Origin of the sequence: Salinimonas profundi, from assembly GCF_014750655.1 — a bacterium.
Taxonomy (GTDB): Bacteria; Pseudomonadota; Gammaproteobacteria; order Enterobacterales; family Alteromonadaceae; genus Alteromonas; species Alteromonas profundi_A.
Map to the genome: position 1 here is coordinate 171,102 of NZ_JABBXD010000001.1, position 57,671 is coordinate 228,772.

General features: G+C 48.3%; 46 protein-coding genes and 1 tRNA gene (1 of these 47 only partly in view). 30 read left to right on the forward strand and 17 right to left on the reverse strand.

What is annotated here, in order from left to right; genetic code table 11:
- From HHX48_RS00745 to HHX48_RS00795, 11 genes are all read left to right on the forward strand, one after another.
- Nucleotides 1-74, forward strand: a tRNA-Met gene (locus tag HHX48_RS00745).
- Nucleotides 75-459: 385 nt separating this feature from the next.
- On the forward strand, nt 460-3,795 hold the full coding sequence (locus HHX48_RS00750) for an MHYT domain-containing protein (RefSeq protein WP_191021736.1): 3,336 nt from the start codon (nt 460-462) through the stop codon (nt 3,793-3,795).
- Entirely contained in the window at nt 3,776-4,768 is a 993-nt protein-coding gene (locus tag HHX48_RS00755) for a response regulator (RefSeq protein ID WP_191021737.1), read from the forward strand. Before HHX48_RS00750 ends, HHX48_RS00755 begins: the two co-directional genes overlap by 20 nt.
- A gap of 281 nt (nt 4,769-5,049) precedes the next feature.
- Nucleotides 5,050-5,508 (forward strand): ribosome maturation factor RimP, encoded by a 459-nt coding sequence (gene rimP, locus HHX48_RS00760; RefSeq protein ID WP_191021738.1) that lies wholly within the window; start codon nt 5,050-5,052, stop codon nt 5,506-5,508.
- Nucleotides 5,509-5,553: 45 nt separating this feature from the next.
- Nucleotides 5,554-7,047: a transcription termination factor NusA gene (gene nusA, locus HHX48_RS00765; RefSeq protein ID WP_191021739.1), complete on the forward strand. Its 1,494-nt coding sequence runs from the start codon at nt 5,554-5,556 to the stop codon at nt 7,045-7,047.
- Between the two features lie 24 nt (nt 7,048-7,071).
- Nucleotides 7,072-9,687, forward strand: a complete 2,616-nt coding sequence (infB, locus tag HHX48_RS00770) for a translation initiation factor IF-2 (protein ID WP_191021740.1) — start codon at nt 7,072-7,074, stop codon at nt 9,685-9,687.
- Nucleotides 9,688-9,761: 74 nt separating this feature from the next.
- Complete coding sequence (gene rbfA, locus HHX48_RS00775; RefSeq protein ID WP_191021741.1) at nt 9,762-10,157, forward strand: 30S ribosome-binding factor RbfA; 396 nt, start codon at nt 9,762-9,764, stop codon at nt 10,155-10,157.
- On the forward strand, nt 10,158-11,132 hold the full coding sequence (gene truB, locus HHX48_RS00780) for a tRNA pseudouridine(55) synthase TruB (protein WP_191021742.1): 975 nt from the start codon (nt 10,158-10,160) through the stop codon (nt 11,130-11,132).
- Nucleotides 11,133-11,248: 116 nt separating this feature from the next.
- A complete protein-coding gene (gene rpsO / locus HHX48_RS00785) occupies nt 11,249-11,518 on the forward strand; it encodes a 30S ribosomal protein S15 (RefSeq protein WP_139756012.1) in 270 nt (89 codons plus the stop codon).
- Nucleotides 11,519-11,640: 122 nt separating this feature from the next.
- Nucleotides 11,641-13,017, forward strand: a complete 1,377-nt coding sequence (locus tag HHX48_RS00790) for a hypothetical protein (protein WP_191021743.1) — start codon at nt 11,641-11,643, stop codon at nt 13,015-13,017.
- A 120-nt stretch (nt 13,018-13,137) separates the two neighbouring features.
- Nucleotides 13,138-13,626, forward strand: a complete 489-nt coding sequence (locus HHX48_RS00795; RefSeq protein WP_191021744.1) for a c-type cytochrome — start codon at nt 13,138-13,140, stop codon at nt 13,624-13,626.
- A gap of 24 nt (nt 13,627-13,650) precedes the next feature.
- Here HHX48_RS00795 and HHX48_RS00800 read toward each other — a convergent pair whose 3' ends face one another.
- The 3 genes from HHX48_RS00800 to HHX48_RS00810 all read right to left on the reverse strand — a co-directional run bounded on the left by HHX48_RS00800 (nt 13,651) and on the right by HHX48_RS00810 (nt 17,446).
- Entirely contained in the window at nt 13,651-14,757 is a 1,107-nt protein-coding gene (locus HHX48_RS00800; protein ID WP_191021745.1) for a hypothetical protein, read from the reverse strand.
- Between the two features lie 87 nt (nt 14,758-14,844).
- Complete coding sequence (locus HHX48_RS00805; RefSeq protein WP_191021746.1) at nt 14,845-15,645, reverse strand: hypothetical protein; 801 nt, start codon at nt 15,643-15,645, stop codon at nt 14,845-14,847.
- Between the two features lie 247 nt (nt 15,646-15,892).
- Nucleotides 15,893-17,446, reverse strand: a complete 1,554-nt coding sequence (locus tag HHX48_RS00810) for a bifunctional GNAT family N-acetyltransferase/carbon-nitrogen hydrolase family protein (RefSeq protein WP_191021747.1) — start codon at nt 17,444-17,446, stop codon at nt 15,893-15,895.
- Between the two features lie 214 nt (nt 17,447-17,660).
- Here HHX48_RS00810 and HHX48_RS00815 point away from each other — a divergent pair, with 214 nt between their 5' ends.
- A complete protein-coding gene (locus HHX48_RS00815) occupies nt 17,661-18,335 on the forward strand; it encodes a 2OG-Fe(II) oxygenase (protein ID WP_191021748.1) in 675 nt (224 codons plus the stop codon).
- Nucleotides 18,336-18,352: 17 nt separating this feature from the next.
- On the opposite strand, the gene HHX48_RS00820 is transcribed toward HHX48_RS00815, so the two are convergent.
- On the reverse strand, nt 18,353-21,727 hold the full coding sequence (locus HHX48_RS00820; protein ID WP_191021749.1) for a PAS domain-containing hybrid sensor histidine kinase/response regulator: 3,375 nt from the start codon (nt 21,725-21,727) through the stop codon (nt 18,353-18,355).
- A gap of 102 nt (nt 21,728-21,829) precedes the next feature.
- Here HHX48_RS00820 and HHX48_RS00825 point away from each other — a divergent pair, with 102 nt between their 5' ends.
- The 3 genes from HHX48_RS00825 to HHX48_RS18620 all read left to right on the forward strand — a co-directional run bounded on the left by HHX48_RS00825 (nt 21,830) and on the right by HHX48_RS18620 (nt 24,587).
- A complete protein-coding gene (locus HHX48_RS00825; protein ID WP_191021750.1) occupies nt 21,830-22,756 on the forward strand; it encodes a diguanylate cyclase in 927 nt (308 codons plus the stop codon).
- A 168-nt stretch (nt 22,757-22,924) separates the two neighbouring features.
- Nucleotides 22,925-24,316, forward strand: coding sequence for a response regulator (locus tag HHX48_RS00830; RefSeq protein ID WP_223857950.1), 1,392 nt, complete (start codon nt 22,925-22,927; stop codon nt 24,314-24,316).
- Nucleotides 24,297-24,587, forward strand: a complete 291-nt coding sequence (locus HHX48_RS18620; RefSeq protein ID WP_223857951.1) for a hypothetical protein — start codon at nt 24,297-24,299, stop codon at nt 24,585-24,587. The genes HHX48_RS00830 and HHX48_RS18620 overlap by 20 nt, the downstream gene beginning before the upstream one ends.
- A gap of 32 nt (nt 24,588-24,619) precedes the next feature.
- On the opposite strand, the gene HHX48_RS00835 is transcribed toward HHX48_RS18620, so the two are convergent.
- Complete coding sequence (locus tag HHX48_RS00835) at nt 24,620-25,960, reverse strand: DUF2252 family protein (protein WP_191021751.1); 1,341 nt, start codon at nt 25,958-25,960, stop codon at nt 24,620-24,622.
- A gap of 273 nt (nt 25,961-26,233) precedes the next feature.
- Here HHX48_RS00835 and ahpC point away from each other — a divergent pair, with 273 nt between their 5' ends.
- The 6 genes from ahpC to HHX48_RS00865 all read left to right on the forward strand — a co-directional run bounded on the left by ahpC (nt 26,234) and on the right by HHX48_RS00865 (nt 34,328).
- Nucleotides 26,234-26,791 carry an alkyl hydroperoxide reductase subunit C gene (gene ahpC / locus HHX48_RS00840; protein WP_450098339.1) on the forward strand — a complete coding sequence of 186 codons (558 nt, stop codon included), beginning with the start codon at nt 26,234-26,236 and terminating at the stop codon, nt 26,789-26,791.
- A 73-nt stretch (nt 26,792-26,864) separates the two neighbouring features.
- Nucleotides 26,865-28,451, forward strand: a complete 1,587-nt coding sequence (gene ahpF / locus HHX48_RS00845; RefSeq protein ID WP_191021753.1) for an alkyl hydroperoxide reductase subunit F — start codon at nt 26,865-26,867, stop codon at nt 28,449-28,451.
- A 171-nt stretch (nt 28,452-28,622) separates the two neighbouring features.
- Nucleotides 28,623-29,201, forward strand: a complete 579-nt coding sequence (locus tag HHX48_RS00850) for a TetR/AcrR family transcriptional regulator (protein WP_191021754.1) — start codon at nt 28,623-28,625, stop codon at nt 29,199-29,201.
- Entirely contained in the window at nt 29,191-30,285 is a 1,095-nt protein-coding gene (locus tag HHX48_RS00855; protein WP_191021755.1) for an efflux RND transporter periplasmic adaptor subunit, read from the forward strand. Before HHX48_RS00850 ends, HHX48_RS00855 begins: the two co-directional genes overlap by 11 nt.
- On the forward strand, nt 30,282-33,332 hold the full coding sequence (locus tag HHX48_RS00860; RefSeq protein ID WP_191021756.1) for an efflux RND transporter permease subunit: 3,051 nt from the start codon (nt 30,282-30,284) through the stop codon (nt 33,330-33,332). Before HHX48_RS00855 ends, HHX48_RS00860 begins: the two co-directional genes overlap by 4 nt.
- A 219-nt stretch (nt 33,333-33,551) precedes the next feature.
- A complete protein-coding gene (locus tag HHX48_RS00865) occupies nt 33,552-34,328 on the forward strand; it encodes a DUF748 domain-containing protein (RefSeq protein WP_191021757.1) in 777 nt (258 codons plus the stop codon).
- A gap of 131 nt (nt 34,329-34,459) precedes the next feature.
- On the opposite strand, the gene HHX48_RS00870 is transcribed toward HHX48_RS00865, so the two are convergent.
- Nucleotides 34,460-34,855 (reverse strand): DUF3718 domain-containing protein, encoded by a 396-nt coding sequence (locus tag HHX48_RS00870; protein WP_191021758.1) that lies wholly within the window; start codon nt 34,853-34,855, stop codon nt 34,460-34,462.
- A gap of 240 nt (nt 34,856-35,095) precedes the next feature.
- Between HHX48_RS00870 and HHX48_RS00875 the strand changes: the two genes are divergently transcribed.
- Nucleotides 35,096-35,467, forward strand: a complete 372-nt coding sequence (locus tag HHX48_RS00875; RefSeq protein WP_191021759.1) for a winged helix-turn-helix domain-containing protein — start codon at nt 35,096-35,098, stop codon at nt 35,465-35,467.
- A 59-nt stretch (nt 35,468-35,526) separates the two neighbouring features.
- On the opposite strand, the gene HHX48_RS00880 is transcribed toward HHX48_RS00875, so the two are convergent.
- Both HHX48_RS00880 and HHX48_RS00885 read right to left on the reverse strand, forming a co-directional pair.
- Complete coding sequence (locus tag HHX48_RS00880; protein ID WP_191021760.1) at nt 35,527-36,054, reverse strand: hypothetical protein; 528 nt, start codon at nt 36,052-36,054, stop codon at nt 35,527-35,529.
- A gap of 145 nt (nt 36,055-36,199) precedes the next feature.
- Nucleotides 36,200-38,377: a YgiQ family radical SAM protein gene (locus HHX48_RS00885; protein WP_223857952.1), complete on the reverse strand. Its 2,178-nt coding sequence runs from the start codon at nt 38,375-38,377 to the stop codon at nt 36,200-36,202.
- A 161-nt stretch (nt 38,378-38,538) separates the two neighbouring features.
- Here HHX48_RS00885 and HHX48_RS00890 point away from each other — a divergent pair, with 161 nt between their 5' ends.
- The 3 genes from HHX48_RS00890 to HHX48_RS00900 are packed head-to-tail and all read left to right on the forward strand — an operon-like array spanning nt 38,539 to nt 39,892.
- Nucleotides 38,539-39,012, forward strand: a complete 474-nt coding sequence (locus HHX48_RS00890; RefSeq protein WP_191021761.1) for an EVE domain-containing protein — start codon at nt 38,539-38,541, stop codon at nt 39,010-39,012.
- Complete coding sequence (locus HHX48_RS00895) at nt 39,012-39,578, forward strand: nucleotidyltransferase family protein (RefSeq protein ID WP_223857953.1); 567 nt, start codon at nt 39,012-39,014, stop codon at nt 39,576-39,578. The genes HHX48_RS00890 and HHX48_RS00895 overlap by 1 nt, the downstream gene beginning before the upstream one ends.
- A gap of 14 nt (nt 39,579-39,592) precedes the next feature.
- Nucleotides 39,593-39,892 (forward strand): hypothetical protein, encoded by a 300-nt coding sequence (locus HHX48_RS00900; RefSeq protein WP_191021762.1) that lies wholly within the window; start codon nt 39,593-39,595, stop codon nt 39,890-39,892.
- Here HHX48_RS00900 and HHX48_RS00905 read toward each other — a convergent pair.
- Both HHX48_RS00905 and HHX48_RS00910 read right to left on the reverse strand, forming a co-directional pair.
- Complete coding sequence (locus HHX48_RS00905; protein ID WP_191021763.1) at nt 39,889-40,473, reverse strand: exopolysaccharide biosynthesis protein; 585 nt, start codon at nt 40,471-40,473, stop codon at nt 39,889-39,891. The genes HHX48_RS00900 and HHX48_RS00905 overlap by 4 nt on opposite strands.
- Nucleotides 40,474-40,734: 261 nt before the next feature.
- On the reverse strand, nt 40,735-41,502 hold the full coding sequence (locus HHX48_RS00910) for a hypothetical protein (protein WP_191021764.1): 768 nt from the start codon (nt 41,500-41,502) through the stop codon (nt 40,735-40,737).
- A 497-nt stretch (nt 41,503-41,999) separates the two neighbouring features.
- On the opposite strand from HHX48_RS00910, the gene HHX48_RS00915 reads away from it, so the two are divergent.
- The gene (locus HHX48_RS00915; protein ID WP_191021765.1) at nt 42,000-43,184 is read left to right on the forward strand and encodes an RDD family protein; all 1,185 of its coding nucleotides are present in this window, start codon (nt 42,000-42,002) and stop codon (nt 43,182-43,184) included.
- 79 nt (nt 43,185-43,263) lie between these two features.
- Here HHX48_RS00915 and HHX48_RS00920 read toward each other — a convergent pair whose 3' ends face one another.
- From HHX48_RS00920 to HHX48_RS00935, 4 genes are all read right to left on the reverse strand, one after another.
- Complete coding sequence (locus tag HHX48_RS00920; RefSeq protein ID WP_223857954.1) at nt 43,264-44,148, reverse strand: type 2 periplasmic-binding domain-containing protein; 885 nt, start codon at nt 44,146-44,148, stop codon at nt 43,264-43,266.
- Between the two features lie 129 nt (nt 44,149-44,277).
- Nucleotides 44,278-45,468, reverse strand: a complete 1,191-nt coding sequence (gene iadA, locus HHX48_RS00925; protein WP_191021766.1) for a beta-aspartyl-peptidase — start codon at nt 45,466-45,468, stop codon at nt 44,278-44,280.
- A 12-nt stretch (nt 45,469-45,480) separates the two neighbouring features.
- Nucleotides 45,481-46,890, reverse strand: coding sequence for a putative basic amino acid antiporter YfcC (gene yfcC / locus HHX48_RS00930; RefSeq protein WP_191021767.1), 1,410 nt, complete (start codon nt 46,888-46,890; stop codon nt 45,481-45,483).
- Nucleotides 46,891-46,963: 73 nt separating this feature from the next.
- A complete protein-coding gene (locus tag HHX48_RS00935) occupies nt 46,964-49,918 on the reverse strand; it encodes a TonB-dependent receptor domain-containing protein (RefSeq protein ID WP_191021768.1) in 2,955 nt (984 codons plus the stop codon).
- Between the two features lie 368 nt (nt 49,919-50,286).
- Here HHX48_RS00935 and HHX48_RS00940 point away from each other — a divergent pair, with 368 nt between their 5' ends.
- Nucleotides 50,287-51,996, forward strand: a complete 1,710-nt coding sequence (locus HHX48_RS00940) for a cyanophycinase (RefSeq protein WP_191021769.1) — start codon at nt 50,287-50,289, stop codon at nt 51,994-51,996.
- A 114-nt stretch (nt 51,997-52,110) separates the two neighbouring features.
- Here HHX48_RS00940 and HHX48_RS00945 read toward each other — a convergent pair whose 3' ends face one another.
- The 3 genes from HHX48_RS00945 to HHX48_RS00955 all read right to left on the reverse strand — a co-directional run bounded on the left by HHX48_RS00945 (nt 52,111) and on the right by HHX48_RS00955 (nt 56,394).
- Entirely contained in the window at nt 52,111-52,917 is an 807-nt protein-coding gene (locus tag HHX48_RS00945; protein ID WP_191021770.1) for a DUF481 domain-containing protein, read from the reverse strand.
- Nucleotides 52,918-53,155: 238 nt separating this feature from the next.
- Nucleotides 53,156-55,792 (reverse strand): carboxypeptidase-like regulatory domain-containing protein, encoded by a 2,637-nt coding sequence (locus HHX48_RS00950; protein WP_191021771.1) that lies wholly within the window; start codon nt 55,790-55,792, stop codon nt 53,156-53,158.
- Complete coding sequence (locus HHX48_RS00955) at nt 55,792-56,394, reverse strand: hypothetical protein (protein WP_191021772.1); 603 nt, start codon at nt 56,392-56,394, stop codon at nt 55,792-55,794. Before HHX48_RS00955 ends, HHX48_RS00950 begins: the two co-directional genes overlap by 1 nt.
- Before the next feature lie 304 nt (nt 56,395-56,698).
- Here HHX48_RS00955 and HHX48_RS18885 point away from each other — a divergent pair, with 304 nt between their 5' ends.
- The 3 genes in view from HHX48_RS18885 to HHX48_RS00970 are tightly spaced (at most 1 nt apart) and all read left to right on the forward strand, a layout consistent with a single transcriptional unit that may run on beyond the window.
- Nucleotides 56,699-57,199: a MipA/OmpV family protein gene (locus HHX48_RS18885; RefSeq protein WP_191021773.1), complete on the forward strand. Its 501-nt coding sequence runs from the start codon at nt 56,699-56,701 to the stop codon at nt 57,197-57,199.
- 1 nt (nt 57,200) lies between these two features.
- Nucleotides 57,201-57,488: a MipA/OmpV family protein gene (locus HHX48_RS18890; protein WP_263406903.1), complete on the forward strand. Its 288-nt coding sequence runs from the start codon at nt 57,201-57,203 to the stop codon at nt 57,486-57,488.
- Nucleotides 57,475-57,671, forward strand: the 5' portion of a protein-coding gene (locus tag HHX48_RS00970; RefSeq protein WP_191021775.1) for a DUF3019 domain-containing protein. It continues 196 nt past the right edge of the window; only the first 197 of its 393 coding nucleotides appear in the window; its start codon is at nt 57,475-57,477; the stop codon falls past the right edge of the window. Before HHX48_RS18890 ends, HHX48_RS00970 begins: the two co-directional genes overlap by 14 nt.

The window sequence follows — 57,671 nt, forward strand, 5'->3', positions numbered from 1 at the left end:
GGGATGGAGCAGTCTGGTAGCTCGTCGGGCTCATAACCCGAAGGTCGTTGGTTCAAATCCAGCTCCCGCAACCACTTTAAAAGCCGCTTAATAAAAGCGGCTTTTTTTGTTTCCGCGCTGCTCATTCTCACAACTTCGCAACAGTATCGTTAAATGCATCTCTGCCCTTAAGCCCACCTATCACTTTACACAGCGGGTGCTGCGACACCAAAAAACTCATCGTTCATCGTCTTTATCTTATATTAAATTATATTTAGGTATTTCTTTGTATACGTGTGTATGACTGCTTCTGCAGTGAGTGGGCCGGATAATGATAATCTAGCTAATATAAAAGTATTAACTCCATGTCTTTTCAGTCAAGAAAATCAGTGGCCAGTCGATGAATATTCTGCGCTCATCTTATTGATTAGTTTGATCTCTGTCAGATCAGTTCTTCATCTTATTGATTCGGGTACCTTTATGTTGCAATGGTTAACATCACAATTTTTAATACCCGCTGATAGCGCGGTTATTCAGGGGAGTTATGATACCGGTCTGGTGACCTTATCTCTAGCCATCGCGGTGTTTGCCTCTTTCATGGCATTTTCTGTAGCCGGCCAGGTAAGCGAAACGATAAAGCTATCACAAAAGCAGGCTTTACTTGGCGTGGGTAGCATGGCGTTAGGTGCCGGTATCTGGGGAATGCATTTTGTCGGCATGCTGGCATTCAATCTGAACACGGCGGTTAATTATGACTGGAGCCTGACCGGCCTGTCATTTATACCGGGCTGGGTCGCGGCCTGGATAGCCCTGCACATATTATGTCAGGCACACCTCAGGCGTTCGCATATTGTTATGGGCGGCGTATTAGTCGGTGCAGGCATTGGTAGCATGCACTACGCAGGGATGGCCGCGATGCAAATGGGGCCGATGTTGCGGTACGACCCGTTCATGTTTGGTCTGTCTATTCTTGTTGCAGTGGTGCTGGCTATGCTGGCGCTGTGGATTCGGTATGGCTTAAACCGCATAAAGGGATTGCGCGGAACAGGGCGTCGTGTCAACGCAATAGCCAGTCTGGTGATGGGACTGGCAATTTGTGGTATGCATTATACTGGCATGGCTGCTGCCCGGTTCGTTAGGCCTGAAAGCATGATGGCATCTGAACAAAGCAGCGAAATAACGATGTTACTGGCGGCGCTTGTTAGCATCATCGTTATTGTAATTATTACGCTGGTACTAGGCGTAACATTGCTCATAAAGTATCGCAATACTTCCACCAGGGCGCTGGAAAGTGAAAAGACTCTCAGGGCCATCATGGATACAGCTGTCGACGGTGTAATGACGATCGGTGGCGATGGTGTGATTCTGGAGGCAAATCCGGCAATAGGTAAAATCCTTGGCTTCACACCCGCAGAGCTAAAAAATACCTCTGTTTATCAGGTCATCCCTCCTGCTCGCCGTCACGAATACATGCAGTTATTTAGCGACCAACCACAAAAAAGTCGTATCTGGAGTAAAGTCATCGGCGGAAACCGCGATGTCACGGCGTTACACAAGTCTGGTCAGGAAGTGCCGGTCAGGGTCGGCGTCGGGCATACCCGGATTAATCAAAAGCATTATTTTATCGCCTTTATCAGTGATATCAGTGAGCGAATAAAAATGGAGTCGGCGTTACGTGAAAGCGAAGCCAAATTCCGTTCATTTTTTACCAATGTTCCGGGTGTTGCGTTTCGCTGTCTGAATGAACCAGCCTGGCCAATGGTGTTTATCACCGATGCGGTTGAAGGGATAACAGGATACCCCGCCAGTGCGTTTACTCACCCCAATCCATCAGTGAGTTTTGTCGATATTTGTCATCCTGATGATTTGCCAATTATTTCTGATTCGGTGAAGTCACAGGATGCATTTTCTATCGAATATCGAATTATCCATAAAGACGGCAGTATTCGTTGGATGCGTGAACAGGGCATGATGGTTTGCAACGAAAAAGGCAACACCAGTTGGCTTGACGGTTTTATCTTCGATATTACTGAGCGTCGACAGATGGAAGAAGAGTTGGTGATTGCCAAAGATGTCGCAGAGCAGGCTGCTGCTACCCGGGCGGCGTTCATGGCAAATATGAGTCACGAAATTCGTACACCCATGAATGCAATCATCGGTTTCAGCGATTTGTTGCTGGACGAAAGCCTGAACGATACCCAACATAAACATTGTGCGACTATTAATCGATCAGCGCGCTCTCTGTTGCATTTGCTCAACGATATACTTAACAGTGCAAAACTCGAAAAAGGAAAACTTGAGCTTGAGTTCAGGGATTTTGTACTCACCGATGAGGTGGACACCGTCGTCAGTACCTTCTGGCTTGAAGCACAGCGCAAATCACTGTTGCTTAACGTCAATCTTGATAAAAATCTTGCTGATGCCTACAACGGCGTGCCCGAACGGATTCGCCAGGTGCTTAATAACCTTATCGGTAACGCTGTTAAATTTACTGAAAAGGGCAGTATTTCCCTTACTATTACCGCTCAGGGTAACGCCGTGAAGTTCGTTGTCAGTGATACCGGCATAGGTATGACGCAAGAGCAACTTGCCCGTGTATTTGACGCGTTTTCTCAGGCGGATGCATCGATGAGTCGCCGGTTCGGGGGAACCGGGTTGGGCACAACGATTAGCAAACAGCTGGTTGAACTTATGGGCGGCTCAATCTCTGCCATCAGTGAAATAGGAAAGGGGTCTGAATTTTCCTTTGAACTGCCACTGACACCTGTTAAACGCCCGGTTCTGCAACAACCTCTCCATACCATATCGCTGTCGCCGCGCCGGGTACTCGTGGTTGACGACATCTCACAAAACAGCGATCTGATAACGCTTTTACTGCAACGTGATCATCATCAGGTGGAGGTGGCCCAAAACGGGCTTGAGGCGCTCGAAAAGATGGCAGCGTCACCTTTTGATGTGGTGTTAATGGATTTACAGATGCCGGTCATGGATGGTCTCACGGCTGCCAGGAAGCGCCGTGAGTTTGAGGCCAATACAGGCGCCCCGCATGTTCCTATTATTGCGCTTACTGCCAGCGTATTGGTACAGGACAAACAGGATGCGCGAAGCGCAGGTATGGAAGGCTTTGCAAATAAGCCCGTTGATTATGACCAGTTGTATACCGAGATGGCCCGGGTATTGGGCGAGCTGGATGATACCCATCAGCGCCATGTAAGGCACAGTACAAAAAACCGACAGATCATAAACTGGAAAAAGGGTGAGGCACTGTGGGCAGAAAAGTCGCGTCATATTGCAGAAGTCAGACGGTTTGCCGATAAGCTGACCACCGATCTGGATACTCTGGCGTTTCACGTCAGACAAGAAGCACCCGAACAGGCTGCCAGCCTGGCGCATACCCTCAAAGGAGTTGCAGGTAATCTGGCATTGGAAAAACTTCACGGCATGTTTGCTGGCGTTGAGCAGGATGCGTGTGATGAAGGCCGGGTGACTGAAATTCGACAGCAGGTAAAAGCAATTCTTGCTTTGCCGGAATTCGCTGAGCAAACCGAACACACCGACGAGAGCAGTCCACTGGGCAGGCAACAGCTTCTGACATTATTGCAAGCGCTTAGGGCCAGTATCTGTGAGCATCAACTGGACGACAATAACATAGACAAAATACGCAGTATTAATGCAGGACGCTATCATGAGCAATTGGAACGCATCATTAATCTGATTGATGATTTCGAGTTTGATCAGGCCACTGTGATGGCAGATAAGCTGATTTCATCGCTTGAAGTAGTACAAGAGGTCGAAAATGCATCAAACAGCGCCTAAACCAACGCTTTTATTGGTTGATGATGAGCCGGTCAATCTTCGCGTCCTGAATACCATTTTATCAAAGGATCATCAGCTGATATTTGCCAAAAGCGGTGAGGAAGCGGTGCGTCTGACGGCGCAAAAGCAGCCTGACCTGATACTGTCTGACGTTATGATGCCGGGCATGACCGGGTTTGAGCTATGCGTTGCACTTAAATCCAATCCCGCTACAGCCTCGGTACCGGTTATTTTTGTAACTGCGCTGGAAGAAGAGCACGATGAAGCAAAGGGCTTTGAGGTCGGTGGGGTGGATTATATCACCAAGCCTGTGTCGGCTCCGGTAGTCAGAGCCCGTGTGAATACACACTTATCGCTGGTAAAAGCCGAGGAGCTTAAGCTAACGCGGCTTGAGGTTGTTCAGCGTCTGGGCCGTGCAGCAGAATATAAAGATAACGAAACTGGCATGCATGTGCTTCGTATGAGTCACTACTCAAAAGTACTGGCCCTTGCCTATGGGTTTTCGCAAGAACAGGCAGAAACGTTACTTCATGCGGCGCCTATGCACGATATTGGCAAAATTGGTATACCAGACAATATTTTGCTCAAGCCGGGTAAGCTGACGGATGAAGAATTTGCAGTCATGAAAACGCACCCGCATATTGGCGCTGAAATACTGGCTGATGGCGACAGCGAATTATTACGCATTGCCAAATCTGTGGCGCTAACCCACCACGAAAAGTGGGATGGTACGGGTTATCCGCAAGGATTGTCAGGTGAAGCGATTCCTATTGAGGGGCGCATCGTGGCGGTAGCAGATGTTTTTGACGCGCTTACCAGCAAACGCCCTTATAAGGAAGCCTGGAGCGTGGAGAAAACGCTGGCATTTATGCAGGAGCAAAAAGGCATCCACTTTGAGCCGCGGCTTATCGATTTGTTGGTAGAAAATCTGGACGAGATTCTGACCATCAAAGCATACTGGAAAGATGAGTAGGGCTGGTTGCTAAAGAGGCGCTGAATCAGTATACTATGCGCCATCGACTCGCTGGGTTTGTCGCCATAATGATAGTGACAGGTTACTCAGCCGTTTAGCTTTGCGAATATTCAGGCTAAACGCGTGCAGCTGCCAGTCTGGTAGTTAAGGGTTCAGTTTTTTTATGAAAAGCCCCGCTGGTCCGGGGCTTTTTGTTGTATTTATATTGAGCCAGTGCTGCTCAGACAGGTAACGTAAGAAGTTGGGCTAATAAGCCCTTTTTTTGTTTTTGGAGGTTAGGATTGGCAAAACTTGAAGATAAACTGACCGAAATGCTTGAACCCGCTGTGGAGGCCCTGGGCTTCGAATTGGTTGGCGTTGAGTTTGTTCGTGCCGGTAAACACTCAATTTTGCGTGTATTTATTGATCACGAAAATGGCATAACCGTGGATGATTGTGCGGACGTCAGTTATCAGGCAAGCGCCATTCTTGATGTCGAAGACCCGATCAGTACCGAATATAATCTGGAAGTATCCTCACCTGGTATGGACCGGCCACTGTTTAAAGAAAAGCATTTTCAGCAGGCTGTCGGTGAAGTGGTACAGATTCGTCTGGCGATGCCAATGGATAACAGACGTAATTTTAAAGGACAGCTCATCAGTTGCGAGAATGGCACGGTGAGTATTGAAGTGGATGGCCAGCAGTTCCAGTTAGCTGTGGCGAATATCGATAAAGCTACCGTTGTTCCCACATTCGACTAACAGGAACAGCACGCGCTTTCATTAGGAAGCATTAGTGAGGCGAAAATGAATAAAGAAATTTTGTTAGTGGCGGAAGCCGTTTCAAATGAAAAACAAGTGCCGCGGGAGAAGATTTTCGAAGCGCTGGAGTTTGCAATTGCCAGTGCAACGAAGAAGAAAAACGACGGTGACATAGAAGTACGCGTGAGTATCGACCAGACGACTGGTGATTTTGATACGTTTCGTCGCTGGCTGGTTATTCCTGATGATCAGGAACAACAAAATCCCTATGCCGAGTTAACACTGTCGGCCGCTCAGATTGACGAGCCTGATGTCCAGCCTGGCGATTACGTTGAAGAACAAATTGAGTCTATCGCTTTTGACAGGATCACTACGCAGACTGCCAAACAGGTTATCGTACAGAAAGTACGTGAAGCCGAGCGTGCGCAGATGGTCGCAGAATATGAAGATAAAGTGGGCGAGCTGGTTACCGGAACAGTAAAAAAGGTTAACCGCGATAATATTATTGTTGATTTGGGTAATAACGCAGAAGGCGTTATTTACCGCGATGATATGTTACCACGCGAAACCTTTCGCCCCGGCGATCGTGTTCGCGGTTTGCTGTATGTCATTCGTCCCGAAGCTCGCGGTGCGCAATTATTTGTAAGCCGCACGCATCCGGACATGCTGGTAGAGCTGTTCCGTCTGGAAGTGCCAGAAATTGCAGAAGAAACGCTGGAAATTAAATCAGCGGCCCGGGATCCCGGTTCACGCGCAAAAATTGCTGTTAAAACGAATGATAAGCGTCTTGATCCTGTCGGTGCTTGTGTCGGTATGCGTGGATCGCGTGTTCAGGCAGTTTCAGGTGAGTTAGGCGGTGAGCGCGTTGACATCGTACTGTGGGATGAGAATCCGGCGCAGTTCGTTATCAATGCTATGGCACCTGCCGAGGTCGCATCAATTGTTGTTGATGAAGACAGCAATACCATGGACGTGGCCGTTGAGGCAGATAATCTGGCTCAGGCAATCGGTCGTAATGGTCAGAACGTGCGTCTTGCCAGTCAGTTAACAGGCTGGGAACTCAATGTCATGACCATTGATGATCTGAATGCGAAGCATGAAGAAGAAAACTCAAAAGTACTGACGCTCTTCACTGATTATCTGGATATCGATGAAGATTTTGCGTTGGTATTGATCGATGAAGGCTTTAGTACGCTGGAAGAAATTGCCTACGTACCTGCCAGCGAATTACTTGCCATCGATGGCATGGAAGAAGAAATGGTTGAAGAGCTGCGAAATCGCGCTCGCGCTATTTTAACGACCCGTGCGCTGGCATCTGAAGAAACCGCTGAAGGTAAGGCACCCACTGAGGCACTGCTGAACCTGGATGGCATGACGCAGGAAATTGCTAATCAGTTAGCTGCCCGCGGCATTTCAGATTTGGAAGAGCTGGCAGAGCAGGGTACCGATGATATTAACGATATTGAAGAGCTGAACGATGAAACGGCCGGTGCGCTTATCATGGCGGCTCGTAATATTGTCTGGTTTAACGAAGAATAAGGTCAACAAGGGGATAAACACGTAATGGCAGAAGTATCTGTAGAAAAACTCGCCAGTGACATCGGAACAACCGTTGACCGTCTGGTAAGTCAGTTTAAAGACGCCGGCATGAGTAAAAATGCGGGTGATCAGGTGACTGAAGACGAAAAACGACAACTGCTTGACCATTTGAGCAAGCAGCATGGTAACGCCGCGAGCACCAGCGAGCCACAACGAATGACACTGAAACGTAAGACGACCAGTACATTAAATGTGGGTAAGTCTAAGTCAGTGAAGGTTGAAGTGCGCAAGAAGCGTACTTACGTTAAGCGTAGCGATGTTGAAGAGCAAAAGCGCAAAGAAGAGGAAGAAGCGCGCCTGAAGCAGGAAGCGGAAGAAAGGGCCGCTGCGGAAGCTGAAGCGAAGCGAATCGCTGAAGAAAAAGCGAAAAAAGCCGCGGATGCGAAAAAGGCTGCTGAGGAAGCCCGCAAAGCTGAAGAAGCGAAAGCCAAAGAAGCTGCTGCCAAGCGCGCCGAAGAAGGTTCAGATGATGAATCTGAAATGACGGAAGAGGAAAAGGCAGCCGCAGAGGCAGCTCGTCAGGAAGAAGAGCGCTTACGTAAAGCGCAGGAAGCTGAAGCGCAGAAGAAATACGAAGAAGAAGCCAAACGTGCTGCGGATGAAGCGCGCAAACTGGCTGAAGAAAATGAAAGACGTTGGAAAGAAGAAGAAGAGCGTCGTAAGCGGGAAGAGGCCGAAGAGGTGCATCTTCACTCTAACCGCTACGCACAGGAAGCAGAAGACGAAGAAGATTTGCAGGTAGAGCGCTCTTCCCGACGTCGTAAAAAGTCGAAGAAAAACGCAGGAGAACATTTGAAGCAAAGCTTTAATAAACCTGCCCAGCCAGTAGAACGTGTCGTTAAGTTAGGCGCAACAATTACTGTGGGCGAGCTGGCGAGTAAGCTGGCTATTAAATCGAATGCTGTTATCAAAGCCATGATGAAAATGGGTGAGATGGCAACTATTAATCAGGTGCTTGACCAGGACACAGCCGTTCTTGTGGTTGAAGAGCTTGGCCACAAATATGAGCTGGTCAATGACAATGCGCTTGAAGAAGAATTGCTGGCAGAGGGTACCAGCGATGGAGAAAAGGTCTCCCGTGCCCCTGTTGTTACCATTATGGGTCACGTTGACCATGGTAAAACATCGTTACTGGACTATATCCGTCGAGCGAAAGTGGCTGACGGCGAAGCCGGTGGTATTACTCAGCACATTGGTGCATATAAAGTACAGGGCGAAACCGGTGACGTGACGTTCCTTGATACACCCGGACACGCCGCGTTTACCGCTATGCGTGCACGTGGTGCTAACGCAACAGATATTGTTGTGTTAGTTGTTGCCGCTGATGATGGCGTTATGCCGCAAACTAAAGAAGCTATCCAACACAGCCGCGCAGCCGGCGTACCGCTAATTGTTGCGGTTAACAAGATGGATAAAGAAACGGCTGACCCGGATCGCGTTAAAACCGAGCTTTCTCAGCTGGAAGTTATTTCAGAAGAGTGGGGTGGCGAGCATCAGTTTGTCAACGTATCTGCTAAAACAGGTATGGGTGTGGATGACTTGCTTGAGGCCATCAATCTGCAGGCAGAGGTGCTTGATCTACTGGCGGTAGAGAAAGGCCCGGGTCGCGGTATTGTTATTGAATCACGCCTTGATAAAGGACGTGGTCCGGTTGCATCCGTATTGATTCAGGAAGGCGAACTTAAAGCCGGCGATATCCTGCTATGTGGCGAAGAATACGGCCGTGTTCGGGCGATGCGTGATGAGCATGGTCAGGAAATCAAAGTGGCGGGTCCGTCAACACCTGTAGAAGTATTAGGTCTGTCTGGTGTGCCGGTTGCCGGTGAAGACGCGGCTGTGGTTCGTGACGAGCGTAAGGCGCGTGAAGTTGCCTCTAAGCGTCATCAGAAAAAACGTGAGCTTAAACTGGCCCGTCAGCAGAAAGCCAAGCTGGAAAACATGTTTGCGAACATGGAAACCGGTGAAGTCAGCGAACTTAACATCGTACTTAAAGCCGATGTACAGGGGTCTGTTGAGGCTATTGCTGAATCGTTGGCCAAGCTGTCTACCGCAGAAGTTAAAGTTAACATTGTGGGTAGCGGTGTTGGTGGTATCACCGAAACTGATGCTTCACTGGCAGCGGCCTCTGGCGCTATCGTACTTGGCTTTAATGTTCGTGCTGACGCGTCTGCACGTCGCATGCTGGAAGCCGAAGAAATCGATCTGCGCTATTACAGTGTTATCTATCACCTGATTGATGAAGTTAAGGCGGCAATGAGCGGTATGCTGGCGCCTGAATTCAGACAGGAAATCATTGGTCTGGCAGAAGTGCGTGATGTCTTCAAGTCGCCTAAACTGGGTGCCATTGCCGGTTGTATGGTTACTGAAGGTATTATTAAGCGCAGCGCACCGATCCGTGTACTACGTGAAAACGTTGTAATTTACGAAGGCGAACTTGAGTCGCTGCGTCGTTATAAAGATGATGTCCAGGAAGTACGAAATGGTATGGAATGTGGTATCGGCGTTAAGAACTATAACGATGTGAAAGTGGGTGACCAAATCGAAGTTTTCGAAACGGTTGAGGTTGCTCGCGAGATTTAATCAGCGTCAGGCATAAATAAAGCGGGGGCGATACGCCCCCGTTTTTGTCTGTATAGCATATACAGGGGGAAGTTATGGCACGGGAATTTTCTCGCACAGACCGAGTAGGTCAGCAAGTACATAAAGAAGTTGCCAGTATCATACAAAATGAATACAAACACCGGGTGGGAGATTTGCCACTGATCACGGTATCAGACGTTGAGGTTTCACGTGATCTTGCGCACGCAAAAGTGTTTGTCACTATTTACGGTGAAGATGTCGATGATAAGGCACAGATTAAGCAGCTAAACGAATATATGGGATTTATTCGGAGTCTGTTGGCTAAGCGCTTGCGGATGCGTTCTGTTCCTCACCTTCACTTTTTTCAGGATACCTCTATTACGGAAGGTATGCGGATCTCCAGTCTGGTCTCAGAAGTTGTTGCTAATGATAAGGCCAGACAACAGGACGATGAGGAAGAGCAGAACTAAATGGCAAGAAGACGTAAGGGCCGCGCGGTCAACGGTATCGTGCTATTGAATAAACCTGTTGGCGGCTCCTCTAATCAATTGCTGCAAAAAGTGCGCTGGTTGTTTCAGGCACAAAAGGCCGGCCATACAGGTGCCCTGGATCCGCTCGCATCAGGTATGTTGCCGGTGTGTCTGGGTGAGGCAACCAAGTTTTCACAGTTTTTACTGGATGCCGAAAAAACGTATCAGGTGACTGCGCAGCTTGGCGTGCGCACTACAACATCTGATGCGGATGGTGAGGTGGTCGAAGAGCGTCCGGTAACGGTAAGCGATGCCGACGTTGAGACCGCGTGTCTGAGTTTTAAAGGAAAGAGTCAGCAGGTTCCCTCTATGTTTTCGGCGTTGAAACATCAGGGCAAACCCTTGTATTTCTATGCCCGGCAGGGCATAGAAATAGACCGGCCACCTCGGGCTATCGAAATTTACGCGCTTGAGGTGACCGAGATAGCATTACCGTATGTCTCAATGCGCGTGAAATGCAGCAAGGGCACCTATATTCGTAGCCTGGTTGATGATTTAGGCCAGAAACTTGGGTGCGGCGCCTACGTTACCGCCTTACACCGTACTGAAGTTGCAGATTATCCCACAGATCAAATGATTACTATTGAACAGCTGGAGTCAATGAAGGAGGCGGTGCAAAACGATGATTATTCTGAAATGGATCGTTACCTGTTGCCTATGGATAGTGCCGTCGCCCGGTTATCTTCGGTTACGCTGGATGATAGTGATAAAAAGCGATTTGAAAATGGTCAGAGCGTGAGACCAGACCAGGAAGCACCGTATGTTGCCGGTCAGCATTACCGGGTTTATCACACGCTATCGGCTGGACCTGTATTTTTGGGCGTTGGCGAGGGGGTTACTCAGCCTAAGGATCAGCCTGCAGCATTACCAGGCACAGTTTATGTTAATCCTAAACGGCGCGTTGTGTATGAATGATAAAGATTTATTTAATCCGGACTTGCGCCACAGCATAAGCCCTTTATAATACGCGCTCTTATTAAGCTGGCTGAATTAGTGATCGGCCAGCTTTCACTCTCAATCAGGAGAATATTATGTCACTAACTAAAGAAGAAACCGCGAACATCATCGCTGAATACGGCGTTAAAGAAGGTGATACTGGTTCACCAGAAGTGCAAATTGCACTGCTAACGCACAATATCGGCAAGCTTCAGTCGCATTTTGCCAGCCATAAGCAAGATCACCACTCTCGCCGTGGTCTGCTGCGCATGGTAAGCCAGCGTCGTAAGCTTCTTGATTACCTGAAAGGCAAAAACGCACAGCGTTATCTTGACCTTATTAAGCGTCTTGGTATCCGTCGTTAAGATTGGTTTCAAGAGAAAAGCGCCTTTACGGCGCTTTTTTTTCGTCTGTTAAATATGCGGTACACCGGTTGACTTTATGTTGTGTTAATCGCATGTTAGTAACAGATGATAAAGGAGGCTTTATGAAAAGGAATTTTACCCCAGTCTGCGTCTCACTTGCAGGCCTGTTATTCAGTGCTCTAGCCGTCGGACAAAAAACTGCAGATGCTTCAACGGTCGAGTTTGTCAGTCATTTTCCAGCCTGTGATTATGAGGTGCTGGATACTGTCACTTTATCGGGTCACCTTCCCAGTCGGGCTGTGACTGCAGAGATTGAACAGGAAACCAATAAACTTCTTCAACGATTTGAAAATAAAGCAAGAGAACGCGGCGCTGACGTGATAGCACTTGTTGACAGAAAAGTAGACCTGTCCACCAGAAATAGCCGTCTATGGTTGACCGCTGAGCTCATTCTTTCCTGTGAAGACAAACAGGGCGTATCCCGTAAGTTAACACCAATAGCGCCTAATGGGGCTGTTCAGTTAAGTTTGGGAACAGTTGAAACCGAGGTAGGCAGTGCGCTTACTCTTGAGCTGGGAGATTCAAAGGAGCAACCGGAAGTTGAAAGCCGACGAATTGATTTAAACGATGGGGTATATGGGATCAATCCTGGCGATAATCTGCAAACTGTACTCGAAAAATTTGGTACCCCATCATTTATTTTTTCACCCTCAGACGATTGGAAGGTAATTAGCTACGGGCGTGGTCATTGGTTTACTTTTCACCATGACGAGCTTAAGAAAATAAGTTCTGAGTCTGACTTTTTCCGCTATCGCCTGCTCAACGAAATTCCCTTTGACGATCGTTTTGATGAGAAAAAATGGGCGTTGTTTGACCGCTATCAGAAAGGACAATCGCTTGATCAAACAGAGTATAAAGCTTTAGTAGATGAACCGCCGAAAGAGGGCCAGCGGTTAACAGTCTTGGCCGACCAGTATCTGACTAATCACCAACAGAGCCGTACTGTCACCCTGAATGGATTTGAATTGAGCAATCAGAATTTTGCTTATCCTGACGATATCCTTGCGCCGGTGCTTAACGTCAATAATCAGTTCTTAACTTATTTTGCAACTCTATTAGATACCGACACTGCTCGGAATAGCTCGAAGATATCCGCAATTCCGTTTGAACCGTTTGGTGAGTCTATTTTAAACCGCGGTAAACGTATGTTCTTATTCGACGGTCACACGGTTGTCAGTGCGATAGGCGACACAATCAGTAAGGTGATTGTTGAGCCTGAGTTGATTCAGTTTGATGACACACCAGCGCAACCTTGGAAATTTAAGTCGTTTTACTTCGGGCAATCGCTTGATGAAGCGCTGGAAAGTGCCGGACCCGACGCGTTTTTCTATCGCGACTATATTGAAATCGACAGAGGCGGTTACATGATCAAGCTATATCTTAACGAAGAGCATGGCGAGCAGAGTGTGTATGCCATGGAGCTGGATATTTACCTTTAATTATTTGCGTTAAATCAATATAAGGTTCAAAGCCTGGTGCGATGATAGGTATGGTCTGACAGTTAATCCGCAGTTTTAGTCTGTTGGACTATGCTTATAAAAATCATTGAGGAATGAGCCATGAAAATTATTCCGATATTAGGCGTGTCATGTATGCTGGTCGCGGGCTGCTCAGATAACGCTAATTCTCCTCGCGGCTTCAGCTTACCTGAGGGAGATATTGCCAATGGCAAGCAAGTGTTACTTAAATATCAGTGTACTGACTGCCATCAGGTTGACGGCATCGAGGTAAGTGATAGTCACAATTACCTGCTGTCAGAGCCAGTTAAACTCGGTGGAACCAGTGCCAGGGTAAAAACCTATGGCGAGCTGGTCACCAGTATTATTAATCCTTCTCATAAACTCAATCCACGATTACCTGTCAGTCTGACCAGTAACAATGGTCAGTCAAAGATGCCGACGATTAACAACCAGCTGACAGTATCCGAACTGATAGATCTGACAGCGTATTTGCAAACCAAGTACAAGGTAGAGCCTTACAGAATGTCCGAGTATCGGCTCTATCGGCTCAGAAGTGTTTCAGATGCGGACCAATCAAACGACGACTGATTGGTCGCAGATTCTCAGCGCAAGTTATTGTTGAGCGCGTGGGCATGGTTTGTAAGCATCATTTTTTGACCTGATACTCGCTTCGCGGATCAGTTCCTCTGAGGCTGATGCTTCTCCCTCGAACTCCAATGCATCCAGCCAGATTGGTATCAGGGTCTCATCGTATGCGACCAGGTTAATTGATCGTTCAAAGTCTGAACGGCGTTTTTTTGGCCATGTGGTTAATTGAAGTAATTGCGCGCTTACCTGCGCGATGCTGTCACTGTCTTCAGCTTCATTGAATGTTGAAAGTGAAAGTTGTAAACCGAATATTCTGGAAATATTTTCTTTTGAACGTACGAAAAGTGTCTGTCCAGCCCGCCTACATAAATCATTATTAAGGCTATATTGGTTCTGCGCATTGCACCATGATCTTAATGCAGGAAAGGGCACGGCACTAGCCGCCCATGTACCTACACCATGTATTAGAGCTGTATACCTGGTGAAGCCCTCATCGGGTATCACATGTAATGCGCGTTTTAAGTAATCAGCGTATGCACTGGTGAATTGCGGGGCATTAAGCATTTCGTTCAATGCATAGACGAGATTCGGCTCATCGTTTTCAGCTGCATAAAATAGCGCAACAGAGAGCCAGTTTTCTGCATCGTCTGCGTTGACTATCGCCGAACGCTTGATCAGCGCTCTACAAATTCGTTGCGATGAATGCAAGGCGCACAATCTGGCTGCATGACTGAGCAGGGCAGGATCATAGTCGCCTTTTTCGATTAATGAGAATATTCTTTTTATCTTCTCCTTTGCGGGCATGTGTACCGCAAAAATAAGCGCATCTTTCGCACGTGCACCGCCGGGTGTATCTAGCATCTGTCGAAGAGAGTCCTCTATTTGCTTTACCTTAGCATCTGTAAGCGCTAGCGGTGCAGGACAAGAGATTATGGCGGGTGGGGAAGGGACTTGGTCAGAAGCCGCGATTTTGCTTTCTGGAACATCGACATAATGCTTTGAATTGTCCTGTGCTTTGTCAACTAATGGCGTTGCAGGGGAGGGTATTTCAATTTTAGTCGGCGGGAAGAAGAAGTAGACGGCAACACCAGATAGCGCTGCCGCGATCATAGTTATATAAAACCATTTCATAGCAATCCCTGCACGATGAAAACCAGCCTGAATACATTAGTATCCAGCCAGACAATAAAAAACCGGGCAAATGCCCGGTTTTGTTAATTATTGACCACCGGCACCACTTCCGGAGCCTGAAGGTGAACTTACCACTTTGGTGGCAATGTCCCGGATTTCATTTTCCAGCGAGCTGATCCGACTTGCCAGCGTGTTGTTACGTTTTTCAAGCACACTAAGCTTATCGTTAACGTTTTTAACGCTGCGCGCCTGTTGTGTTTTGTCGCTGTTTACCTGCTCAATGGCGACATTCAGTGCCAGAAGTTCATCAGCCAGCGATGCCAGTTGATTGTTTATAGAGGTCAGGCGGCTTTGATGAGTGTCGACATCATCGGCAACGGTTTTCACCGAAGCAGATAAAGACTTATCCAAACCATTTACTTTGTCATTAAGCTCAGTAATTTCTTTCTGATTCCGGCGCCATGCAGATGCCCACAATTTGTCCATCTGTTCCCACAGTTCTTTGGACTTCTCAGAAAGTTCATTGACTTTGACCTGCAGGGCAACGGTAGATTCGCCCATTTCTTCATCTGTCGCACTGAGTTTTCTTTCAAGCTCGGCAAGACGCGATTCAGCGTCATTGGCCACAGCCTGCTGTTGCTGCAACAGTGTATACAAATAATAACAGCCGCCCAGACCGCCAAGGGCGATTAAGAGCGCGATAACAACAAAAAATGTACTGGCTCCAGAGCGTGCCGGCTTTTCATTGTCTGCAGGGGGCGGAGAATTAGCAGTGCCTTCACTTTTTATCGTGTGTGACGCTGCATGTCGTTGCTTTTGATAGTCTCGACGATCTTCGTCATCCAAACGAATGGTTGGGAATTCATCATCTCTGGAGTCGTTTGCCATATTACCTTTGTATCCACATTTTCCGGCGAAATCTGCAGCGCAGCATAGTATCGCTTATTCAGCATGAAAGCTATTATCAGCCTTTATCTCACGGTACCGCAATTATCGCTCTAAACAAATTGATTGTATTGAATCGATTAAATACCCGTCAATAAATGCATTATCCGTAAAATAACGCTCAGGTTCAAATGTCAGATGCAATTAGTACACCAGTGATAGTTAAATGGCCATCCATGGCCAACCTGAACTATCGGTTTCCTATCCAGTCTACCCGGTATAAATCACGGCGACGGTCAAGGTAATTTCTCACTGAGCCTTCATTTTGCAATCGATTCAGTTTGTCCAAATCCAGATCGACAATTAACGTCATCTCAGTATTTGGCGTCGTTTCTGAAACAATCGCATCATGAGGGAAAGCAAAATCAGATGGCGAGAAAACAGCCGTCTGGCCATACTGAATGTCAACATTGTCTACTTTAGGCAGGTTACCAACACTGCCGGCGATAGCCACATAACACTCATTTTCTATCGCCCGCGCCTGCGCGCAGCGACGAACCCTGAGGTAACCATTTTTGGTATCGGTCCAGAATGGCACAAACAGTATCTGCATCTCCTGCTCAGACAGTACCCGGCCTAACTCCGGAAATTCCACGTCATAGCAAATCAATACACCAATTTTGCCGAAGTCCGTATCAAACACTTTGAGGCTGTCACCGCCTTTCATGATCCAGTCTTTTTTCTCATGCGGTGTAGGGTGAAGCTTATACTGGCTTTCGATGGTGCCATCACGCTTGCAGATGTAAGCGACATTGTATAACTCGTCATCTTCAACCACTGGCATCGAACCGGCAATCACATTGATGTTATAAGACACAGCCAGGTGAGACATGGCTGTAAGGATCTCGTCGGTATATGTCGCCAGATGCCAAATCGCATCGATAGACGATTCACCGGGACTCAGGCCCATCAGCGGTGCGTTGAAAAACTCCGGAAACAACGCCACATCACAGCCATAATCTGATAAAGCATCAACAAAGTATTCGGCCTGCTGTAAGAGCTCTTCTACATTATTGAAGTAGCGCATCTGCCACTGAATACAACCAATGCGTGCGCTGGATTTTTTGCCTTCAATCAGGCTGGGGCTGTTGGGCTCAAAGTATATATTGTGCCACTGAAGCAATGTCGCATACCCTTTAGACGCTTCGTCTTCAGGTAAGTAAGCTGTCAGTACCTGCTTGACCTCAAAGCCGTTTGACAACTGAAAAGTCAGTATAGGATCGTAAATATCCTTTGATTTTACCTGTTCAATATACTCGTACGGGCTCATTTCGTCAGCGTAGTTGGCATAATTGGGAATGCGCCCGCCAGCCATAATTGACTTGAGGTTCAGATTCCGGCATAGCTCTTTACGCGCTTCGTACAAACGCCGCCCAAGTCGCAAACCGCGATAATCGGGGCATACGATGACTTCAACGCCATACAGAACGTCACCATTTGGATCATGCGTCGACAGATAGGCATCACCGGTAATTTCATCGTAACTGTGCTTGTCGCCAAATTGCTCATAATCCACAATCACGGAAATAGCGAAGGCAACGACTTTGCCTTTATCCTCAATACAAATTTGACCGTCTGAGAAGGTATTAACCTGCGCCTTAAAGTTTTTATAAGGCCAGGCCCCGCCAACATTGACATACACTTTGTCCATCAATGCCTTTACATCATTATAGTCATCAAGCCGAAGGTTGCGGAGTTCCAGATGGTGTTCTGTATCCTCAACGCTGGTCTGGTCCTGACTCATACATTACCGCCTTACATATACAAAATTATGGGTAGGAGTAGTATTTTGTGACGATTCACAAAGGATTACTACAGGATAATATGTACAGCTTTATAACCGGTTTGGATTAGGTTATTCATGCTCACGCAGATTATTGAAATAACTGAAAACATTTTCTTGCCGGTTTGCAAGATGCATAGTATAAAGCGCCAACTTTTGTTGCATCATCATTCTCATGCAGTACCAACCTATCCCCTCATGCACCACCGTTGCTGATATTGACTTTACGCCCTTGTTCGATCAAATCGCTGTTGATCTTGAAACGCATGGTGTCGCCGTCATTCCTGAAGCGCTTCCAGCGACAATGGCCCTTGAGCTTTACCATTATTACCGGCAGTTGAACGGTGAACTGTTCGATGAGGCCGGCATAGGCAGAAAACAGCACTTTCATCATAATGAAAAAGTCAGAAGTGACAAGGTATGCTGGATAGACGGAACGTCGGCTACCGGCGAGCGATGGCTGACGTGGCTGGAAATGCTGAAAGTGCATTTGAATCGCCGCCTTTTTCTGGGGTTGTTTTCGGTAGAAAGTCATTTTGCTCATTACCAGAAAGGTGACTTTTACAAGCGGCATGTTGATGCATTTCGTGGCGAATCTAACCGGGTGCTTTCGCTGGTTACTTACCTCAATCCGCAGTGGTCAGAGACGGATGGCGGGCAACTGGTGATCTACCACGATAAAAGTGACAGGGCTGGCACTAAAATACTGCCCAGAATGGGCACAATGGTATTGTTTTTAAGTGAAGTGTTTGAACATGAAGTGCTGCCAGCGCAAAAAGATCGCTACTCTATTGCATCCTGGTTCCGTCTGAACACAACGCGGTCAGACCGGGCCGATCCGCCCAGGTAGTCAGTGTGCCGAAACCCTTATGCGTGCATAAGGGTTTCAAGCGCATCTAATGCCTGTTCATAGTCAAGGTTATGTATTGCCTGGACCACCCGTGATGTCTCATCGACATCAAAATGCTGTAAAAGCACGGCCTGATAACTTTTCATGTCGCGTGTGCTGATGTAGCCGCGCGCCTGCAGTACCTGGCGTAACTGTTGAATAGTGGTCGTCGTGCAAGGCTTATCCGCAGATTCGCTCAGCGTATCTGTTGCCGACAAAAATGGCTCAATACAATGGATGACACGCGCCAGTTCATCATTAAGTACATCAGCCTGGGCATCCTGGTTGCTCGCGTACATGGCATTAGCACTCAATTGTGCCAGATGGGTGGCACCAATTGCTTCGCAGAGGCCTTTTAATGTGTGCAATACCACATCCCGGGGTGACCCTTTACTGATAACAGCATCGATGCCGTTCTCAGCACACTGATGATACTGCTGGTAAAAATCGCTAAGAAGCTGTCGATATATGACAGGCTCATTGGCCACTCTGCTCAGCGCTTTTTCAGTGTCAAAGTTTTCAAGTAACCGGTATGCAGGATGAGCCTTTACTGCGGTAGCGTGAGCCGCTGATGAGTTATCGTTGTTATGATGCGACAACCACTTACTCAGTGTTGCCCCCAGTTCATTAATATCAATAGGCTTGGCGATGTGCGCATCCATACCCGCTTCGATAGCTTTTTGGCGATCGCGCTCGGTGGCTGCCGCTGACAGAGCTATAATCGGCGTCTCTTTACCTTCGGGATGTCGGCGTATCGCGGTAGCTGTTTCAAAGCCGTTGAGACCCGGCATCTGAATATCCATCAGCACCATGTCATACTTGTCTTTTGCAAACATCGCCAGTGCGCTGGCACCGTCAACGGCAATGTCTGCCGTAATATTCATCATTTGTAGTACTTCGCGGGCCACATATTGATTTGCAGCGTTATCCTCAACCACTAATATGCGGCAAGCGCCAAAATCCAACGAGAATGTCGTCGCGTCGCGAACCGGCGGAGCATTTTTCTGTGCCAGCAAATCGAGCATGGCACCTTGCAGATCACTGGGCAATAGCGGATGGCACACCCACTTTGAAGGAGCATTAAGTAATACATCACTGAAGTTTTTACTGTAAGTGGAGAGTGCGCTCACTATGATGATACCCGCCTCAACGTGGGAGTTATGGGGAGCGCTGAAAATATCCGATAGCGTTGCCCTGCATTGGCTGTGTTCAAGCGTACTGATATCAACGATAAAAAAATCTGTTGCTGACTGATAATTTCGTAACGCTGAGAGCGCCAGGCGGTCATTAAGCTGTAAATTGTCGCGTGCGCAGTACTGAGCCAGTAGTGTCATATTTTGCGCGTTATCGGAAAACAATGTGACCCGTTTATCGTTTAACGCCCTGGCGGGGTGAATGTCCTGTTGTGCTTTTAACGGAATAGTGAGGGTGAATTCACTGCCTTCATTCACTGAACTGCTGACAGAAATGTCCCCGTTTAGCAGGTGCGCCAATCGCTTACATATAGTGAGCCCAAGACCGCTACCGCCATATTGACGACTTATTGAACTGTCTGCCTGTGAAAACGGCGCAAACAGAGGAGCAATATTTTCAGGAGCGATACCAATACCCGTGTCGCGAACACTGAATGATACGTCATAGTCATCATCAACGGCTTTTTTGTTGGCAGTCACAGTCAGACAAATCCAGCCCTCATCGGTAAACTTAAGAGCATTGCCAAGCAGGTTGGTAAGAATTTGACGGAGCCTGACATGGTCACCTGTAACGTAACGTCGACACTCGGGGCTTATTTTGCAGCGAAGCTCGAGGTTTTTCTGTAACGCAGTGGCGGTGAAAAGCTGCATCACTTCAGACAGTAGCGCAAACAAATCGAAGAATTCTAGACTGATTTCCAGTTTATCAGCTTCCAGCTTTGAGTAATCCAGAATGTCGTTCAGTATTTGCAGTAACGAACGTGAGGACGCATGGACCTGATTAAGGTGCTCACGCTGGCGTCCGCCCATCTCCATGTTAAGTACCATCTCCGTCAGCGCCAGTACCGCATTCATTGGCGTTCGGATTTCGTGACTCATATTTGCCATGAATGCCGATTTTGCAAGACTGGCTTTGTGTGCCTCCTCCCGCGTACTTTGCAATTTATCCTGCATATTTCTAAGCGCAGTAATATCAAAGAAACTGCCCATTATTTTTGACACACCGTGCCCGGTCGTTTCAAAAATAACATCCTGGGCCAGTAGCCAGATCCAGTATCCGTTAGCATGGCGGAAGCGGTACTGGATGTGTTCTGTCGCAGCCTTGCAGCCATCGCTTGATTGAAGTAAAACAGAAAAATGACTTTCAACACGGCTTCGGTCATCTTCATGTACTAACGACAACAAGTCGGCGGCAGAGAGTCGGGTAATATAATCGGGCGTGTAGCCGGTAATTTCGGCATACCGCTCGTTGACAAATTCATGCTTGTTGCGATCAGCAGCGTAAATATATACCCCGGCAATAGAGCCGTTAAATGCACGTTGTAGCATTGACTGATTGTGCAGAGGCGCAATCTCGCTAACCGGGTCGGTTTGCGTGTGGGACCCGGATCGCCAGAACAGTAACAATAACTTATTTTCTGCGATCTGGCAGGCGCTTAAGCAAAACTTTTCCGTGGATAAAACGTTACGCTGCTGGCCGTCGTCAATGTCGACCCCATCACCATAAATCGCAATATTCCTAAGGTATATAAGCAGCGAATCAGAAAGAATGCCGGGAAATACATCAGTGATGGTGTCCTGCCAGGGCTTGGCCTGGTTTTGGTTCAGCGCTATGGCTGTCGCATTCTGATAAGTGAGCGTTAACGTTTTATCATGGTAGTGATATTCATGAGCACCCAGCGGGCAGTCGTCCAGACCATGCCAGCATGTTGATGAAAACGCCTTTGCCGAGAGAAGGGTAGTGATACAAATATCGTCTGGTGTATTTGCTTTTTGCCGGTTATTTTCTAAAGTTTTATTACCAGAAAGCTTTGAGGTGCGGGCGCAAGCTTTTGCAAAGGGGTATAGGCAGGCAATAGCAAGAGCGGACGTAAAAATGGTAATAAATGTGGCAAGTCTGTCGACGTTGTACCATAGCCTGCCGACAGTCCCCAGCTGATGAATGCCGCATACGATAAGAATAACGCAGACAATGCGCATAATTTTTTGGGTATCCGGGGCAAGGGAACTGTGAACAATTAGCAGTGTAAACGCGCTGATAAATATGGCTGCTGCAAACACACTCTCTGCAATAATTGGCAGGGGCATAGTTGTATGTAACGATGTGATAAAGGCGGCCAGACCGCCTGTTATCTGAAGTAAGAAAATGTGATTTAGCATAGCGCGTCTTCCTGATTGCACAGCGCTAAGCATAGCCGTGGTTTTTACTTTTTGCCTGGCACAACGCAATCAGGTAGCCGGACGTACTAATAAGGGATGATTATGGCGGTATTGCACGCAAGAGCGAAAGTGCTGATAGTGGACGATGATATTGCAACAATCCGGCTGATTGCCGATGCACTTTCTGCTGATTACGATGTACTTGTGGCGAAAACCGCCCGCGAGGGTCTGACACGGGCGTTAGAATCGCAGCCGGATCTGATTTTGCTGGATGTTGTTATGCCCGGCGCAGATGGTTTTGCTTTATGCAGACAACTCAAGTCCTACGATCAGATTCAGCAAATACCGGTTATATTTGTCAGTGCACTGGATGCAGTGGCACAGCAGACAAAAGGCTTCGAGCTGGGAGCCGTGGATTATATAACCAAACCGGTCGAAATACCCATACTTCGCGCCAGGGTGCGAACGCACACCAGGTTATATAAACAAACCTTGCAACTTGCCTCTCTGGCAGCAACCGATCCACTTACCAATCTGGCTAACCGCAGAAAATTCGAAGAAGCTATGGCGCGCGAGATCGAGCGAAATCACCGCGAGCAACATGCCTTGTCACTGTTAATTACCGATATAGATAATTTTAAAGCGTACAATGACCGATACGGACATGGCCGGGGTGACGACTGCTTAATCGAGGTTGCCAGACTATTGTGCGAGTGTGCTCGTCGCGGGACTGATCTGGTCAGCCGGTTAGGCGGTGAAGAATTCGGGATTATATTGAGTGATACTGACATCCTCGGGGCGGAAGCTATCGCGCAAAAAATAGGTAAACGTATTGCGGCTGCTAATATTACCCACGAAGATAGCCATACTGGCCGACTGTCAGTAAGCACGGGCGTGGTCACCGTTGATTTTGCAGCGCTTGCAGCGGGTCTGCCAGACAGCAGAATGCTGGTCGATTGCGCAGATAGTGCATTATATGATGCCAAAGCCCAGGGGCGTGACAGTGTTGTGATCAATTCCTGGCCGTAGCCAGCAAAAACGCCTTTGTTATTCCTTTTGTATGCTCGAAGTGCTATTTTTACGCCATCGTTGTAAACATCTTTATATATTCTCAGGATGACGTCTTCCACTACAATGGCTCGGACGCTTTCATTCTGTTAGTGAGCGTAGAAGAAACACAGTGAAGTGAACCGCGCGATGGAAAAATTTCCCCCACCGATTGAAAACGCCGATCTACGGGTGTTAATCATTGATAACCAGAGTCTGGTGCACGACCAGATTATTCACGCGCTCAGAGAAGTGGGTATAAAAAAAGTCAGCTGCGCATTGAATGCCTACCACGCACTCAGAGAGTGTGAGAATCAGCAGTTCGACTTCGTTCTGATTGCCTTTAATATCAGTCACGATAAAGACGGGTTTCACTTGTTTGAAGAGCTGAAGCATCATCAGCATATTACCGACAAAACAACGGTTATTTTTCTGAGTGCTGAAACCAGTCACGAGCTGGTCAATTGTATAGTTGAACTGCAACCCGATGACTTCTGGGTCAAGCCTTTAGACCGTAAGCGTATAGAAAACCGCCTGCAATACCTGATTTCCATTCGGCATAAACTGCACAAATTGTTGCACTGCCTTTACCAGCGTGACTATGCGGCAGCCATTTACTATGCAGAGCGGCATATGAGCGATCCGCTCATGCAAGAGTTTCATCCCAGACTGCGAAGAATCATTGGTGATTGCCTGATGGCATTGCGCGAATTTAAACAGGCTGAACAGTATTATCTGAATATGCTGGACCACTACGATCATGCATGGGTACATATCGGGCTGGCCAAAAGTCTGTTTAGACAAAAAAACGCTGAGGCTGGTGAGGCGCTGGTTGAAGATTTACTGGAGCGTGACGATACCCGATTTCAGATATTGGATTTGATGGCCCAGTTTTATCTCGAACAGGAAGCATACGACAAAGCCTATGAAAAGATAAAACAGGCAAGCCGACTGGCCCCCAGAAATATCGAGCGCAATCGGCGCTTGTGGGATCTGGCGCGCCTGAACCGTGATCGGCAGGGACAATTAAAAGCGGTACAGAATATGGCAAAATTTGCCAAAAATTCTATCCATGACTCACCGGAGCTGTCTTTGAATGTTATTCGCTCAACGATAGATCTGGCGACCAGTCTTAATCAGGAAGAGGCCGATCAGCTAATAAAACGCGCTGACTATGAAATTACGCAGCTTCATAGCAAAAAAGGGGTTGGCCGCGAATTGGCAGAACAGCTTGATGTGATTAAAGCGCGCATGCTTTGCATTTGCAATCAAAAGCGGGATGCAGAAGCAATTATGAAGGCCAAAAAGCCTGAATTGAGCGGGCTGTCGATGGAAGATAACCTAGACAAAATGAAAGCGTTTCATGAGCTGGGTATGAAAGAGCATTGTCTGGTGTTACTGGATAAGCTGCGTCAGCAAATTGAAGGTGACACCTTTTCTTCACATGTTGTGGATGAATACTTAAAGCAGGAAGAAATTGAGCGTCGTGATATCAGTTTTTACGACGAAAGAGTTAAAGGAGATGGCGGCGGTCAATTATAAAGAAAACCGCATCACACCCGCTTACAATAACCTGCGTCAGGCGTTGCAACTGTCGCCTGATAACCGGCAAATCGCGCTGAGTCTGCTCAAAGTGCTTACCCAGTTAATTAAGAAAGATGCACTTAATGAGGAGCAGGTAGACACTATGTATCGGGCCGCCCGCGCGCTGACGAATGACACACTTCCTGCCAGTCAGGTTCAAAAACGTAATCAATATTTCAGTCTGCTGCAAATAAACCAGGAGAGTCTGGACACACCGGCAGATGCCTAGTGTGTCTGTTGACATGGTGTCTGATGGCTGCCTTAGCCCTTTAACAGCGCGTTTACGAACCAGTTGTGGTCAGCGATGACCTGATGGGCATAGTGTGTAGCACCGTCGATAAGGGCCTGCCCGTTTTGCGTAAATACCTTAACCGCCTGTTCTTCATAGCGGGTAGAGCGACGGTCGCTCCTGGCATGCGCCAGTGCCAGCGCTTTACCGCACAGTGCCACAAAGTCATCAAAGCCACCAGCAACATTCTTTTTACCCAAGCCGATATCTTCGGGTTTAATACTGACTCGAGCGTGGTGACGCGAACGCACCAGGTAATGCTTATTCTGCCAGATAGCTTCGTCCAGTAATAAGTCAGGCCTGCGTTGCATTCTGCGTTGGCAGCGGGCTGTAAGGTGTGCAGGATTAAGGCGATTTATCGCTGAGAGGTCAGGAAAGTAATACAAAGGAGCCGCTTCACGTTGCTGTTTGACTTCAACAATATGACAGCGGGAAAAGCTTCGTTCATCATGGGGTTTGGCCGGCCCCACCAGAAAATAAAATCGTTCAAGGTTGACTGAACCGGTGCCAGCATTATTACGCACCACAATATCGATGATCTCATCATCCATATAAGGAGCGAATGCAGTGGCAATCTCGTTATAGTGATGCGCTGCTAAGGGTGAAAATTTATCCGTATTACGGATAAACTGCAGTCCCTCATCAGCCATAAATACCGCTTTTGCTAATGCACTTTTAGTGACAAATTCTTCTCCCAACGCTGAACGACGTTGGGCTTTACAAAACGCCTTATGTAACCTGGCACCCTCGGGGACCGATTCCACAGCGGAATCCCGCAGCAACAAGCCAGTATGTAATGCCTTGCAGGTAGCAATATACTGCTCCAAAAATAAGGACATTGCCTTACTGACATCATCTTGTGTAATCGCTGGCTTTTCGCTGTTGTTCTTTTCATGCAGGTATTTTCCGGAAGCAACTCCCTGACAATAATCTGCGGCCAGCACCAGAGAGCACAGATATCTGATGATATCCCAACAGGCATGACCCACGCACGCATCATCAAAGTCGTTGGGAGCAAAAATCACATTATCGCCGTGAGAGCCTTCCTCTGTGATAAAACCAAAATTAGAAAGGTGACAGTCGCCCGTGACACATGTCAGCGGCAATTCGGTAAATGATGTGGGCAAAGGAATATTGCCGGCCTGCAGGTCGGCATAAAAAAGCTGAGCACTGCCCCGGTAAAAGGCGAACGGGTTGTCAGCCATCTTATTGTGTTTGGTAATCATTGCATCAGGCGCGCTACTATCTGTTCGCACAATCTGCTCTGTGATAAATGCTGCTCTTTCTGCACTACAGGTTTCAGGGGTTGTCATCGGGTTCTCTCACTTGCAACAGGCGAAGACTCTGGTATTATCGGTTGTTCAATAAATCCGCATTAAATATTTGGTATTAATCGTAAAACCTAATTAAAGTGTTCAAAATTACCAATTATCATTCTAGTAACAGCTTCGCTATTCTAACAACCAGTTGACGGGGCGCGGTTCCAATAAACGAAACCGACCCCACAAATAATCCGTACTCACTGTGATTTTTGCCTCAGGCAAAAGCACACAATTATTTTAACCAGATGGAGATAAACAATGGCATTGATTAACACTGCTATCAAACCTTTCAAAGCAAACGCATTTAAAAATGGCGAGTTTGTTGAAGTAAGCAGCGAAGACATTAAAGGCAAGTGGGCCGTATTTGTTTTTTATCCGGCTGACTTCACATTTGTATGTCCTACAGAACTGGGCGATATCGCAGACAAGTATGAAGAGTTGCAATCTCGTGGCGTAGAAGTTTTCTCTGTATCAACAGATACCCACTTCACACACGCGGCATGGCATCAGTCTTCAGAAACCATCGGTAAAATCGATTTTGCGATGATCGGCGACCCAACGGGCGAGATTACGCGCAACTTTGATTGCATGCGTGAAAACATGGGTCTGGCAGATCGTGCAACATTCGTTGTTGATCCGGATGGCATTGTTCAGGCGATGGAAATCACTGCAGAAGGCATTGGCCGTGATGCTGACGACCTGGTACGTAAGGTTAAAGCGGCACAATACGTTGCAGAGCATCCTGGTGAAGTATGTCCCGCAAAATGGAAAGAAGGTGAAGAGACACTGGCACCTTCACTGGACCTGGTAGGCAAAATCTAAGTCTATCCGGAGCCGATGATACGGGCCTGTGGCCCGTATCGTATTTCACTCATCAATAAGAGGCAGATTCGACGTGTTAACTAAAGAAATTTTACAAGCGCTGAAAGGCTATGCTGAGTCTATGAAGAAAGAGGTAACGTTCGTTTTACAGACTGGCGAACACAGCAAGCGTGACGAACTCGTGACGTTTCTGTCAGATATTGCCAGCGTAAGCGACAATATAAAGTTTGAAGAGCGAGATACCGATGGCGTTTTGCGTAGCTCGCTAAGCTTTCTTTTAGAGGCAGACGGAAACGACACCGGTATTCGCTTTTCGGGAATTCCCGCAGGCCATGAATTTAATTCTTTGGTTCTGGCAATGCTACATGCTTCAGGCGGTTCTGCGCTTAAAGTAGACGATAGTCTGAAAAGTATTGTCAAAGGTGTGTCAGAAGAGTTGCACTTTGAAGTGTTTATCAGTTTGAGCTGCCATAACTGTCCGGATGTGGTTCAGGCATTGAATCAGTTCGCGTTGCTTAATCCTAAAATCACAACGGAAATGATTGACGGCGGTTTATATCAAAGTGTGGTTGAAGAAAGGGATATCCAGGGTGTGCCGTCGGTTTATCTTAATGGTGAACTGTTTGCCAACGGTAAAGTTGATGCAGCGGTACTGATAGACAAATTGCTTGAACGGGATCCTTCACTTAAAGATGCCAACAAGGGCGAGAGCCTGCCATTGCAGGACGTTACTGTCATCGGCGGTGGACCTGCAGGTGTGAGCTCAGCAATATACAGTGCCCGGAAAGGCCTGAAGGTAGCGATGGTGGCAGACCGCTTCGGTGGCCAGGTTAAAGATACAATGGGAATTGAAAACTTGATTTCTGTGCCAAAAACAACGGGCCCTGAGCTTGTGGGTAATCTGGCAGAGCACATGAAAGATTATGACATCACGCTTAAAGAACATGTACGTGTAGAAAAAATTGAGAAAGGTAATGTAAAAACAATTACGTTGTCGTCGGGTGAAACCATTCAGACCCGCTCAATTATCATTGCAACCGGAGCGCGCTGGAAACAATTAGGTATTCCCGGCGAGCAGGAAAATATTGGTAATGGCGTGGCTTATTGTCCGCACTGCGATGGTCCGTTCTTTAAGGGCAAGGATGTTGCCGTCATTGGCGGGGGTAACTCCGGGATTGAAGCGGCACTTGATCTGGCGGGTATTGTTAAGTCAGTGACTGTGTTTGAGTTTATGCCGGAGCTCAAAGCTGACAAAGTATTGGTTGATCAGGCTGAAAAGCGTGACAATGTTACTATCATTCGCAATGCTGCTACCAAAGAAATCATTGCAGATAATGGAAAAGTGGCGGCAATTGATTATCAGGACAGAGAAACGCAGGAAACGCATCGCAAACATCTGTCGGGTGTGTTCGTACAAATTGGTTTGGTACCAAACAGTCAGTTTCTGACCGATACGCTTGATTTGACTCAGCATGGTGAAATTATTGTAGACGAAAAATGCAACACATCTGAGCCAGGCATCTTTGCGGCAGGTGATGTGACAACCGTGCCGTACAAGCAAATTGTCGTGTCTCTGGGTGAAGGTGCAAAAGCGTCGCTGGCAGCGTTTGAATACCTGCTCACTCACCAGACTGAAGAAGAAATGTCTGATGTTGCGTAAGCTATAATCTAACAGCAAAAACCGGCCGTTCTGGCCGGTTTTTTTATGCCTGTAATACCCGGTTTTGTTGTCGATGAACTGTTAAAGCGAGCGCAATACCTACACCACTCATTGACATCACAGAGCAAATGAATTAAAAACCGACCAGTTGGTTTGTTTTTCGGAGAGTCTATGTCCGGTGAAAGCGTAAATCGGGATAAAAAGTCGTCCAGGCAGCGAATTGTCGAGGCTGCGATTGATATAGCCATAAACCAGGGGCCTAAAGTGCTCACCCTGGATAAAGTGGCGGATAAATGCGGCATGAGTAAAGGCGGTGTCATGCACCACTTTAAAAATAAGGAAGCGCTGCTTGAGACGCTTCTTGCCAACATGATGGATACGTTCCGCTGTTATGAAGACGATATTGTTAGTGAGCACGACGCATTGCTGCCTATTACCCGGGTTCTGAAAAGTCGTGAACAAATCCATGACCATGTCAATCTGGACTACGCCCGAATACTGCTGGTGGCCGCTACAGAAGGCGAGTCACTGATGGCGCCGATTCAGGCGCGCTTTAAAGAGTTTGTTGAAGAGTTAAAACAGGACGAGTCCCGCTATTTTGACAGCCTGCTACTGTGGCTGGCCGCCGATGGACTAAGTTTTCAGGAGCTTATTTCAGTCAGTCCCTTCAGTGAGGACGAACGCAAGTCAATCCGCCATAAATTGATCACCATGGCTGAGTCGCTAGGAGAAAATACCCGTGAGAAATAGTTTTTTGTCAATGCCCCTATGGCTAATTGCCTCAGTATTGTTTATCACAGGCTGTTCCAACGACGAGCCACAGCAGGCAGAGGAGCCTGCGCCACTGGTGCAGCTTTATGAGGTAGGCGCTGATACGCAGGTCACCGCCCGGCGTTTCCTGGCCCGGGTGGACGCGTTAAGCACGGTTGATTTGTCGTTTCAGGTCTCCGGACGTATTAATCAGCTGGTGGACAAGCAGGGCATTGTTGTTCCTGAAGGCGAGCTGCTGGCTGCGTTGGAGCCACAGGATTATGAACTGGCATTGCGGCAGGCTGAATCATCATTGCGCAAGGCCGAGTCTGATTTTCAGCGTGGTGAGGAGCTTAAAAAAGAATCCTACATAAGCGACTCAGATTATGATGGCCTTAAGACAAATTTTGAAAATGCCCAGATAGCGGTTGAGAATGCGCAGTTAAATGTCGAATACACGGAGCTGCATGCGCCGTTCAATGCATTGATTACTAACCGTCTGGTGGAAAAGCACTCTTTTGTGCAACCCAACCAACCGGTACTGCGGGTACAGAATATCAATTATTTGCGCGTGCACGTGAACGTGCCTGAAAGAATGATGCGCATGGCGGTAGAAGAAGGCCCGCACTATCAGGTTTACCTTGAGAACAAGGCCGGCCAGAAGGTCACCGGCAATAATGGGAAGCCGGTGACGCTTAGTTACCTTGAACACCGCACTGAAGTAAACGAAGCCACCCAGACGTATCGTGTTACCTTCAAGTTACCACGAATCAAGGGGGTTGAACTGCTACCGGGCATGGTGCTGACTGCCCGTATTGAAATTGAGCGACCTGATGCGCAGAGCTGGTGGGTGCCGTTAAAAGCTGTGGATACGTCCGGAAAGGAAGAGTTCGCGGTATGGCTGTATGATGACGAAACGCAATCGGTCAGCTATCACCCTGTTAAGATTGGCGTAATTCGTGACAACCAGGCGCAGGTGAAAGGCGGTATCGCTGCAGGCCAGAAAATCGTGTCTGCAGGCATCCGTCAGCTACAGGATAATATGGCTGTACGTCCGTATGACAGCGAGAAGCCGGTGCTATGAAAATTGCGACCTATTCGATCAAAAATCCACTGATCATCTGGATGTTGATGGTCACCTTTCTCATCGGCGGCATAGTGGCCGTGGTGGAAATTGGTAAGCTTGAAGATCCGGCTTTCGCGATTAAGCAAGCCATCATCACGACGAATTATCCGGGCGCCACCGCTGAAGAGGTAGAGGAAGAGGTTACCGAGCAGCTTGAGTCGCGTATACAACAACTTAGCCAGTTAGGCGATATTACCTCACGATCATTGCCGGGCCAGTCTCAGATTACCATTGAGTTGCGGGATGACTTTAGTGGTGAGCAGCTGCCACAGGCGTGGGACGAGTTGCGACGCAAAGTTGAAGCTGCAACCATGACGTTGCCCCAGGGCGCTGCCAAGCCTGTGGTAAACGACGATTTTGGTGACGTATATGGGATGTTTTATGCGGTAACAGCCGAAGGTTTTACCAACCGCCAGAAGCGAGAGCTGTCATCAAAGCTGCGTCGTGAAGTGCTTACTGTGCCGGGAGTGACCCGAGCTCAGCTTGCCGGTGTGCCAGAAGAAACGATTTATGTTGAGGTCACACAGGAAAAGCTGGCCAGTCTGGGAATTTCACTGAACCAAATTGCCGGTGTCTTCCAGACGGAAAGTGCCATCGCTGATTCAGGCAGTGTGCGTGTTGAAGACAGGCGTATTCGCTTGGTCATTCCGCCCAGTGACGACTCTGCAGAAACCATTCGTAATCTTAAATTTGGCATTCCCGGCACTACTGAGCAATTGCATATTGGTGATATTGCCAATGTTTATCGCGATGAGACAGAGCAGCCCCGCCAGCTGGTTCGCCATAACGGTGAAACCGCCTTTACCCTGGCCATTGCAGGACGTAGCGACAAAAATATTGTTGATATCGGACAACGTGTTGATACCCATCTTGATTCACTTCGGGAAAAGCTGCCCCTGGGTGTGGAAATCCTGCCTGTGTACGAGCAACATATTGTCGTTGATCAGGCGATTGAAGACTTTCTAATCAATCTGGCTGCATCGGTCACCATTGTTGTTGCGGTATTGTTAATGGTCATGGGATGGCGCGTCGGCGTGGTGGTTGGTGGTACATTGCTGTTAACGGTATTGGGTACTGTGCTTTTCATGTGGATCTTTTCCATACAGATGGAAAGGATCTCATTAGGTGCCTTAATTATAGCCATGGGGATGCTGGTTGATAATGCTATTGTCATCGGTGAATCTATGCTGCTTAACCGACAGCAGGGAAAAAGCTCCATTGATGCGGCTGAGGAAGCCGCCCAACAAACACAGTTTCCACTGCTTGCCGCAACGGTTATAGGGATACTGGCGTTTGCCGGCATCGGGTTGTCGCAGGACACTACGGGGGACTTCATGTTCTCGCTGTTCGCGGTCATTCTTATTTCACTGTTACTGAGCTGGATACTGGCTGTGACCGTTACACCGCTATTGGGCCATTATCTGTTCAAGGCTGAAACCGGCCAGTCGGATGAGGATATTTATAACAGTCGCGGTTTTAATGCCTATAAAAAGTTGCTCAATACAGCGCTGCGCCACCGTCGCCTGACACTATTGGTATTGTTTGTTACCACCAGTGCTGCTGTTGTTGGATTTGGCTGGGTGAAACAATCCTTTTTCCCTCCCTCCAACACGCCTATCTTTTACGTAGATTATTATCTGCCGCAAGGTAGCGATATCCGCGCTACCGAAGAAGATATGAAAGAAATTGAATCGACCATTATGGCGCAGGAAGGCGTGGTCAATGTAACCAGCCTGATTGGCATGGGAGCAAGTCGGTTTATGCTGACCTATGCGCCGGAATTACCTAACCCTGCATATGGTCAGTTCATCATCAGAACGCAGCAGCGTGAACAGATCCCTGCCATCATGAAAACAATACGCGAACAGGCGGGGCGTACCCATCCTCAGGCCCAGATCTACACCCGACGATTGTTCTTTGGGCCGGCGACAGGCGCCAAAATCGAGGCACGCTTTATGGGCAGCGACCCTGAAGTACTGCGTGCGTTGGGAGAACAGGCGCAAGCAATCATGTACGGCTCTGATAGCCTTACAGATATTCGACAAAACTGGCGTCAGCGTGAGGTCATTGTCAGACCGGTCATTGATGAGCAGCAGGCAAGGATTGCAGGATTATCCCGTACGGACATTGCTGACTCTCTGGAATTCGCCACTGTCGGCAAGCGGGTAGGGATTTATCGCGAGGAAGATCGTCAGATCCCAGTGGTGATTCGTCCGCCTGCCGAGGAAAGACGAAGTATGTCGTGGCTTGAAGACCGGTTGATTTACAGTGAGACCGAGCAGAATTTTATACCTGTGACGCAGGTGGTAAAGGATTTTGAAGCACATTCAGAAAACGGCATCATTCATCGTAGAAACCGGGTTCGCACGCTGACTGTACAGGCCGAGCCTGTCGGTAATCTTACTGCAGCGACCGCGCGAGCCACAGTGGTTAAACAGATTGAGGCAATGTCGCTACCCTCGGGATACACACTGGAATGGGGAGGAGAATACGAAAGCTCCAAAGAAGCCCAGGCCGGTTTGGGCTCAAAACTGCCCTTAAGTTTCCTGGCGATGATCGTCATTACTATCTTGCTGTTCAATGCACTCAGACAGGCTGCGCTTATCTGGATCATTGTGCCGATGTCTATTTGCGGGGTGACGGCCGGGCTTATTCTGACTGGTCTGCCATTTAGCTTTACGGCATTGCTTGGCTTATTAAGTCTGTCCGGCATGTTAATTAAAAATGCCATTGTGCTGGTTGATGAAGCAGATATCAGACGTAAAACAGCAGATAACCTCAAAGAGGCTATCACTGGGGCCAGCATTAGTCGTGTGCGCCCGGTTATGTTGGCAGTACTGACGACTGTACTTGGTATGTTGCCGCTGCTCTGGGACGCATTTTTTGCCAGCATGGCAGTGACCATCATGGCCGGACTGACATTTGCCTCGCTGCTGACACTCGTGGCGGTACCGGTACTATATTCGCTGTTTTTCAGCGAAAAAGATATGAAACAGCGCTCCTGAGCGGGCGCTTATTACTGAAGGGACAACGGCTACCCTGAGGTAGTCAGGTATTAATGCGCTGTTGGTGCTATCTGCTGTTCCAGACAGGTAGCACCAACAGCGCTTTTTTGTTTTTCGGACACGGGGTTGCGCGTGCGAAAAATGACGTGCTACCAATTTGATCTGAATAGGGGTACTGTAACTACATGATTAAAATCAGTATCAGCTAAGGGAATTAAAATGAAAAAGGTGTTAACTGTATTACTAATTATTGTTCTGCTCATCGTCGGTGCCCTCTGGTACGTCATGAGTGGTGCCGGTGATTTTATCCGTTCACAGATAGAGAAACAGGGAAGCCGTTACATGCAGACCGAAGTGGCTGTGGATGGCGTGGATATCGGCTACAGCGATGCCAAAATGGACATCACCGGGCTTAGAGTAAGTAACCCTGACGGTTTTTCTGATGAGATCGCACTGGGTATGGGAACGATGACCTTCGATTTAGGCGGAATTTCATCTGAACCTTATGTGGTCCAGAATGTGACCATCGATGCCCCTGAAATTCTTTATGAAATGAACGCGCAAACGCAGAGCAATCTGCTCACATTGAAAAATAATCTTCAGGCCAACCTGCCAAAAGGTGAACAGAAAGAACAGAGCGGTAACGAAGAAATGCCTCGTGTCATTGTTGAGAACGTGACTATAAGCAATGCACGACTACGTCTGGATCTGGAGGCTGTTGAAACCGGTGAGTTGCAGGTGGATAAAAAATCTTATGAAGTAAAACTGCCGACTTTTAATGCCGGGCCAGTCGGCCAGCCAGATGGTTTACCTGCCGATCAGGTAGGTGCTGCTATTATGGATGCATTATTAGACAACGCCATTAAACAGGCAAAAGAACAAGCAAGAGAGCAGTTGAAAGACCGTGCCCGTGAAGAGCTGAAAAAAGAAACGGATAAGCTTAAAGAAAAAGCTGAAGAGAAATTAAAAGGGCTGTTTAACAAAGATAATAATTAACTGCGATTAGCGATGACTGTAAAGCGGCATACGTGCCGCTTTTTTTATATCAGAGCGCGGAAGACAAAATAGGTTGATATCAATAAAAAAGCGCCCGAAAGCGCTTTTTGACTGAGGATACAACGATGAAATTATTCAGGTGATACAAAGCTGACCTGAATGTGTTCAGGTGGTAATCTGCTCACCTGAATATCTCTGATCTCGATTCGGGTATCAATGCTGTAGCGTTTCAGTATCTGATAGGTATCTGTGGCACCATAATAATCAGCAAAGGCAGCCAGATTCATACCATTGCAACGCAGGCCTTCGCCTAACATTCTGTAGGTCGGGCCGGTATGCTTTCTGCCAAGCGTTATTTGCTGAACAGACTGATGCATGTTCATGCGGTCATTTCCTGCAGCATGCTGACAGACTGAAATCAAATCCTGCTCAAGATGTTTGGGATAGTCTTCGGCCATTGCAGTACCTGATATTGCACCTAGTGATAGCACACAGAGGCCGACAGAAACGATGTTGCTTCTGCTCATGATCTTTTCCTTTCGTTTATTGGTGATTGTTAACGTTTACTGGCGATACTGCCGCGCAGACCCTCTAAATGTAACTGGCGCTGCTAACTTTCACCCTGACAATACACTGAAAATTTACTGTCATAGTAAACGCACCATTATTCATAATGTTATTCATTTAGCCGTCATGGAAAGCGTAAAATTTCATCTGATAAAACGATAATGTGCTAAAATTTAATAGGTATCTGACAGGGGACCATCATGAGTATGCATCCCACCTCCCTGAAGTATGATCATACGACACGGACTGTCAGTAACGGACAAGGCGCCAGCCGCGTTCTTTCTCCTCAATGCGCCCATTTACTTGAGCTCTTTCTGACGCAGGACAATCACATTGTTACCCGTAAGCAAATGCGGGACGTCATCTGGCGACACAACATTGTGAGTGAAGACATGATAAATCACTTGATATGTCGGCTTAGAAAAGAACTTAAATCGCTACCGGGCGAGCGGTGCTGGCAAATTGAGGCAATCCCGAAAGTGGGTTACCGGATGCTTCTGAGCGAGCAGGAAACGCACGACATTAAATACTGGCTGCATCGTTGTGGAAGCTGGTTCAGCGGCAGCGAATAGCGAGATGGCGCGCAACAGAACCGAAAAAGGTTTCCGGTGCGCTAAAGCTAAAGACGCGCTTACTGATTAACATCAAAAGTAGCGTTATCAAGCATGGTGATGAAACCTTCCTGGTTATCCAGCTTCAATTCTAATGACAGGGTCAGGGTTTCCAGCGCTTCAGGTTGTTGCTTGATACCGGCAGAAATCTGAAATGTATATTTGCTTTTATCATCAGGAGAATATGACGCCTGTAGCGTTTTGAAGTTCTCGGCAGCACCTGCTGTCATTCTATAGGTGAACGCATTTTTAGCCGGCTGGCTTGAAAACAGGCCGCTTTCTGCGGCGCGTTGCGTGTGAGATTCAAGGATGAGTGGAAAGTCGAGGATCCGGACATGTTGGCCGTCATCCACCTCCATCTTTAACGCAATGTTCTCATGGTTGGGTTCCAACGGTTGGTCTAAAATGACTCTGGCTCTGATGACCTCAGGGTTGAGCAACACAAAGTCTGACTCATCAGCGGTAGCAAACCTTGCCATTGTGCTTAATGGTATAGAGGTGCAGCTAAACAGGCCCGTTACCAGCAACAACAATACTACTAATTTCATAATGATTATCCTTAATCGCAGTATCCCTAAAAGACAATCATATACCCAAACAGCGTTTGATTAATACGTATTAATGATAATGTTCGTAAGAAACAAAAAAGGGCGCCCCCTGGACGCCCCTGTAAAACCATTGGCATGTTAACGCTTATTTTTGTCGCTGGGCCGGTTTTGGCTTGCCACGCTTTTTATCGCGAAACCCTTTGGGCGGTAAGCCGGTATGCTTTGACAGTGCGCGCTCACCACGACGCGCTTTTGGTGCCTTGGCACGCTTTTCGTCCCGGGACTCCGGCGGCACGAGATGTTGTGGCCCGCGACCAATCAAATCTTCACGTCCCATTTTTGTAAGAGCAGCGCGGATCTGCGCAAAGTTTTTCGGATCGTGGTAACGAAGCATTGCTTTGTGCAGCCGGCGGTGAATCTCACCTTTCGCTGAGGGCACATGCTCACTGTCTTTTTTGACCTTGCGCAGACTGTTTACTTCTGTGTGATACATGGTTGTTGCTGTTGCCATGGGTGACGGATAGAAGTTCTGCACCTGGTCCAGCTTAAATTTGTTCTCTTTAAGCCAGATCGCCAGCGCCAGCATATCGTCATCTGTGGTACCGGGGTGCGACGCAATAAAATAGGGAATAAGGTACTGCTTTTTACCTGCTTCCTCAGAATACTTATCAAAAAGTTCTTTAAACCGGTAATAACTGCCCATGCCCGGTTTCATCATCTTATCCAGCGGGCCATCTTCGGTATGCTCAGGTGCAATCTTCAGGTATCCGCCGGTATGGTGCAATGCCAGCTCTTTGACATAGCGGGGGTCTTCCACTGCAAGGTCATACCGAACACCAGAGGCGATTAATACCTTTTTGATGCCGGGAAGCTCGCGGGCACGCTTGTACAAGTTAATAGTAGGCGTATGGTCAGTATCCATATGCGCACAAATACTGGGATACACACATGAAGGGCGTTTACAGGTTGCCTCTGCTTTGGCGCTTTTGCAGCGTAAACGGTACATATTCGCCGTCGGCCCGCCTAAATCAGATATTACGCCGGTAAAACCAGGCACAGTGTCCCGGATAGTTTCAATCTCCCGGATAATGGAATCTTCGGAGCGACTCTGAATAATCCGGCCCTCGTGTTCGGTAATCGAACAGAAGGTACAACCTCCATAGCAGCCACGCATAATATTGATGCTAAAACGAATCATGTCGTAGGCAGGAATTTTGGCATCACCATAAACAGGGTGGGGGACACGCTGGTAAGGCAAATCAAACACCGCATCCATTTCGTCCGTTTCCAGCGGCATGGCTGGCGGGTTTATCCAGATGTGTCTGTCACCGTGACGCTGCATCAACGCTCTGGCGCAACCAGGGTTAACTTCCTGATGCAAAATACGTGAGGCATGCGCATACAATACCTTATTTTCACGCACCGTCTCAAAGGCAGGCAGTTTGACGTAAACATTTTCCCACGGTTTTCTGCGTGTGGCTGGCTGCACCACAATGGGTTGTGCAGCGCTGGCATCCTTAACGCTATCAGCGTTATCTGCTTTATCACATTCCGGCTCCATCTGATAAGGGCTGGAGATAGGATCAATTTTTCCGGGTTTATCCAGTGAGGTGGAGTCAACGCCCTGCCATTCGGGTAACGCCTGTTTCACAATAATGGCGGTGCCCCGAATATTGGTCAGATCGGCGATGTTCTCACCGGCGGCTAAACGATGCGTGACTTCAACCAGCGGGCGTTCTGCGTTACCAAAAAACAGCATATCAGCCTTACTGTCAAAGAGTACTGAGCGGCGCACTTTTTCAGACCAGTAATCATAGTGCGCGATGCGGCGCAGGCTTGCCTCGATTCCACCCACAATCACCGGCACGCCTTTAAATGCTTCGCGACAGCGCTGAGAATACACCGTAACAGCACGATCCGGCCGTTTGCCACCAACGTTACCCGGCGTGTACGCATCATCATGGCGTAGCTTTTTATCTGCCGTATACCGGTTTATCATCGAATCCATATTGCCGGCAGTCACACCAAAATACAGGTTGGGCTTTCCCAGCTTCATAAAATCGTCTTTGCTGGTCCAGTCTGGCTGCGCAATGATACCCACCCGAAATCCATGGGCTTCTAGCACACGACCAATCACCGCCATGCCGAAGCTGGGATGGTCAACATAGGCATCGCCGGTAACCAGAATAACATCGCAACTGTCCCAGCCCAGTTCATCCATTTCAGCCCGGGACATGGGCAGGAACGGGGCAGTGCCCAGACAATGAGGCCAGTATTTTGGATAGGAAAAAAGACCGCGGTCAGCTTTGATGGTGGCTTGCATAAAAAAACACAACTGAATAAAAAACGGCCGGCATTGTACCACCAGCCTCACTGACATTCACGAATCTTACAAGGAAGTTGGCATTAAACGCGTAAGTTTAATGCGGCGCTGCCAGGGCACAGTATGTTATTGTCTGATTTTTAACAGCAATATGTCGTTTTATGGCTTACTGGTTATTTAAAACAGAACCCGATACATTTTCCATTGATGATCTCAGTAACCGTTCGAATCAAACCGAACCGTGGGATGGGGTAAGAAACTATCAGGCCCGTAACTTTTTACGTGATGATGTAACGGAAGGCGATAGCGTTTTTATCTATCATTCCAGTTGTAAAACAGTGGGTATTGCGGGTATCGCAACCATATCCCGCAGTGGCTACGCGGATTCGACACAGTTCAATCCGGAATCGGCTTACTTCGATCCCAAGTCCACCCCCGAAAATCCCAGATGGTTTTGTGTTGATGTGACGTTTAAGGAAAAGTTTGCGCGGATGCTTTCCCTGAAGCAAATAAAGTCGATGCCTCAGATTACCACGCTGGCATTAGTCAAAAAAGGCAGTCGCCTGTCTGTGATGCCGGTTAATGAAAATGAATGGGAAATACTGTGCCGTGCTGCCCGGGAGTCCAAAGCCTGATGCCTGTGTTACCAGAACAAGATGCGCTGTTAATGTCAGAACAGACGCTCAGACAGGACATATTCAGAATGGCCTGTTTGCGGGCAGTGGCTTCACTGGAGCTGCCTGACGCTATGATTGGCGCAGGATTTATCAGAAATATGATTTGGGATGCATTACATCAGTACAGTGTGGCGAGCCCGCTTAATGACATTGATGTTGTTTATTTTGATAAAGCGGATACGTCCCGCGCGACTGAACAGGACTATGAACAACGCCTGGCAGCCATGTATCCGGCTGCAAACTGGGAAGTACGCAATCAGGCGCGCATGCACACTTGTCATAACGATGTAGCATACCAGGATACCAGCGACGGCATCAGGCGCTGGGTGGAGCTGCCAACCTGCGTGGGCGTTAAGCTTTGCGGTGATCAGTTGAGGTGGTTTGCCCCTTACGGACTGCGTGAAAACTGGAAAGGAGAAATCCGGATTAATCCTGAGTTTCCCCGCCCGGCAGTATTTACTCAGCGAGTGGCAAAGAAAGACTGGCTATCCCGGTGGCCGCATTTAACTGTTGTACAGCCTTAAAAGGAATAGGGGAAATGGATAAAAATGCTTTTATGGATTATTGCCAGAAAGAGTTGTTAGCCGTTTATTGTGCTAAAAAGGCGGGTAATGAAGACAAAATCAGAATGTCGCGACTGGAGGGCGTTATTCACGCCGGTCAGATGCTGGAAGTGCTGGATAAGCAAGCCGCCGGCACAATAATAGATAATGCCCACGTACAGGTGTTTGGTTATACTCGAGAGGTGCGGGACAACAAAAAAGCCAAGCTGAACGCGCTCAAAGACGGCGATTCGGATCACTATTACGAAACGCCGGCGTATTTAAGACTGCGTTAATCCTGCATCATACCAATGGCTTTATAAAGCAGGTAGCCGGTACCGGACTGCAGTATTAAACCAATTGTCACCACCAGTCCATCACGGTTGGTAATGCCGATAGCCGTTACGCATAACGCAAACGCGGGCAGCGCTGCTGCCAGTGGCATAGCCTCCAGTGGAATCATGCACAACGCCACGACACCGCTGTAAAAAGCGATAAAGTTTTTTGCCGGTGCCTGCGCCAATTGCGTGAAGCGTGGCGTAAACCAGGATTCGATTTGCTCAATGTAAGGGCGGGCCTTGTCTGTCGCTTTTTCCAGTTTGTCATGGGAGATAGAACGGTTCTTTAAACCCGAAGGCAGCCACGGATGATCCCGTCCGCTGGCAATCTGAATACAAATCAGAAAAAGGGTTATACCGCAAATGGAGGGGACACCGGGAATGGCGCCGGTGGGCAGCAGGGCAATGAGCGCAGGAATCAGGATAAGAGGACCAAAACCACGCTCCTGAAAAATCGCAACTACATCATTGACGGTAACCTCATCTTTTGTATCGTCAACCAGCTTATCCAGCAAATCCATGATTCTTTCCTGACTCATTACAGCCTTATTATTGATGTATTATGCATATTAATTACTTGTAATGTGATTGATTGGTTCGTTTTAGGCAGGCATGGATTGTCATTACGCTAAAGTGTCAGCGTCGTTTAAATCATTGCAGATATCCTTGTCAGGAGATGACGAGTCCTGTGAAAGGCCGCAGAAAAAGACGCGATGAAAAAAGCGCCAGGGGTAATGGATAGCATTTACAGCAAAGAAGAAAAGCGTGCCCTTCGCCTTCGGAAGGGCACGGCAGTGTCATTATTCCATCAGGTCGCGGCGAAGCGCCCAGACGTTATAACTGATTTCCTCGAAATGGCTTCCCCAGCTTTCCAGCAGCGCCATGGCATCTTCTTCATTGCCCATGTGCTCGGATAAAAGCTCGGCAAACTCTTGTTCCGGAGGGGCCATGGCACTCCAGTCTTTATAGGGAACGGCCAGCGTGAGCTCTCCGCGTCCGGCGACTGAGTGAGAAAAGCCCCAGTTATAAGGCCAGTCCTGTGCTTTGGCTGCATCGGCCATTTTTTTCATGTCTTCTTTAATGGCACGGCGATGTCCTGCTTTTGGAGTGTATGTAGTCACGCCAACATAGTTGAATTCTACGCCGGGGCCCCAGTGGCTGTTCTCATCATCTTCGATTGACAGGTAGTGATGATAATGATCGACATATTGGTCTGCCGTTTTCTGCCAGTGATCAGTAATCCCTTCTTTCATTGCCCAGTCACGATAACTGTCCATATCTTTCCAGGTAAACCCGCCGGCTCTGACCCCGATACGATCAAGCTTATGACCGAAAACAGGGGTGTAAAAATACCACTCACGGGGATCCTCTTTAGATCGTCTGAACTTGACGTGTTCACGCATCGCCTGCTCAAGTTCCTCCATTTTTCCCGCTTTTGGCACCATAATCCACATTTCTGCCAGCATTTCTTGTTTGCTCTCTTTGCTCTCATGCTCATCAGCGACGACGTTTGCTGACCACAGGCAAAAGAGCAGAAGCGCTGCTACTGAACCTATACTTATTTTCATTTTGTTCATGGTTGTCTCCAATTTAATTGCTTCACAATCAAACGAGTCCAAAACCACAGTAACTGAGCTTACAACTGCTCGTTATTAAAGAACCCAAAAACATTCAGTGAATTAATAGCTTAGACGTGTGAGCCTGCATCTGCACAGGTTTATATAAAATTTATCTAAAAAACAAAGTGGAAGTCTGTCACAGGTATAAAGTGTCAGTAACGCACTAGTATTTTCAATCTGTTTTGTTTTCATCAGATTGTAATTAAAGACTTCCGGAGCTCGGCGGTAACTTACAGAATTTTTTACCCAATTTCGTCATAAGTGATATAGATTATGGGTATCAGGCAGTGCGCCTTACCAGTCAAAGTATGCATGTGGATTCAATCATACAGAGGCGTTTTTTAGCACTAACAGCAGAAAGTGACGGCAAATGCCGTCACAAAGTGAAATTCACCAACAACAGTACGTGTGGATAGGATAGTCAGAGACTTCAGGTAAAGAGCAACATGGATAGGCACGATACGCAATTAAGCAGTCATGGCCAGATAATGACGGATAAACAAATCCGCGATGTGGTTACACCCTATGAATTTGGCGTGTCTGAGATGATTATCGGCACACCGCTGGCCAGGCCTTTCAGACGTGGGCTGGCGCTGCTTATAGACCTGATTCTGGTTGTTATGCTTACTCACTTACCTTCAATCATTCTGGCGTCAGTCGGCGTGATTTTTTTCTGGCGGGCAGGGAAGAAGAAAAATACTCCGGCGCGCTTCATATGGCTTCGCAGGATTCTCAAGGGAATATCTGCCATTCTGCTGTTTGGGATCCTGATTGCTGTATTTGATAATGCCAATGAGCCTGATGATGCGCAGTTTGCAAATCGGAATTCCGGCGAGAATATTCTAAAAGGGATACAGTTGATAGAAATCGGGTCCGCGGTGATGAAAATGTCCTCTGACATAGCGAAACTGGAGACGGCTATACAACAGTCGCGCTGCAGTGCCATGGATTGCTGGGAAGATTACCTTTCAGAACTTTCAGACGACATAGGGCATATCCCGATACCACCGAACGTTCTTGAGGAGCTTACCAGCAAACTGGCACCTGCTATGACGCGAACCCTTGATGATACGCAGCAACAAGCATTGTTGCAGACATTTACGGGCAGTTTGAATGTCATCTCTGAAAAGCGCGCTGGTGAAAAGGATGCACAGGAATTGCCAGTGCCTTCCTCCGAGCCATCTACCGATAACAGCGCGACCTTCAATGTGACACCTTTAGCCATCCCGGTGCATGAAAGTGGCACGCCGAGTCTGCTGGCATGGGTGCAGGGTGTTCTGGAAGATTTGGGTATTGGTTTTGGCTGGGCGGCGCTTTACTTTACCGCCGTCACAGTCTGGATGAATGGTCAGACGCCGGGCAAGTGGATGCTCAGACTCAAAGTTATCAAGCTGGATGGAACACCGATGACACTATGGCAAAGTTTTGGACGTTACGGCGGGTATGGCGCCGGTCTTGCCACCGGACTGCTGGGCTTTATGCAAATTTTCTGGGAGCCCAACCGACAGGCTATTCAGGATAAAATCTCAGAAACGCTGGTCATTCAGCTTGGTGTGCCAAAACTGGATGTGCAGGCAATCAGACGTTACCGTGATAAAGACGCCGAAACCAATGATGAGCACCTGATTTAGTTGCAATCGTCCAGATGAAAGGCCGGATAAAGTTATCCGGCACAGTGCTCACCAGAGCGACATCACCATAGTGAGCCTGTTAGTCTGGCTCATTGAGCAGTGGCGAACGGTATTTTTGAAGCGTCTCCGGTAGCATAGGGTTTTGCAGGTGAAAAACCTTGCGATCGGTTAAATTTAAACGCTCAATGAGATTGCCTGTTGCTTCATCAAACAGGCGTTGCGCTTCACCACTTTGCTCCACCGCCTCTAGTCCCTCCCGCAGTCGCTCGGCTAAGGCTGGTTTTTCAGGGTTTACATAAAATACCAGTGCAAAGGGGTAATAAAGTAACGTAGTTGGCTCAATACTGAACATCTCGTACTTTTCCGCACGACTTTCAAACGCCTGCTCTATTTCGTTGGCGCCAAGGGCCACATAATCAAACTTTTTAGCCGCGAGTAAATCGAAAATCTCATCAAATGTACCACCTTCTACCACGTTGTAACCATTATGACGAAACAGCTCTGCATCTGCCCAGCCGTCCGGGATACCGATACTCAGTTGTTTGAATGCCGCTTCGGTTTGAATATTGTCAAACCGGGGTAAATCCTGCTTTCTGACGATTAACAACCTGTGACCCAGCAACCCCTTCATCAGTGGCTGCGCAACCACAATTTTGTCTTTATTCCTGAGTTTCGGATTGCCTGCGACCGTCACAAACACGTCCGTATTTTGGTCAGTGAATACGTCTGACTCTTCACGGTTGGTAAGCGTCTCTGTATTTTCACTAACCGCAAACGGGCCATGCGCTTTTACTGTTGCGTTTAGCACTGCATCAAGCAACTTACGCTCATACACTTGCCTGACCTGTGTTTTATTACCATTCCAGAACGCAATGGTTTGCTGTGTGTCAGCAAAAGCACCACCCGTTAGCAGTGTCAGCGTCAGCCCGGCTAGTCCAAGCCGTTTTATCATTTTTTCAATCATAGCGTCAGATCTGTTTATTTGTGAACAAAGCATCAAAGACTATCACATTCCGGGCAGGCTGCATGTTGTGAAATGAGCTGATTCATGGCGCACCGCCATAATGACTATTTCGGGTGTGCACCGCGACGCTTATTCAGAAACCGCGATAGCCGCTTTCTCAAACCGCCCCAGAACCAGTGGTTTGCCATCGCTGACCATGTGCTGTCCATTACAAAACACATGTTTTAACTGTAATGAGTCGGCATCCAATAACAGTAGGTCAGCATCTGCATTTTCTACTAAGCGGCCTTTTTGAATTCCCAGCACATCAGCCGGATTTGAGGTGATGGCCATTAGCGCCTGTTCCAGTGGCACATTGTGCTGCTGAACCGCCTCTGTAAATGCTGTAAACAGTGACGATTCGTGGCCCACTTCAAGGCCGATGAGATTGTTTTGTTCGTCAAATACCGGCAGGCTGGCGTGCCCGTCTGAGCTCATTGTCAGCCTGCTGGCCATGACACCTGCTCGTAACGAATAGGCCAGGGCGCGCGCTGCACTGTATTCACCATGTGCAAGATCATATTCAGTGGTGCTGGTGGTAAAATCAATGGTGCCACCGGCCGTTGCGAACCGTATTCCCGCGTCTAGCAGCGCCTTATTCCGGTTTATGTGTGTAGGATAGAAGCGATTCAACGGTACATCGAAGTTATCGGCCACTTGATGTAAAAGGGAAAGGTGCGTATCGGCCGGCCCGACATGAATACTCACCGGCGCTCGCTTTTTACTAAGCATGCCGGCCACACGTGCGTGTGATGCCAGTGTAGCCAGCTGTTCAGCGTCTGGCTGTGAACTTCTGTGATCACTGATTGCTACTTCACCCACACCAATCATCTCTTCAATAAACATAATGTCGTGCTCTACCGACTGACTAAGCGTAGGCGTCGGGAAATGATAAGAACCGGTGTAACAAAAAGCGTTTAACCCTTCTTCCTTCAAACCTTTTGCTTTGGCAACGAGGTTGGTATGTGTTCTGCCCACTGCATCGGTGCCAAGTGCACCAACTACCGTGGTTATGCCCGCCAGTGTCGCATCGCTTAGCTGCATTTCCGGCGTTCGGCTGGCAAATCCATCCTCGCCACCGCCACCACAGATATGTACCAGTGAATCGACAAATCCGGGCGTAATAATACAGCCGGTACCATCAAGATGACGCACAGAAACAGAGGTTTCGAGCATGAGATCTTTTTCTATCGCTACAATTTTTGTCCCGGCAATTAGGACATCGCACTGGCCCAGCGGCTCGGGTGAGTAAACGTGCGCATTTTTTATAAGTGTCAGCATAATGAGAATATTCTAAGAATAGTGTAAAAGATGGGCGCCAATGACAAATGCACTGGCCAGCGCGAATAAGCAAAGCTGGAAACGCCAGATTGTGGCCGCCCACTGACTCCAGTCAAGCTTGACCACACCCAGACAGCCGATAAGACTGGCCGATGTAGGTATGATGATATTGGTCAAACCGTCACCCAGCTGAAAGGCCAGTACCACGGTTTGTCGGCTGATGTTCAGCAAATCACCAAGAGGGGCCATTATGGGCATGGTGATGGCTGCCTGACCGGAGCCCGAGGCGACAAAAAAATTGAACAGGCTCTGAAAAGCCAGCATGCCCCAGGCGGTAACAATATCCGGTGTCAGGCTTAACAGCGATGCACAATGAAATAGCACGGTGTTTAAGACAGACGGCTCGTTGAGCTGATTGCCACCTAACAACAGCACAATACCTTTAGCCAATGCGACAAGTAACGCTGCAGGTACTAACTCCTGTGCACCCTGGGTGAACTTATCAGCGCTTAGACTAAAACTAATGTTCTGGCCAAACTTAGCAATAATAGCGACCACCACCCCGAGTGTGAAAAACTGTGCGGCCAGTTCGGGAATGTAGTATTGGCGTGCCATGACTCCCCATATTATCCAGCCAATCACTGCGCCAAAACTGATAAGTATCAGCCTGTCGGCATGGGTGAGTGCCTCCTTTGACGTTGTTATCGCTGTATCCGGGGCCTGCCGGTGACGTTTTGCATAGCGTAATAAAAACACTAAACCTAAAAACGTGAAACTAAACCAGGCAATAATACGCAGGCCCGCCCCGGAAAAAACCGGGATGTCTGCAATAGATTGCGCGATGGCGATACTGAATGGATTCATCCAGGATGTGGCAAAGCCAATTTGGGTCGCCACATAGGTCACAAGCACAGTCACCTGCGCGTTATAACCAAGCTGTTTCATCACCGGCAGCAGCACGATGCAAAAGGCTATCGCTTCCTCGCCCATACCGAAGATGGCACCACCGAGCGAAAAACAGACAAAAAGCAATGGGAGCAACAGCACTTCGAACCGGCGGGTGTGTGAAATGAGCGTCAGTATTCCCCGGTTTATCGCCCCGGTGTGCATCAACACCCCGAATGCGCCGCCGGTGATCAGAATAAACGCCGCCACGCCAATCGTCGCGCCGTATTTATCACCGGCAACCATGCCTTCAAATAAGACATTCATAAGCCCGATACCGCCTTGTTCGGCGAATAATGTGCTGCCGGAGGTATCAGGGGCATAGGTAAACTGATTCAGTGCAACGCTTTGTGCAGGCGCGTCACTTTCAAAATATCCAGGCGTGACTAAAAACGCACTCAAATAGGCAAGCACGGCAACACTGAGGAGAATTACCGCTGCACTGGGAAAAGAATAAGAACGGGTCTGTGATGACATCAAAATACCTTTTCAGGCCGGGTGCAGAACAGCACACCCGGCGATTGAACACATGTCTGTAGCGGTATGACGATCAGAAACGGTACGTCAGGCCTACGCGATACATCGCGCCGAGCGCATCATGATTGAGCGCGTTAAAGCCGCGGGCTGAGCCGTATGCAGTGGGCGGCGCTTCGTCGGTAATATTATCGATATTCGCCCGTACCGTCAGCGACTTGCTGATATCGTATCCCATACTCAGATCCCACGTCAGCCAGGAATCGATATCCCGGGTAGCGTCCGGGTCACTGATCGCACCGATATCAATCAGCTCATCAATCTCACGACCGCGCAAGCCTTCAATATCGTCCTGATAGCTGTCAGTGTAGTTGGCGTTCAGGCGCACGTAATAATCATCGGCACTCCAGGTCACTGAAAATGTGGCGATGTTTTCCGGATAAAGAAATGTGCCGGCCAGCGATTCGATAGTGTCAGAGCCAGGGCGGTTTCGCTCGTATTTGATATAGTGTGTTGCATCAGCTCTGACGATGATATCGGCATAATCCAGCTTAAACCGATGGTCGAACTTTATATCGATACCGCTTAATTCCTGCGTACCTGTGTTTTCCAGCGGTATAATGTGGTCGCGGGATAGTGGCAGAAACAGCTCATTTTCTCTTGGATTAAATTCAGCAATGTAGGCATCAAGAATTTGTCTCAGATTGGCGCCGTCCTCATCGATAAACAGCCCGTTACTGTCGGTCACCTCACAAACATCCTGCTCATAGGCGATACCCTGTGCACCGGTCGGAACCAGGTTACAATGCCGTAGCGATGCATCGGTCAGTGCACGATCCAACACCGCTGTCATGTTGGTATCGATAACGTCCTCATGATCAAATTGCCAGTAATCCACCGTCAGGTTGGTGTTTTGTCCCGGGCTCCAGCCAAACCCGACACTGATCGCTTCAGACTCTTCTGCGCGCAAAGCATCATTGCCAAGCTCCAGGGTGTTGACGGACACTTCGGTACCATCGCCCATGCAGTATAGGTCTGCCACCGCCTGATTAACCCCGCAATCAAAGGTGGAGGTGGTCGTACGCAGTTCGACACCAGCCTGAGTCAGGGAAGGAGCACGGAATGATGTCGACCAGGAACCTCGAAAGACAACACTGTCTAAAGGCCGGAAAGTAAACCCAACCTTAGGATTAAAGGTGCCGCCGAAATCATCAAAATGATCATAGCGCCCCGCAACCTGCAGCTCGAACGTTTCATGCAGCGGAATGTAAAACTCTGCAAATGCCCCCCATTGTGTGCGATCTGCTTCTGCCACACTGGAACCAAAGCCGAATACGTCAACCAGATAGTCATTTTCAGCACGGGCGCGGGAGTTAAGTGAAGGGAAGTCGGACAATTCTTCACGGCGCACTTCAACCCCAAATGCAGCACTGATGACTCCGGCATCCCAGCTATATACATCACCGTTTATAGTGGCGTTCCACGCATAAACTGAGCTCTTGCCATCCCGGGTAGGAAACGCTTCGGTCAGTGCCAGGGTGGCATCATTTTGGGCGTCATTTAATAAAAACGGGTTGAAGAATTGTCGGGGGGCTCCATCGGTGCACTGTAGCTCGTTGCCGTTGTAGCTGGCAATGCTGCCATCGTTACACAGCTCTCCGGTCAGGGCGGCATGAAACTTATACCGATTATAAATACCTGCTTCCACACGCTGCTCTGACTCAGACCGGGACAGGGTGATACCTGATTCCCAGTACCAGCTACCAATATCCCCGGATAGCTCACTGACCAGACGGTAATTGGTTGACTCTACCGATATGGTGCGCGGCGCGGTAAAGCGCGCATCAAAAGCAAACCCGTACACTTCGCGCCCGGCAACTGATGTGAACGGATCGATATACATCTGATCAAGATAAAAATTTGAGCCATCAGGCTGATCAAACATAAACAGCGCATTTTCCAGCACATAGGGGCCGTCGCTGTCATCAATACGATTAATCGGGGAGGGGGTTGAATAAGCCGTCGAGTCTGTCTGACTGAAAAATAAATCCGTCTTCCAGGTGACATCGTTAAAAATGTGCGTGTACGTAGCACCGGCAGACACACTTTCAAACGGCGTATCGAGATAGTCGTCCTGATTACCATAATAGGCGCAAATTTCCTCACCAAACTCGGTGGTTACCAGCGGGGTTTTACAATAAGGCGCGGGCAGCTCAAGTAAATCTTCCTGAGAGAAGTAATAAATATTCGGCGCATTTTCCAGCTTGGGCAGATAGGAGTAGCTGCTTTTTAAAATCGGATCGCGGGTATAATCACGATCCACAGCACGAAATGCTGACCGGTCATAGTAGTCAGCAAATACGGTCAGATTACCATTTCCAATCTGCTTGCCGTACAGCGCGTTGATTTGCGCACGACCTTCATCGGAACCGGCAAAGCTATTGCCATAACTGGCATCCAGCTGGAAACCCTCAAAATCATCTTTAAGAATGTAATTGATAACACCGGCTACCGCGTCAGCGCCGTATACTGCAGAGGCTCCGGTTGCCAGAATTTCAATACGCTCGATAGCGCCCAGCGGAATCGCATTCACATCCACAAAGTTTTCCGTTCCGGCAGCAAATGAGCTAGGCGCGATACGCCGTCCGTTGACCAGCGTCAGGGTGGAGGAGGGGCCCATGCCCCGTAAACTTGCGGCCGACTGGCCGGCAGGGGTAGAGCTTGTCAGACTGCCGCTTTGCGCGGTTGAAAACGTGCCGCTTCCACCCCGTAACTGGGCAACATCTCTGAGCAGGTCATAAATGCTGTTCGCCCCCGATTGTTTGATAAAATCCTGATCAAGGACGGTAAGCGGCTGGGTCCCCTCAAGATCGACGCCTTTGATGCGACTGCCTGTCACATCGATGCGCTCTACAGCCTGCTCCGGCGTATCGACGGCATCAGCAATGGTGTCAGTAGAGGTCTGTTGAGCGAAAGCATGAAAGCTCAATGCGGCTGATACCGCGGTTGCAATAGTCAGTTTAGTAAACATAATTTCACCTGGACTTTTCATACCGTCCGTCAACGACATCGCACACGTGCAGTGAGCGTTAACGAACGTTCATTATAATTTTTAAGAAATGAAAAGGGGATTGGCACACGAGCAAATCCACCGGATTGATGTTTCCGGTAGTGGCCTACTCGTCAAACCACTCCGACAGGTAGTGGGGCGAGTAAAAATATGCTGAAAGGCGAGGCGCTTTTTTTAACATTTTTTACGTTTAATCAGATTTCGTTTTGACAAACTAACGCGCTGGCGTTAGCGTATTTTTGCTTCAAGTCTTTTTCGTTATATCACCCTGAATTCAGGTTGGCAACAACTTATTCACACCCCATAATCAGGAAAAAGGCTTTTTATCCATGAAGATCTTTAATAGCAAGATCGCTTCAATTTTGCCGATGAAGGCAGCAATCTCTACATACTTAATTATTTTTTTATGCACGATATCAACGCCTGCTCTGGCTGAAAAAGTGACCATTTTAATCGGTGGGGCATTGCATACCTGTAGTTCTTATTCGCAGCAAAACTGTCAGGATGACCAGGTGCCATCGGGCAAACAGCACGCACTTTATAATATTGATGAGACCTCGCTTAGCCAGCTTTCGATGTTGATGGGCGAGCTATCAGAAAGTATCGAATGCAATGCGCTGGTCGACGGGCAAAGCAATATTCTGCAAAAAATAAAGCGACTGCGCCGTTATCAGGGAAAAACGCTCACCAAATCCGAATTACTTTCTTTGTGGAATGACAGTGGAAGTCCGCTTAGCTATGCGCTTAGCGATACCTTATATTATGCCCTGCTGGATACGCTTGAGATCGCCCAGCAAAAAGAAATTGTTAACGTAGCGGCAAATCGTTCATCCTATGCCGCTGACATCGTCAAGCATGTTGAGCTGCATACTCGCCGACTGGCCGGCGAGCGGCAGTCAGGTCAAAAGCCTAAGATTCTAGTCATCACAGCATCCGGCCGCGACCCTTACGAATCCGCAGATTTTTACGAACAATTGTTCACCTTTGATGGCATTGCCACACAATGGCTTGCGCTGACACCGGCCCTGGTCGATGCCATAACGGCACAGGATTGTTCCCGTCTTGATGATTACAGACAGGCGCACAATACATTTGCCCGAAAAACTGTTTATCCCCATCGAACGGCGCAGGAACAAGCCCTGTGCCAATCAGGCCTGCAGGGCATTATCGATGCAGTGCGCACTGCCACTACCCTTGTATTTAACGGCGGTGATCAAAGCCTTACCCGAAAGGTGCTGTTTGATAGCCACAATCAGGCCTATCCCTGGACTGACGTGATAAAAGCGCGTCCCATCATTGTGGGTACCAGTGCCGGTACGACGGTACAAAGCGGTGGCAGCCGCAATGGCGTGCCCGTGCCGATGATATCGAATGGTTCGGCGATACAGGCGCTCAATACAGGAGCACATGCAGGTTCGCCGCCCAGTCAGCGATGCAGGAAAACGTGCAGTGATAAGCTGCATCCTGACGCGCTGACCTATGTTGCCAGCGGCGGATTGGGCAGAGTGGCCTTTTTAGTGGATACCCATTTCAGTGAAAGAAACAGAGGCGTGCGACTGCATGTACTTGCCCGTGATACCGGACAAACCAGCGGTTTTGGCGTGGATGAGACAACGGCGCTCGTCGTCACTGACTCGCAAGGTACCCGTACCATGCAGGTTATTGGTGAAAACGGGGTGGTGAAAATAGTACCTAACGCTGAGCAGACGTTTTTATACAGCTATTACCCCAGCGGCACTTCGCTTTTTGCAGATGACGACAAGGTTTATCTTAAGCACGACACTGTATCACATGAACGTACGGCCACTGCGGCTTATGAATTACCCGACCTGTTAAGCGACGCACACTTGCGTGGCATCACGCAAACAATGTGTGCAAAGAACATTAAAAGCAGTACGGCAACACATCGACAAGGCGATGTCATCTGGCAATTCATCATGGATGCAAGTAACGCTGATTACGTGCAAGTCCACGAGCAATCAAACGGCTGTGCAATAGAGAGCTTGCGTATTACCTATCAGAAACAATCAGAAAACTAACAGGTAAACCGAAACATAAAGCGCTTACTTTATGGGCGCTTTATGTTCCGCCGTAATGTTTTCACGCAGTTTCCTGCTGCGTTTTAAAATACACACGACCGGTGTCGTTACCTGCTAAAATTCATAATTTAACGATACCCCGTAATCCACATCGGTTTTTTCTACCCCTTCAAAGGGCATTGAATTGTGATTTACTTCGATGGCAAAGCCAACATTAAGTGAGGGACGGATAGGGAAGTTAAGACTGGCAACAGCCAGCACCCGTAAATCACTGATATCGTCCACGGCGGGCTGAATGTAGCTGGATGCTGAGGCCACAAAGGGGTATTCCCCTGTGTGTTTATGCACGATATTTGTGTACAAATTTGCCCTGACTGTATTGTCAGTCAGCGATGTGGTCTCCGACGTTTCAGATTCATAAAAGGCCCCGACGCCGACGATCAACTGTTGTTCATTGGTTTTATTCTGCGAATCAAAGCGCCATCTTACATTGCCACCGACTAATTCACGATCAGAGATACCGGCAAAATCATCATACTGGTATTGCACGAAAAGCTCTGAATCTACGGATGGCGCAAACTGGTTCTCATGGATCCACCGGCCGTGCAAAAACAGCTCGTCTTCGTCTCTGACCTGATTGGTCTCTGAGTAGCTATAGTCGCTGATGAGTACAAAAAGATCGTCATTCTGTTTAAATCGCAGCAGGCCATTGGCGTTATATTCCTGCTCATCCTTATTTCCCGACTGGCCATTAATGCTCAGACCGACCTGACCACTATAGCCTTCAGGCGGAGTGATTTGGACGTTGACAGGTACGATGGCAAAGGACGGCATGCTAAAACAGCTTAGCAGTACAGCAGGAAGCGCTAAGTGCCCGAACCGGTTACGAGAAGTCAATGAACGAGGTGATGTATAAAGCATGTGGTTATTCTTCCTGGCAGGGCAGGTGTGCACGCCGACGTGACTTAGCCTGCTCCGGTTATACGTTTTTTTCAGGCGACGTAATCTAGCATTGACTGCGCGACTTATCCAGACGAGAACAGGTTTTGTTATAAGAATGGACGCTGGAGAGATTAATGACAGGTATGTTTCAGTGACAAAAAAAGGCCCTGACCTGGCGGGGAGCGCCAGCGGGCCAAGGACAGCACGCGCTCGCGTTCTAGTAACTGTCGTTTACGTGGTCGCAGCGACCAAACTGTGCGCCGTGTTTCGTGACTGCCTGAACAACCTGTTTAGGGAAGCTCAGTTCCTGGTCGGTGCCGTTCTGACACACGTAGGCTTTGTCCATATCCACATCAAAGGTGATTTGGGCCCCGGCTAAGCCACCAAACAGCTCTGAGCCATTGGCGCTGATACCAAAAGGGTTATCCATCACAAACTGAGAGGCTTCCACGACACCTTGCCTGCCAAAAAACTCGCCCATCGTCATCCAGCCCAGTCCCTTAATGTAAATCGCGCCTTTAAAACCGCCAGATAACAAGCTTCCCGCACGGGCAGTAATAATACTGAGGTCTTCATTGGCATCGAGCAACGTCATGCGAGGCACGCCCGCACCGGCTGCCACCAGGCTGTCATGGTCATAGCCCAGCTCGCAGAAGTTAGTCCAGCGCGAGATGTAATCCACATCTTCACACCAGCGCAGATTACCCAACTCATGGATAGTATCGGTTTGCGTATCCCACAGCTTGATACCCGTTGCTTCGCGGTAGCGACTGTCAAGATTGAGCGCACCAAAAGCAACATACCGACCATCCTGTGAAATAACCGTAGAGTCAGAAGCACCGTATTCAGAATAGATATCTCGTAACTGACCGTTCACCCAGGCGACCTGTCCAAACCCGTTGGTCATGCCAGTTACGGTGTGGCCATTGCCCGCTACACGATCCGCGCGGATCCAGGCGGTGGTGCGGGTGGTGTTTCCTTTGTCATCCTTCAGCGCCACATTCAGCGTGCTGCCGTAACTTGCCGGTACGAACTCGATATCGTCTTTTAGCGGGGTAATCTTGCCATCTTTCCAGATTGCCGGAACGGCTACTGAACTTTCGCCTGCCTGACACTCAGCATTGCCACTGGTCGCTTCACGAAACGTACCGACAACGACATCGCCTTTGTCGTTCATATCCCAGACAGATGCCGAAGACACGCCGCCAGAGCTTCCCAGCGTGCAGGTACCATTGCTGGGATCATCCATTGCAGTAAGCTTGTTTGCCTGAATGTCCCACATAGCGGGCGTTTTTATACCGTTGTCGTTAAAATCACTGACGCCGGCAGCTCTGGTGGCGGTTTTATTCATAGCGACATTAGCAGCGTGTAATGCAGGCTCGCCATTATCTTTCAGCGGCACTGTAAACAGGTTTTTATCGGTTGAATCATAAATAAATATCATGCCGCTTTGCGTGGTGCCCAGGGCGCGCTTGCCATTTTTGGCATGGTCCATGACAAAGGCTTCCACCAGTGGCGTGTACTGAATGCCATCGGTATACCCATTAAAGTAAATGTCTGCCTGTGTTGTCTGACCGGCCTGAGCCACAATAGGTGTGATCTCGCACACATCATCGCTGGCAGGGTTTGCACTTTCTGCGTCATTCCAGTATTCGGCAACAGACACCAGCGAAGTAGGGCGGGTGGGATAACCACCCGCCTTGATGGTTTCAAGGTAGATGGCATAGCGGGCACCGGGTGTCAGACCATTAATGGTAAAGGTGCCGTCGGGCCCTGATAAGCCCTGTGTCATGTTACCTGCCTGCTGTGTAATAACATCCTCGTAAGGATTGTCCATATTACGGGCAATGATGTTGATACCTGAATATTCAACGCCTTCTTTGGTGCGCAGTGTGCCGGATATCGACCCATACTGTGATTTGTAGGCTTCGGTAGGGTACAGATCAGAAAGGTTTACCTTGTCGTCGCTGATGTTCACAGATGACTGGGCTGCACCGGCCGCACTGCGTACATCGATAAACGGAAACATGGTTTCTATATGGTTAGCCATCGACAGACTCGGGCTGGTGTAAGTGTTTGTGCCCTGACATCCGGGTACACCGTCATATTGCGGTGAGTAACCTCTTGCCATATACACAAGATGGCCGTTGGCCTGTGAATGCGACATGTTGATTGCATGGCCGAATTCGTGGGTGAACACCCCTGAATGGTTGTCCAGATTCGGATCCTTGCTGTCAACAAAGTAACCGTTCATCAGCGCGGTGGCTTCAATGATTTCACCGGTTTCCTCGTTTGCCCACTCGGGAAAAGCAATGCCCAGTACCTGATCGCGGGAAACACCAAAATAATTCTGCAGTATTTCGCCATCAGTATCGTAAGTTACCCAGAAGCCATAGCCGTTTTCTTTATCATAAATCTGCTGATAATTAGTGCCGTTGACATCGCTTATACCAAGCTGCTCTTCGATGGTGCCCTGAACTGTCATGGCGAAGGTGGATGTCTCGACATTTGACCATTGCGCGATGGCGCTGATGGTCGCCTCGTTCGCCTTGTCGACAGTGACATAGGTGACATCGCGTTCAACAGGCGTGTAGGCCTCAATAACGGTTCCATCAGGCAACGTTAAATCATGATTCAGTGTCGTGCCCGCTTCCAGCACACTGTATGTCTGAACCAGATTACCGTCTTTATCCTCAATTAAACGTCCGCCATCCGTGTAAACAGGGATGGGGCCATCTGAGGTATCCCACTTGTAAGGCTTCATAGTGGGTTCGTGAATATACAATGGTCCACCGGCCATTGCACTGGCAGACATGGTAGCTATAAATGCGGTTGCAATACGTGATAATTTCATTATTTTACCTCTGCCAGTTTGCCAATCAGATTCATAAACGCGCCAGCGTCTACCGCGCCAGGCGTGGTAATCATGTTTTGCTCTTCCGGGCTAAGCGCTGTGGTCTTCATATCCTCGAAAAGTCCGTAGTTGCCGACGTCGTTGATCACTTTTCCATTTTTTATGCTGAATTTGTCTTGCTCCAGACCCACCGTTGAGCGTAAGCCACCGCCGAAGTCCGGATTCATAAAAGCGATAACGTGTTCTCCTTCTGTCCAGTTAGCAAAGCCTTCTGGTGAGACCCCCAGGTACACTTTGCCGTTTCCCATCGTGCGAGGCTTTAACAGTCCAAACTGACGAAAAGTGAAGTGACTGCCCTGGTCATGTTTACCTTTGGCATCTTTACCAACCTCTATGGTGACTTCCGTGTAAGGGCGGCCTTTGTTATCAAAGCCATCGGTGACCGACAGCACTTTGCCGGAAATGATACTGGCCGATGCGGTGACCAGTTGATTCAGGTTTTGCTTAACATGTTTTTGGGCCAGTGCAGACGGCGCCAGCATCATGCTGGTGCTTAAAACCGCAGCGGCAGAAAGCGTCGTTAACCAGTTTGTCACTTTCATATTTTGTCCTCTCGGAGTGGGTGAGTTGTGTGCTTTCGATTTTTCTTTCCCTGATCGCTTTTGTGCGGGGAAGTGATTACCAAAAAACCACAGGCAGGTGCTGTAAATCACGCTTTTTCGTGTAGCCATTTGTAGCGCTATGTAGCGTTTTGTAGTAATTGCAGCCAGACTATAGAAGTACTGGTCCACCTGCTGATAGTGTGTGGGTTTACAACTTTTTCACATGTGAGATTGAGCTACGAGAGTGCATCGCTTCGTTTTATTTTTTTGCCAGTGTCTGCTTTTAAGCGGCATGAGCGGCATCGTGTCCGCTAAAGAGACTAACCATGATCATGTGCCGGTCCACGACTGGGGTGTGGACATTGCACTGGGCTATGGTGCTATTGAGAACCCATTAAACAAACGCGAGTCGCTTGAAACGCTGGTGGTCCCTCAATGGTATTACTACGGCGAGCGCTTCTATGTGGAAAATCTGGAGTTGGGCTACACCCTGTTTGAAAATGATCATTTACTGGTGGATTTGGTCGGCTTTCTAAACGACGACGGGGTGCTTTATAACGTCGACAATAAGAATGTCTCGATTCTGGATATCAGTAATCTTATTCCTAATGTTGGCAGACCTATCAATGGCAACCCCGTTGAATTTGACAAAATAAAACGAAAGTTTACCTACATGGCGGGTGGCCAGGTCTTCTGGCTGACAGAATATGTGGATGTAAAGCTCTTGTATGGCAAAGATGTCACCGTCGGACATGAAGGGGGAAGAGACACTTTTATCACTGCAAAAAAGCTATCAGATCGATAACATGCGTCTGTTCTGGGAGGCCGGTGTGCAGCGAAAAACGGCGGCACTGAATAATTACTATTATGGTTTGCGGGCCAGTGAGCGGGGGCTTCGCAACGATACCGATGTTACCGGCAAAAGCCTCATGAACTATTATGTAAAGATTGCTGCCACCTATCGGATTTCAGCCAGGGTATCGGGTGTGTTTTCACTGCAGCATACACAGATGAATGACGATTTACTGATAAGTCCATTGTTACGTGAAGACAATTACTTAAGTGGGTTTGCAGGGATCAATGTGCATTTTTAATAAACTATTTACCGGTTCTCTTACCCTACTGTTCTGTTTAAGCGGTATCACTCCCTCATGGGCAGAACCGCAGCTCAATCTGAAGCCAGAAACCTGCATTCGAGATGAAAACGGAGAATGCGTCACGACGCTGAACATTCAGTATACGGATGATGAGCGACGCGCTATATGTGTTGCCATCGA

Coding starts and splice junctions, on each gene's coding strand:
- HHX48_RS00750 (WP_191021736.1), top strand. CDS start 460: ATGTTGCAATGGTTAACATCACAATTTTTAATACCCGCTGATAGCGCG.
- HHX48_RS00755 (WP_191021737.1), top strand. CDS start 3,776: ATGCATCAAACAGCGCCTAAACCAACGCTTTTATTGGTTGATGATGAG.
- nusA (WP_191021739.1), top strand. CDS start 5,554: ATGAATAAAGAAATTTTGTTAGTGGCGGAAGCCGTTTCAAATGAAAAA.
- infB (WP_191021740.1), top strand. CDS start 7,072: ATGGCAGAAGTATCTGTAGAAAAACTCGCCAGTGACATCGGAACAACC.
- rbfA (WP_191021741.1), top strand. CDS start 9,762: ATGGCACGGGAATTTTCTCGCACAGACCGAGTAGGTCAGCAAGTACAT.
- truB (WP_191021742.1), top strand. CDS start 10,158: ATGGCAAGAAGACGTAAGGGCCGCGCGGTCAACGGTATCGTGCTATTG.
- rpsO (WP_139756012.1), top strand. CDS start 11,249: ATGTCACTAACTAAAGAAGAAACCGCGAACATCATCGCTGAATACGGC.
- HHX48_RS00790 (WP_191021743.1), top strand. CDS start 11,641: ATGAAAAGGAATTTTACCCCAGTCTGCGTCTCACTTGCAGGCCTGTTA.
- HHX48_RS00795 (WP_191021744.1), top strand. CDS start 13,138: ATGAAAATTATTCCGATATTAGGCGTGTCATGTATGCTGGTCGCGGGC.
- HHX48_RS00800 (WP_191021745.1), bottom strand. CDS start 14,757: ATGAAATGGTTTTATATAACTATGATCGCGGCAGCGCTATCTGGTGTT.
- HHX48_RS00805 (WP_191021746.1), bottom strand. CDS start 15,645: ATGGCAAACGACTCCAGAGATGATGAATTCCCAACCATTCGTTTGGAT.
- HHX48_RS00810 (WP_191021747.1), bottom strand. CDS start 17,446: ATGAGTCAGGACCAGACCAGCGTTGAGGATACAGAACACCATCTGGAA.
- HHX48_RS00815 (WP_191021748.1), top strand. CDS start 17,661: ATGCAGTACCAACCTATCCCCTCATGCACCACCGTTGCTGATATTGAC.
- HHX48_RS00820 (WP_191021749.1), bottom strand. CDS start 21,727: ATGCTAAATCACATTTTCTTACTTCAGATAACAGGCGGTCTGGCCGCC.
- HHX48_RS00825 (WP_191021750.1), top strand. CDS start 21,830: ATGGCGGTATTGCACGCAAGAGCGAAAGTGCTGATAGTGGACGATGAT.
- HHX48_RS00830 (WP_223857950.1), top strand. CDS start 22,925: ATGGAAAAATTTCCCCCACCGATTGAAAACGCCGATCTACGGGTGTTA.
- HHX48_RS18620 (WP_223857951.1), top strand. CDS start 24,297: ATGGCGGCGGTCAATTATAAAGAAAACCGCATCACACCCGCTTACAAT.
- HHX48_RS00835 (WP_191021751.1), bottom strand. CDS start 25,960: ATGACAACCCCTGAAACCTGTAGTGCAGAAAGAGCAGCATTTATCACA.
- HHX48_RS00850 (WP_191021754.1), top strand. CDS start 28,623: ATGTCCGGTGAAAGCGTAAATCGGGATAAAAAGTCGTCCAGGCAGCGA.
- HHX48_RS00860 (WP_191021756.1), top strand. CDS start 30,282: ATGAAAATTGCGACCTATTCGATCAAAAATCCACTGATCATCTGGATG.
- HHX48_RS00865 (WP_191021757.1), top strand. CDS start 33,552: ATGAAAAAGGTGTTAACTGTATTACTAATTATTGTTCTGCTCATCGTC.
- HHX48_RS00870 (WP_191021758.1), bottom strand. CDS start 34,855: ATGAGCAGAAGCAACATCGTTTCTGTCGGCCTCTGTGTGCTATCACTA.
- HHX48_RS00875 (WP_191021759.1), top strand. CDS start 35,096: ATGAGTATGCATCCCACCTCCCTGAAGTATGATCATACGACACGGACT.
- HHX48_RS00880 (WP_191021760.1), bottom strand. CDS start 36,054: ATGAAATTAGTAGTATTGTTGTTGCTGGTAACGGGCCTGTTTAGCTGC.
- HHX48_RS00885 (WP_223857952.1), bottom strand. CDS start 38,377: ATGCAAGCCACCATCAAAGCTGACCGCGGTCTTTTTTCCTATCCAAAA.
- HHX48_RS00890 (WP_191021761.1), top strand. CDS start 38,539: ATGGCTTACTGGTTATTTAAAACAGAACCCGATACATTTTCCATTGAT.
- HHX48_RS00895 (WP_223857953.1), top strand. CDS start 39,012: ATGCCTGTGTTACCAGAACAAGATGCGCTGTTAATGTCAGAACAGACG.
- HHX48_RS00900 (WP_191021762.1), top strand. CDS start 39,593: ATGGATAAAAATGCTTTTATGGATTATTGCCAGAAAGAGTTGTTAGCC.
- HHX48_RS00905 (WP_191021763.1), bottom strand. CDS start 40,473: ATGAGTCAGGAAAGAATCATGGATTTGCTGGATAAGCTGGTTGACGAT.
- HHX48_RS00910 (WP_191021764.1), bottom strand. CDS start 41,502: ATGAAAATAAGTATAGGTTCAGTAGCAGCGCTTCTGCTCTTTTGCCTG.
- HHX48_RS00915 (WP_191021765.1), top strand. CDS start 42,000: ATGGATAGGCACGATACGCAATTAAGCAGTCATGGCCAGATAATGACG.
- HHX48_RS00920 (WP_223857954.1), bottom strand. CDS start 44,148: ATGATTGAAAAAATGATAAAACGGCTTGGACTAGCCGGGCTGACGCTG.
- iadA (WP_191021766.1), bottom strand. CDS start 45,468: ATGCTGACACTTATAAAAAATGCGCACGTTTACTCACCCGAGCCGCTG.
- yfcC (WP_191021767.1), bottom strand. CDS start 46,890: ATGTCATCACAGACCCGTTCTTATTCTTTTCCCAGTGCAGCGGTAATT.
- HHX48_RS00935 (WP_191021768.1), bottom strand. CDS start 49,918: ATGTTTACTAAACTGACTATTGCAACCGCGGTATCAGCCGCATTGAGC.
- HHX48_RS00940 (WP_191021769.1), top strand. CDS start 50,287: ATGAAGATCTTTAATAGCAAGATCGCTTCAATTTTGCCGATGAAGGCA.
- HHX48_RS00945 (WP_191021770.1), bottom strand. CDS start 52,917: ATGCTTTATACATCACCTCGTTCATTGACTTCTCGTAACCGGTTCGGG.
- HHX48_RS00950 (WP_191021771.1), bottom strand. CDS start 55,792: ATGAAATTATCACGTATTGCAACCGCATTTATAGCTACCATGTCTGCC.
- HHX48_RS00955 (WP_191021772.1), bottom strand. CDS start 56,394: ATGAAAGTGACAAACTGGTTAACGACGCTTTCTGCCGCTGCGGTTTTA.
- HHX48_RS18890 (WP_263406903.1), top strand. CDS start 57,201: ATGCGTCTGTTCTGGGAGGCCGGTGTGCAGCGAAAAACGGCGGCACTG.